The 56672-nt window shown below is 56.6% G+C and carries 56 protein-coding genes (1 of these 56 running past the window's edge); 15 read left to right on the forward strand and 41 right to left on the reverse strand.

The features are described from left to right. From KKO72_RS11960 to KKO72_RS11990, 7 genes are all read right to left on the reverse strand, one after another. Positions 1-218 (reverse strand): DUF3391 domain-containing protein (locus KKO72_RS11960; protein ID WP_214938540.1); only part of this gene is annotated, 218 nt, incomplete at its 3' end. 86 nt (positions 219-304) lie between these two features. Continuing rightward, entirely contained in the window at positions 305-889 is a 585-nt protein-coding gene (locus KKO72_RS11965) for a DUF4136 domain-containing protein (RefSeq protein WP_214938542.1), read from the reverse strand. A 24-nt stretch (positions 890-913) separates the two neighbouring features. After that, positions 914-1897 (reverse strand): tRNA 2-thiocytidine(32) synthetase TtcA, encoded by a 984-nt coding sequence (gene ttcA, locus KKO72_RS11970; RefSeq protein WP_214938544.1) that lies wholly within the window; start codon positions 1895-1897, stop codon positions 914-916. A gap of 11 nt (positions 1898-1908) precedes the next feature. Beyond that, complete coding sequence (locus tag KKO72_RS11975) at positions 1909-2283, reverse strand: dihydroneopterin aldolase (protein ID WP_214938546.1); 375 nt, start codon at positions 2281-2283, stop codon at positions 1909-1911. Positions 2284-2300: 17 nt separating this feature from the next. After that, on the reverse strand, positions 2301-2699 hold the full coding sequence (locus KKO72_RS11980) for a dihydroneopterin aldolase (RefSeq protein WP_214938548.1): 399 nt from the start codon (positions 2697-2699) through the stop codon (positions 2301-2303). Next, on the reverse strand, positions 2696-3481 hold the full coding sequence (locus KKO72_RS11985; RefSeq protein WP_214938550.1) for an SDR family NAD(P)-dependent oxidoreductase: 786 nt from the start codon (positions 3479-3481) through the stop codon (positions 2696-2698). The genes KKO72_RS11980 and KKO72_RS11985 overlap by 4 nt, the downstream gene beginning before the upstream one ends. Beyond that, positions 3481-4248 carry an SDR family oxidoreductase gene (locus KKO72_RS11990; RefSeq protein WP_214938552.1) on the reverse strand — a complete coding sequence of 256 codons (768 nt, stop codon included), beginning with the start codon at positions 4246-4248 and terminating at the stop codon, positions 3481-3483. Before KKO72_RS11990 ends, KKO72_RS11985 begins: the two co-directional genes overlap by 1 nt. A gap of 20 nt (positions 4249-4268) precedes the next feature. Between KKO72_RS11990 and KKO72_RS11995 the strand changes: the two genes are divergently transcribed. The 5 genes from KKO72_RS11995 to KKO72_RS12015 all read left to right on the forward strand — a co-directional run bounded on the left by KKO72_RS11995 (position 4269) and on the right by KKO72_RS12015 (position 7715). Continuing rightward, a complete protein-coding gene (locus KKO72_RS11995) occupies positions 4269-5411 on the forward strand; it encodes a class I SAM-dependent methyltransferase (protein WP_214938554.1) in 1143 nt (380 codons plus the stop codon). A 45-nt stretch (positions 5412-5456) separates the two neighbouring features. Further along, a complete protein-coding gene (locus tag KKO72_RS12000; protein WP_078366675.1) occupies positions 5457-5651 on the forward strand; it encodes a DUF2905 domain-containing protein in 195 nt (64 codons plus the stop codon). A 60-nt stretch (positions 5652-5711) separates the two neighbouring features. After that, entirely contained in the window at positions 5712-6152 is a 441-nt protein-coding gene (gene trxC / locus KKO72_RS12005; protein ID WP_214938555.1) for a thioredoxin TrxC, read from the forward strand. A 158-nt stretch (positions 6153-6310) separates the two neighbouring features. Then, positions 6311-6676, forward strand: a complete 366-nt coding sequence (locus KKO72_RS12010) for a phosphomannose isomerase type II C-terminal cupin domain (protein ID WP_214938557.1) — start codon at positions 6311-6313, stop codon at positions 6674-6676. A 37-nt stretch (positions 6677-6713) separates the two neighbouring features. Next, the gene (locus tag KKO72_RS12015) at positions 6714-7715 is read left to right on the forward strand and encodes an ROK family protein (protein ID WP_180124731.1); all 1002 of its coding nucleotides are present in this window, start codon (positions 6714-6716) and stop codon (positions 7713-7715) included. On the opposite strand, the gene KKO72_RS12020 is transcribed toward KKO72_RS12015, so the two are convergent. The 12 genes from KKO72_RS12020 to flgB all read right to left on the reverse strand — a co-directional run bounded on the left by KKO72_RS12020 (position 7657) and on the right by flgB (position 19447). After that, a complete protein-coding gene (locus KKO72_RS12020) occupies positions 7657-8943 on the reverse strand; it encodes an HDOD domain-containing protein (RefSeq protein ID WP_214938559.1) in 1287 nt (428 codons plus the stop codon). The genes KKO72_RS12015 and KKO72_RS12020 overlap by 59 nt on opposite strands. Before the next feature lie 18 nt (positions 8944-8961). Next, positions 8962-10284, reverse strand: a complete 1323-nt coding sequence (gene flgL, locus KKO72_RS12025; protein WP_214938561.1) for a flagellar hook-associated protein FlgL — start codon at positions 10282-10284, stop codon at positions 8962-8964. Positions 10285-10307: 23 nt separating this feature from the next. Further along, entirely contained in the window at positions 10308-12224 is a 1917-nt protein-coding gene (gene flgK, locus KKO72_RS12030) for a flagellar hook-associated protein FlgK (protein WP_214938563.1), read from the reverse strand. Continuing rightward, positions 12221-13138: a flagellar assembly peptidoglycan hydrolase FlgJ gene (gene flgJ / locus KKO72_RS12035; RefSeq protein WP_214938565.1), complete on the reverse strand. Its 918-nt coding sequence runs from the start codon at positions 13136-13138 to the stop codon at positions 12221-12223. Before flgJ ends, flgK begins: the two co-directional genes overlap by 4 nt. Further along, the gene (locus tag KKO72_RS12040; protein ID WP_214938572.1) at positions 13138-14298 is read right to left on the reverse strand and encodes a flagellar basal body P-ring protein FlgI; all 1161 of its coding nucleotides are present in this window, start codon (positions 14296-14298) and stop codon (positions 13138-13140) included. The genes flgJ and KKO72_RS12040 overlap by 1 nt, the downstream gene beginning before the upstream one ends. A gap of 33 nt (positions 14299-14331) precedes the next feature. After that, positions 14332-14976, reverse strand: coding sequence for a flagellar basal body L-ring protein FlgH (locus KKO72_RS12045; protein ID WP_251140616.1), 645 nt, complete (start codon positions 14974-14976; stop codon positions 14332-14334). 93 nt (positions 14977-15069) lie between these two features. Beyond that, positions 15070-15852 carry a flagellar basal-body rod protein FlgG gene (gene flgG, locus KKO72_RS12050; protein WP_214938576.1) on the reverse strand — a complete coding sequence of 261 codons (783 nt, stop codon included), beginning with the start codon at positions 15850-15852 and terminating at the stop codon, positions 15070-15072. 21 nt (positions 15853-15873) lie between these two features. After that, positions 15874-16614, reverse strand: a complete 741-nt coding sequence (locus tag KKO72_RS12055; RefSeq protein ID WP_214938578.1) for a flagellar basal body rod protein FlgF — start codon at positions 16612-16614, stop codon at positions 15874-15876. 38 nt (positions 16615-16652) lie between these two features. Beyond that, the gene (flgE, locus tag KKO72_RS12060) at positions 16653-17867 is read right to left on the reverse strand and encodes a flagellar hook protein FlgE (RefSeq protein ID WP_214938580.1); all 1215 of its coding nucleotides are present in this window, start codon (positions 17865-17867) and stop codon (positions 16653-16655) included. Positions 17868-17896: 29 nt separating this feature from the next. Then, complete coding sequence (locus KKO72_RS12065; protein WP_214938582.1) at positions 17897-18550, reverse strand: flagellar hook assembly protein FlgD; 654 nt, start codon at positions 18548-18550, stop codon at positions 17897-17899. An 18-nt stretch (positions 18551-18568) separates the two neighbouring features. Then, the gene (gene flgC, locus KKO72_RS12070; RefSeq protein ID WP_214938584.1) at positions 18569-18973 is read right to left on the reverse strand and encodes a flagellar basal body rod protein FlgC; all 405 of its coding nucleotides are present in this window, start codon (positions 18971-18973) and stop codon (positions 18569-18571) included. Between the two features lie 24 nt (positions 18974-18997). Further along, positions 18998-19447, reverse strand: coding sequence for a flagellar basal body rod protein FlgB (flgB, locus tag KKO72_RS12075; RefSeq protein WP_214938586.1), 450 nt, complete (start codon positions 19445-19447; stop codon positions 18998-19000). A gap of 183 nt (positions 19448-19630) precedes the next feature. On the opposite strand from flgB, the gene flgA reads away from it, so the two are divergent. The 3 genes from flgA (at position 19631) to KKO72_RS12090 (ending at position 21242) form a co-directional block, all read left to right on the forward strand. After that, positions 19631-20371 carry a flagellar basal body P-ring formation chaperone FlgA gene (flgA, locus tag KKO72_RS12080; RefSeq protein ID WP_214938588.1) on the forward strand — a complete coding sequence of 247 codons (741 nt, stop codon included), beginning with the start codon at positions 19631-19633 and terminating at the stop codon, positions 20369-20371. A 96-nt stretch (positions 20372-20467) separates the two neighbouring features. Then, the gene (gene flgM / locus KKO72_RS12085) at positions 20468-20800 is read left to right on the forward strand and encodes a flagellar biosynthesis anti-sigma factor FlgM (RefSeq protein WP_214938589.1); all 333 of its coding nucleotides are present in this window, start codon (positions 20468-20470) and stop codon (positions 20798-20800) included. 46 nt (positions 20801-20846) lie between these two features. Next, positions 20847-21242, forward strand: coding sequence for a hypothetical protein (locus KKO72_RS12090; RefSeq protein WP_214938591.1), 396 nt, complete (start codon positions 20847-20849; stop codon positions 21240-21242). A 114-nt stretch (positions 21243-21356) separates the two neighbouring features. On the opposite strand, the gene KKO72_RS12095 is transcribed toward KKO72_RS12090, so the two are convergent. The 11 genes from KKO72_RS12095 to flhD all read right to left on the reverse strand — a co-directional run bounded on the left by KKO72_RS12095 (position 21357) and on the right by flhD (position 31581). Then, complete coding sequence (locus KKO72_RS12095) at positions 21357-22073, reverse strand: RNA polymerase sigma factor FliA (protein ID WP_214938593.1); 717 nt, start codon at positions 22071-22073, stop codon at positions 21357-21359. Continuing rightward, complete coding sequence (locus tag KKO72_RS12100) at positions 22073-22816, reverse strand: hypothetical protein (protein ID WP_214938595.1); 744 nt, start codon at positions 22814-22816, stop codon at positions 22073-22075. Before KKO72_RS12100 ends, KKO72_RS12095 begins: the two co-directional genes overlap by 1 nt. Beyond that, a complete protein-coding gene (gene flhF, locus KKO72_RS12105) occupies positions 22809-24254 on the reverse strand; it encodes a flagellar biosynthesis protein FlhF (RefSeq protein WP_214938597.1) in 1446 nt (481 codons plus the stop codon). Before flhF ends, KKO72_RS12100 begins: the two co-directional genes overlap by 8 nt. After that, positions 24251-26338 (reverse strand): flagellar biosynthesis protein FlhA, encoded by a 2088-nt coding sequence (gene flhA, locus KKO72_RS12110; protein WP_214938599.1) that lies wholly within the window; start codon positions 26336-26338, stop codon positions 24251-24253. The genes flhF and flhA overlap by 4 nt, the downstream gene beginning before the upstream one ends. Further along, positions 26335-27489, reverse strand: a complete 1155-nt coding sequence (locus tag KKO72_RS12115; protein ID WP_214938601.1) for a flagellar biosynthesis protein FlhB — start codon at positions 27487-27489, stop codon at positions 26335-26337. The genes flhA and KKO72_RS12115 overlap by 4 nt, the downstream gene beginning before the upstream one ends. Before the next feature lie 95 nt (positions 27490-27584). Next, positions 27585-28247: a protein phosphatase CheZ gene (locus tag KKO72_RS12120; protein ID WP_214938603.1), complete on the reverse strand. Its 663-nt coding sequence runs from the start codon at positions 28245-28247 to the stop codon at positions 27585-27587. Continuing rightward, positions 28244-28633: a chemotaxis response regulator CheY gene (gene cheY, locus KKO72_RS12125; RefSeq protein WP_078366651.1), complete on the reverse strand. Its 390-nt coding sequence runs from the start codon at positions 28631-28633 to the stop codon at positions 28244-28246. The genes KKO72_RS12120 and cheY overlap by 4 nt, the downstream gene beginning before the upstream one ends. A gap of 69 nt (positions 28634-28702) precedes the next feature. Next, positions 28703-29653: a flagellar motor protein MotB gene (gene motB / locus KKO72_RS12130; protein WP_214938605.1), complete on the reverse strand. Its 951-nt coding sequence runs from the start codon at positions 29651-29653 to the stop codon at positions 28703-28705. Between the two features lie 17 nt (positions 29654-29670). Continuing rightward, positions 29671-30528, reverse strand: coding sequence for a flagellar motor stator protein MotA (gene motA, locus KKO72_RS12135; protein WP_180124707.1), 858 nt, complete (start codon positions 30526-30528; stop codon positions 29671-29673). Positions 30529-30697: 169 nt separating this feature from the next. Continuing rightward, a complete protein-coding gene (gene flhC, locus KKO72_RS12140) occupies positions 30698-31243 on the reverse strand; it encodes a flagellar transcriptional regulator FlhC (RefSeq protein WP_078366648.1) in 546 nt (181 codons plus the stop codon). A gap of 11 nt (positions 31244-31254) precedes the next feature. Continuing rightward, positions 31255-31581 (reverse strand): flagellar transcriptional regulator FlhD, encoded by a 327-nt coding sequence (gene flhD, locus KKO72_RS12145; protein ID WP_214938607.1) that lies wholly within the window; start codon positions 31579-31581, stop codon positions 31255-31257. A 326-nt stretch (positions 31582-31907) separates the two neighbouring features. On the opposite strand from flhD, the gene rfbF reads away from it, so the two are divergent. The 3 genes from rfbF to rfbH are packed head-to-tail and all read left to right on the forward strand — an operon-like array spanning position 31908 to position 35046. Then, positions 31908-32678, forward strand: a complete 771-nt coding sequence (rfbF, locus tag KKO72_RS12150) for a glucose-1-phosphate cytidylyltransferase (protein WP_214938692.1) — start codon at positions 31908-31910, stop codon at positions 32676-32678. Further along, positions 32678-33736 carry a CDP-glucose 4,6-dehydratase gene (rfbG, locus tag KKO72_RS12155; RefSeq protein ID WP_214938609.1) on the forward strand — a complete coding sequence of 353 codons (1059 nt, stop codon included), beginning with the start codon at positions 32678-32680 and terminating at the stop codon, positions 33734-33736. Before rfbF ends, rfbG begins: the two co-directional genes overlap by 1 nt. After that, positions 33733-35046: a lipopolysaccharide biosynthesis protein RfbH gene (gene rfbH, locus KKO72_RS12160; RefSeq protein WP_214938611.1), complete on the forward strand. Its 1314-nt coding sequence runs from the start codon at positions 33733-33735 to the stop codon at positions 35044-35046. The genes rfbG and rfbH overlap by 4 nt, the downstream gene beginning before the upstream one ends. 31 nt (positions 35047-35077) lie before the next feature. Here the strand turns inward: rfbH and KKO72_RS12165 are convergent, their stop codons facing one another. The 10 genes from KKO72_RS12165 to KKO72_RS12210 all read right to left on the reverse strand — a co-directional run bounded on the left by KKO72_RS12165 (position 35078) and on the right by KKO72_RS12210 (position 52904). Next, a complete protein-coding gene (locus tag KKO72_RS12165) occupies positions 35078-35878 on the reverse strand; it encodes a hypothetical protein (RefSeq protein WP_214938613.1) in 801 nt (266 codons plus the stop codon). 35 nt (positions 35879-35913) lie between these two features. Beyond that, complete coding sequence (locus KKO72_RS12170) at positions 35914-37026, reverse strand: radical SAM/SPASM domain-containing protein (protein WP_214938615.1); 1113 nt, start codon at positions 37024-37026, stop codon at positions 35914-35916. Positions 37027-37115: 89 nt separating this feature from the next. Further along, a complete protein-coding gene (locus tag KKO72_RS12175) occupies positions 37116-38204 on the reverse strand; it encodes an NAD(P)-dependent oxidoreductase (protein ID WP_214938617.1) in 1089 nt (362 codons plus the stop codon). A 2-nt stretch (positions 38205-38206) separates the two neighbouring features. Next, entirely contained in the window at positions 38207-38728 is a 522-nt protein-coding gene (locus KKO72_RS12180; protein ID WP_214938619.1) for an NUDIX domain-containing protein, read from the reverse strand. After that, positions 38728-39909: a class I SAM-dependent methyltransferase gene (locus KKO72_RS12185; RefSeq protein WP_214938620.1), complete on the reverse strand. Its 1182-nt coding sequence runs from the start codon at positions 39907-39909 to the stop codon at positions 38728-38730. The genes KKO72_RS12180 and KKO72_RS12185 overlap by 1 nt, the downstream gene beginning before the upstream one ends. 14 nt (positions 39910-39923) lie before the next feature. After that, positions 39924-41759: a thiamine pyrophosphate-binding protein gene (locus tag KKO72_RS12190; RefSeq protein WP_214938622.1), complete on the reverse strand. Its 1836-nt coding sequence runs from the start codon at positions 41757-41759 to the stop codon at positions 39924-39926. Positions 41760-41762: 3 nt separating this feature from the next. After that, the gene (locus KKO72_RS12195; RefSeq protein ID WP_214938624.1) at positions 41763-43256 is read right to left on the reverse strand and encodes an N-acetylneuraminate synthase family protein; all 1494 of its coding nucleotides are present in this window, start codon (positions 43254-43256) and stop codon (positions 41763-41765) included. Positions 43257-43427: 171 nt separating this feature from the next. Then, complete coding sequence (locus KKO72_RS12200) at positions 43428-45134, reverse strand: B12-binding domain-containing radical SAM protein (protein ID WP_214938626.1); 1707 nt, start codon at positions 45132-45134, stop codon at positions 43428-43430. Between the two features lie 98 nt (positions 45135-45232). Next, positions 45233-52003 carry a tetratricopeptide repeat protein gene (locus KKO72_RS12205; RefSeq protein WP_214938628.1) on the reverse strand — a complete coding sequence of 2257 codons (6771 nt, stop codon included), beginning with the start codon at positions 52001-52003 and terminating at the stop codon, positions 45233-45235. 88 nt (positions 52004-52091) lie between these two features. Further along, on the reverse strand, positions 52092-52904 hold the full coding sequence (locus KKO72_RS12210; RefSeq protein ID WP_214938630.1) for a flagellin: 813 nt from the start codon (positions 52902-52904) through the stop codon (positions 52092-52094). Positions 52905-53251: 347 nt separating this feature from the next. Between KKO72_RS12210 and KKO72_RS12215 the strand changes: the two genes are divergently transcribed. The 4 genes from KKO72_RS12215 to KKO72_RS12230 all read left to right on the forward strand — a co-directional run bounded on the left by KKO72_RS12215 (position 53252) and on the right by KKO72_RS12230 (position 56443). Next, the gene (locus KKO72_RS12215) at positions 53252-54064 is read left to right on the forward strand and encodes a flagellin (protein ID WP_214938632.1); all 813 of its coding nucleotides are present in this window, start codon (positions 53252-53254) and stop codon (positions 54062-54064) included. A gap of 136 nt (positions 54065-54200) precedes the next feature. Next, on the forward strand, positions 54201-55640 hold the full coding sequence (fliD, locus tag KKO72_RS12220) for a flagellar filament capping protein FliD (RefSeq protein ID WP_214938634.1): 1440 nt from the start codon (positions 54201-54203) through the stop codon (positions 55638-55640). Positions 55641-55707: 67 nt separating this feature from the next. Continuing rightward, positions 55708-56163 carry a flagellar export chaperone FliS gene (gene fliS / locus KKO72_RS12225; RefSeq protein WP_214938636.1) on the forward strand — a complete coding sequence of 152 codons (456 nt, stop codon included), beginning with the start codon at positions 55708-55710 and terminating at the stop codon, positions 56161-56163. Continuing rightward, complete coding sequence (locus KKO72_RS12230) at positions 56144-56443, forward strand: flagellar protein FliT (RefSeq protein ID WP_214938638.1); 300 nt, start codon at positions 56144-56146, stop codon at positions 56441-56443. The genes fliS and KKO72_RS12230 overlap by 20 nt, the downstream gene beginning before the upstream one ends. 72 nt (positions 56444-56515) lie before the next feature. On the opposite strand, the gene fliE is transcribed toward KKO72_RS12230, so the two are convergent. Then, positions 56516-56672: the 3' portion of a flagellar hook-basal body complex protein FliE gene (gene fliE, locus KKO72_RS12235; RefSeq protein ID WP_371736875.1), read on the reverse strand. The gene runs 110 nt beyond the window's last position; only the last 157 of its 267 coding nucleotides appear in the window; its start codon lies beyond the right edge, outside the window — the gene reads right to left on this strand; the stop codon is at positions 56516-56518.

The following is a 56672-nucleotide window of genomic DNA, read 5'->3' on the forward strand; positions in this document are numbered from 1 at the left end:
ACGGTGGGGTTGCTGTTGTCCTCCGGTCGTATGCTTTTGGACGGGTTGATGCGCACCTGCTGCAGACCCAGCGTACGGATGGTGTCGATCTGTTTTTGGGAGGTGATCCTGAACTGGTTGGTGGGAAACGGATGGGCCAGCCAGCCGACATCCAGTTCGATGTACATGCCGGGCAACAACTGCGCGACATCAATGCTTTCAGACAGGATTTCTTCCATGAACGACGAATTCTCTAGTTTGGCCTGATCATACAAACGAAACAACGCCCCACGGGGCGCTGGATGGGTTCAGGCGGTGCACTGTTTCAGCGTGCAATCTCGATGTTGACGCGGCGTAGGCCGGTGGGTGGCGTCGGAAAACCCTGCAGCGCGGCGTCCAGCATGGCGGGCAACACCGCCTCGCTGTCAGCCCAGGGGCCATCGTGGCTGGCGCGTGACTCAAACACCACCGCCTGGGTGCTGCGCTGGCGCAAAACCAGCCCGACCTCACGCCAGTAGCTGGTGCGCACATCCAGCCCTGGAAACAGCGGGCCACGGCCCATCCACACACCACCGTTGCCAACCCGCCAGCCCAGGTTCCACCCAAGTGCCGGGTGATCCATCGCACTTTGCTCGGCGCGTTCGGTGACCGACACCTGCACGCTGAGGCTGGCGCCCTGGTCATCACGGACCAGGCCGACCTTGGTCAGCGCTGCCTCGGCCATGGCTTCAAGCTGCTCCTGCGCAGCCGGGTTGCTTTGTTGTGAGGGCAGGCGATCGAACCGGTAGCGGCTGCCCGCTGCCACCGTGGCCGGTGCAAAGCTATTGACCTGGCTGTCCACCACCCGCATGCCGCTGCAGCCGGTCAGCAAAAATGCTACAAAAAGCAGAGCTGATAGCGCTTTGTACATAAGGGCGTGAGGTCGGTTTTGTGTTTAATTCTTGGTGGTCACCAGGCCAATGCCTGGTAACGTCGCCAAGGGCAGATCTTCTTCGTCAAACACCTTGTCGCCATTGGCATCGGCGACACCGGTGACCTGGATGTTGTGAAAGTCGTGGCGTTTGCGGTCCATCAGGTGGGACGGCACCACGTTTTGCAGCGCGGTGAACATGGTCTCGGTGCGGCCGGGCCACTGGCGTTCCCACTGGTGCATCATGCGCTTGATTTCCTGGCGCTGCAGATTTTCCTGGCTGCCACACAAGGAACACGGGATGATCGGAAACTGGCGGTGTTCGGCCCAGGCGATCAAATCCTTCTCGGCCACATTGGCGAGCGGGCGGATCACGATGTGGCCGCCGTCGTCACTGACCAGCTTGGGCGGCATGCCTTTGAGCTTGCCGGCAAAAAACATGTTCAAAAAGAAGGTGTGCAACATGTCGTCGCGGTGGTGACCGAGCGCGATCTTGGTGATCTTGAGCTCGTCGGCCACCCGGTACAGGATGCCGCGGCGCAGGCGGCTGCACAGGCTGCACATGGTTTTGCCCTCGGGCACCACTTTTTTGACGATGCTGTAGGTGTCCTGGGTTTCGATGTGGAATTCGATGCCGAGCTTGCTCAGGTACTCGGGCAGGATGTGGTCTGGGAAACCGGGCTGTTTCTGATCGAGGTTGACCGCAACGATGTCAAAGTGGATTGGCGCGCGTTGTTGCAGCTTGATCAGGATGTCCAGCAGGCCAAAGCTGTCTTTGCCACCACTGACACACACCATGACGCGGTCACCTTCTTCAATCATGTTGAAGTCGATGATCGCCTGTCCGACCTGGCGGCACAGGCGTTTTTCGAGCTTGTGGACCTCACGTGCCGCACGCACGGCGGCTTCGTGCTCACTTTTGTGCGCGGTGGGGGCGGGCGACACAGCCTCGTCGGCCAGGGCCGTGTCGTTGCTGTCGTTGGTGGATTCAGTCCAGAGAGTTGTCATCGGTTTGTCCTTCACCATTGCCCGGTTTCCATACGAATGGCCACTTCGCAGTCGGCAAAAATTTCAAGTTTGGCAATTTTCACGCGCACACCTTTGACGTTGGGCAACTGCATCAGGCGGTTGGCCAACTTGCCGATCAGCGATTCAAGCAGGTTGACGTGTTCGGCCGTGCATTCGTCAATGATGATTTTGCGCACTTTGCGGTAGTCCAGCACATGGGTGATGTCGTCGTCACGGGGCATCAGAGGCTGCGGGCCGAGGTTGAGCTCGGCATCCACCAGGATCGGTTGTGGTGCGGTTTTTTCGGTTTCCAGAATGCCCAGGCTGGCATCAAAGCGCAGCCCGGAGAGGGTCAGGGTCTGTAACCCTTGGGTGTAGGTGCTCATGGCGGGGTGGTCGCTTGTCAAAGAGATGGTTTGGCGCGGAAGACTTCAACACCGACCCCGGCGCAGTCCGGGTACACGTCGGGTTTGCAGCTCGATAGCCGCACCGCCAGCACCTGCGGGTGCGCCAGCAGGCGGGTGGCCAAGTCGTCGCACAGGGTTTCCTGCAGCTGGATGTGCCCGGCCTGCACCCGCTGGTGAATCACCTCGCGGACATAGTCGTAGTCCACCACCTCGTCCAACTGGTCGGTGGTTGGTGTGGAGCAGGCATAGGGCACAAATAACTCGACGTTGAAGATCACCCGCTGCTTGCGGCCTTTTTCAAAGGCATGGGCGCCGATGGTCATGTCCACAACGTGGTCGCGCAAAAACAGCCTGCGGCAGCTCAGCGCCAAGGTACTCGGGTCGAGGGGGTTCATGCGACGCCTTTCTGCAGGTCCTGCACCACAAACATCACGTCGCGTGGCAGCGGCAGCAGATGTTGGCCGTTGTCCACAGTGAGGGTGACACCGGTGACACAGGGGTTGGTGGCCAGAAACAGGCAGCTTGCTGCCACCTGCGCCGGGTCGATCGGGCGGCGCAGCAGGTTGATGCGGCTGGCCTGTTCAAAGTTGGCCTGGGTTTGCGGGCCACTGACAAACATCAGGCCGGGAGCCACACCACAGACCCGCAATTGTGGCGCCAGTGCCTGGGCCTGCAACGCCACCAGCCGCTCCAGCGCGAGCTTGGAGCTGGTGTAGGAGAAATAGTCGGGGTTGAGGTTGAACACCTTCTGGTCCAGCACATGGATCACGCTGCGTTCACCGCTGGTGTCATCGGCCGGAATGCTTCGGGCCAGCGCTGCCGTCAGCGCCATCGGCGCCAGCAGGTTGACCTCGAGTTGCTGGCGTGCGGCCTGGATGTTGAAGTCTTTTGCCGTGTCGGGCTCAAAACTGGAGGCGTTGTTGACCAGGCAGTGCAGTGGCCCAGTGGTCGCCACAATCTGGTCCATCATCTGCTGGCGCTGGACCTCATCGGCCAGATCAGCCTGCACCGTGTAGAACTGTTGCCCGTGTTCTGCCAGCTCAGCCCGCAGCGCTTCGGCGGCGGCGCCCGAGTGCTGGTAGTGGCACCAGACCTGCCAGCCAGCCTGGGCGAAGCAGCGGCTCAGCACCGCACCCAGCCGCTGTGCCCCTCCGGTGATCAGGACGGTCTTGACCACTATGCCGCGCGGACCAGATGCTGGCCACCATCCACCACCAGGGTGGTGCCGGTCATCGACTTGTTGTTCAGGGCAAAGGACACCGTGGCGGCGACATCGGCCGCGGTGGAGGAGTGGCCCAGCGGCGAGAGTTTGTTGAGTGTGTCAAAGTTTTCCGGGCGCAGCAGGTGGCTGGCCAGGGTCAGGCCCGGCGCCACACCGACCACCCGCATGCGTGGCGCCAGCTCAATCGCCAGCATGGTGTTGGCTGCTTCGAGTGCGGCTTTGGACAGGGTGTAACTCATGAAATCCGGGCTCGGGTTCCACAACTTCTGGTCCAGCAGGTTGACGATCACACCACGGGCCTCGTTACCTTGGGTTTGTAAGTGTTCAAACAAGGCGTGGCTCAGCAAAATGGCGGCCCCGGCGTTGCTGCGCACATGTTTTTCGAGTGCGGCAAAGGTGAAGCTGGCGGCGGTGTCGTGCTCAAAGGTGGAGGCGCTGTTGACCAGCGCGTCGACATGGCCAAATTCTTCAATCACCGTGGGCAGCAGGTTGCGCACCGCGGTTTCACTGGCCAGATTGGCACGGAAAGAGGCGCAAGCCCCCGCCAGTCTTTTGCAGTCTGCTACGGTTTTTGCTGCCTCTTCGACCGAATCTCGGTAGTGCACCGCGACGCGCCAGCCCTCTTTGGCCAAGGTCAGGGCGATCTCACGGCCCAGGCGCTTGGCCGCGCCGGTGATCAAAACCGTGCGTTGGCGAGGGGCTGGGGGCGTGGAGGTGGACATTCGGGGACAATCCGGTGGTGATGACAACAGCCCCAAGTTTAACGAACACGCTCGCAGCGCACATCGCCCAAGGCCTCTCGCAGGCTGGTGGGTGGCTCCCTTTTGACCACTTCATGGGCCAGGCGCTGTATGCGCCCGGTCTGGGCTACTACGCGCACGGCAGTGCCAAATTTGGCCCCTTGCCCTACACCGTGTCGGACGGCCAGCGCCAGGCGGGCAGCGACTTTGTTACCGCGCCTGAGATGACACCGCTGTTTGGCTGGACGCTGGCCAACCAGGTGGCGCAGGCGCTGCAGGTGACGGGTACATCGGAGGTCTGGGAGTTTGGTGCGGGCTCCGGTGCTTTGGCACTGCAAATGCTGCAGGCCTTGAAAGAGCAGGGTGTGCTGCTATCAAAATACACTATCGTGGATATTTCCGGCAGCCTGCGCGCGCGCCAACAAGCCAAGTTGGCTGAGTTCGCCGATGTGGTGTGCTGGGTCGATGCCCTGCCCGACACGATGCAAGGCGTGGTGCTGGGCAACGAGGTGCTCGATGCGATGCCGGTCAAATTGTTGGCCCGTGTGCAGGGCGTGTGGCACGAGCGGGGTGTGGTCCTGGGTGAGCCTGCAGCCGATGGCACCCCCAGCTTTGTCTGGCAGGACCGCCCCACCGATTTGCGGCCACCGCTGGACATCCCCGGCGGCCACGACTACCTGACCGAAATCCACCAGCAGGGTGAGTCCTTCATCCGCACCCTGGGTGACAAACTCAGCGCGGGCGCGGTGTTTTTGCTGGACTACGGTTTTCCCGAAGCCGAGTATTACCACTCGCAGCGCCACATGGGCACCCTGATGTGTCACCAGGCGCACCAGGCCGACAGCGACCCGCTGGTGGCTGTGGGGCACAAGGACATCACCGCCCACGTCAATTTCACCGGTGTGGCGCTGGCAGGCAACAACGCCGGGCTGGACGTGCTGGGGTACTGCAACCAGGCGCGTTTTCTGATGAATTGCGGCCTGTTGACCTACATGGAGGCCGCCGACCTGCCAACCCGGGTGATGGCGCAAAAACTGATCATGGAGCACGAAATGGGCGAGTTGTTCAAGGTGATCGGTTTTTACAAGGGGGAGCCCTGGCAGGCAATGGGTTTTGAGCATGGCGACAAGACCCACAGGCTCTGACACCATGCCTCGTCATAGCTTGCGCACTTTGTCTGGAGCCCGGCCATGATCCGCTGGCTGATTGTGGTGCTGCTGGCGCTGATCGTGCTTAACGGCTTCACGCCGTGGTTGCAAAAGCTGGGTTTTGGCCGTTTGCCAGGGGACATCCGCTTCAAGATTTTTGGCAAGGAAATTTTTCTGCCTTTTGCCACCACGATCATTCTGAGTCTGGTTGCGGCCGGTATTTCCAGAGTGTTGTGAGCTGATCAAGGCTTGATTTCTTGGGTTTAGACGACACATGAAGGGCAGAAAGGTGCTCCTATGACCGATTCCCTCCACATCGTCTGCCCCCATTGCCACACCACCAACCGGGTAGCGCGCAGCCAACTGGACAGCGCGCCTGACTGCGGCAGTTGTCACAAACCTTTGTTTGAAGCGCATTCCACCGCGCTGGACGAGGCCAGTTTTGACAAACACATCGGCCGCAACCAGATCCCGGTGCTGGTTGACTTCTGGGCGCCGTGGTGCGGCCCGTGCCGCCAGATGGCGCCGGGTTTTGAGCAGGCGGCGAAACAGCTGGAGCCGCAGGTGAGGGTGGTCAAAGTCGATACTGAGGCTCATCAGAACTTGGGTGCGCGCTTAAATATCCGGAGCATTCCAACGTTGGCACTGTTTGTCGGTGGGCGCGAGGTGGCGCGCCAGGCGGGTGCCATGGGGGCGGCTGACATCGTGCGCTGGACGCAGGTCAATCTGCCGCGCTGAGCACAGGTCGTTCCCGAGCCCGTTGAGCTGGCGCCAGCAAGGCAGCACTCTGGAGGATCGTTGCCTCAAGCCAAACCGCTGGTCGCTGAAATCACGCTGTAATCAGCGCGTGTTGAAAGGGTTAGCATCAGGGCCTACGCACCAAGATGGCCTGGAACATGACGCCCCTGAACTTGCCTAACAACCCAAGGACGCAACGCCCTTGGGGATGGTTTGAAACTGTGTCTGAAGCGCCCGGTTTCAAAATCAAACGCATTGGTGTGTTCCCGGGTCAACAGATCAGCCTGCAAAAACACGCTCACCGCGCCGAGCATTGGGTGGTGGCACAGGGCACCGCACGGGTCACGCTGGACGAGCGGGTGTTTGACCTGGGTGTGGGGCAGTCCTGTGACATCGCCTTGGGCCAGGTGCACCGGCTGGCCAACCTGGGCACGGGTCTTGTGGAAATTGTTGAAGTCCAGTTTGGCGACTACCTGGGTGAGGATGACATCATCCGTTTGAGCGATGATTACGGTCGCATCTGACCGTCCTTACCTTCCCTCGTTTTTGAGAACACACAGCATGAACACGCATCCCATCACCCCCACGATCGAGAGTTTTGCCTTGCCGGTTGGCAGCCCGCCGGTGGCCTGTGTCGATATTGGCGGCACCAAGGTGGCCGTTCAGGTGGTGGATGATCAGGGTGTACGTGGCAAAGTGGCCGAACCGACCGCCACCACCGGTGGCAATGACGCGCTGGCCTTGCAGATCATCAGGCTGGTGGGGCAAAGCTGTGCGGCGGCAGGTGTGCCGGTGCAGGCCATTGCCCGGGTCGGTGTGTCGTCCTGCGGCCCGTTTGTGCTGAACCAGGGCCTGGTGGAGCTGGCGGCACCCAACATCTGTGGTGGCCAGGCCGGCCCGGCCCGGGGGCTGCCCAATGACTGGAAAACCGCTTTGCTGGAAGCTCCGCTGCGTGCGGCCTTTGGCCATGTGCGGGTTGAAAACGATGGCATTGGCGCGTTGGAGGCCGAGCGGCGCTGGGGTGCTTTGCAAGACCAGGGTGTACCGATGGCCAATTGTGCCTATGTGACCTGGAGCACCGGCATTGGCACCGGGGTCTGTGTCGATGGCCATGTGCTGCGTGGCAAAAACGGCAATGCGGGTCACGCTGGGCACATTTTTGTCAGCGACAACAACAACGCCTTGTGTGGCTGCGGCAACGTGGGTGATGTCGAGGGCCTGATCGCCGGCAATGCCCTGGCGCGCCGTTTTGCTCCTGAGGGTTACGCCAATGCAGCTATTCTTTTTGAAGCAATCTATGCGGGTGATGAAAGGGCTATCGCCATTATTGATGATGTATGCCAGGTGATGGGGCGGATGCTCTACAGCATGATTGCCACACTCGACCTGGCCCGCATCAGCATTGGCGGCAGTGTTTACTGGCACCACCGCAACTACCTGCTGCCACGCCTGCGTGCGGCGGTGCAGGGCAAGCTGCCGCCGCTGACCGAGGGCTGTGAGCTGGTCAGTGCAGGCCTGGGTGAGCGTGTGGGTGACTTTGGCGCGCTGGCCCTGGTGGCTTGACAAAGCCCCGGGGTGCGGCTGTGCTGGCGCACGGTGCGCTGATGGTGCGCAACAGCGCGAGGTTGACGCTCTCTGCATCCAGCCCGTGGCGCAGGCAGGCCGCCTGGGTGGCCTGGGCTTGACCACTTTCCAGCGTGATCGCCAGATCCAGATAGGGCCAGTACGGGCCACTGTGGTTCAGCAATGCCGCACTGACCCGTGGCGCCAAAGCCAGCGGTTGCAAGACCAGCTGCAGCGGCTCACCCATCAGCAGGTCCATCTGCGACAGCAGGCCACACAGGGCCAACTCATCCTGTAGTTCACTGGCCGCGCCCGCCTCCAGCAGCTCGGTCATGAAACGGGCGCGCATCACGGTCAGCGTGGCAACCGGGTGCAGGTTGAGGTCTCGGGAGGCCTGTGGCAACTGCGCCTTCAGCCAGCTTACAATGCGACCCAGACCCAGCACCATCAGGGCGTGGCGCAGGGCCGTGATCTCGCGTTTGAGCCCCAGTCCGGCTGAATTGGCGAACCGCAACAGCCGGTAAACCAGCAGCGGCTCCTGGCTCAGGGCACAGGCGACGTCCTCGATCGCGGCATCGTCTTCGATCAACGCGAGCAAGCCCTGCAGTGCGTGCCAAGCGGGTTGGGCGGATGTCTGGCGGTAAGCAAACAACACCTCCTCACAGGGCCAGCCCATCAGGGCGCTGGCACCTTGCTGGTCGAGGAAGTAGTTCAGCAAACTGGCGTTGGCTACGCCGTCGAGCAGTATGTGACTGGCAAACGTGCCCGGTGAGACCCTGGTAGGGAGCTCCGATCTGGACTGTGCGCGCAGCAAACGCAGGTTCTGCAGCGCGTCCTCTGCGCTCAGGCTCAGCAGGGTTTGTGCAAAGCTGTGGGTGTGGTCGGGCAGGGGGCGTGCACCTGGTTCACCGCGCCAGACCAGTTGCAAGCCCCGTTGTTGGGCACGCAACACCTGTTGTGTGATCGCCGGGTCTGCCAGCAGCCGCTCAGGGACTTCAACCTGGGCCAGATCGGGGGGGGTCTGCGCCAGCAAGTCCATCAGCAAGCCGGTGTCGGTGCTTGACAGGGTGAGCTTGACGCATGGGGCCGACCACTGCCGGCTCAAAGCCGTGAGCAGATGACGCACGTTCACCGGGTCACCGGTCAGTGGCTCCAGGTACAGCCAGACCTGCTCCGGCTGGCGCTGCGCGTTCCACAAAAACTGGTAGGCCAAAGAGACATCGTTCATGAAGCCCGCCGCCATGGTTTAACCGATGAAGTTAAACAGCGAGAGCTGCTGCACCTTGGCGTAGGTTTGCAATGCCGCCTGGTAGCCGGTTTGCTGGTTGTTGAAGTCCGAGATGCCCTGGACCATGTCCAGGTCTTCCGCACGGGAACGGTCAGCTTCCAGCTGGATGCTGCGGTTTTCCTGGTTGGCGGTGATGCGGTCGGCGCGGTTGAGCAAATCGCCCGCCTGGCCACGTGCTGCCGAGATGCGTTCCATGCCGATGTCGATGTTGTTCAAGGCCTGGCTCACGGCCTGTGCCGCGCCATTGTTGTTGGGGGCTCCCCGGATGTTTTTGATGGCATCGTCGAGCACGCTGAAGACGCTGGCGCTGGAGTCGACGGTGATGGTGTCGTTGACCTTGGGCGTGCCCTTGACCGTCAAGGACATGCCCGGAATGCCGGTGATATCGAACGTGCTGCCGGTCGTGAAACTGACGGTGACATTGGCAAACGGTGCCGGAGCGCCAAGCGGCGTCACCGACGGGGTTTCGGTGATGCTGTAGGTGGCGGTGGTGGTGCCGGGCACGGTGGTGGAGTCAACCGCCGTGAACGCAATCGCGTAGCTGGGGTAGGGCACGTTGTTGGGTGCTGCCACGGCCGCTGCCGCGTCAGCGGTGGCCTTGACGGTGGCCGAGTTGGTCACCGTGATGGCGCTGGTGGTCAGGGTTCGGTCTGCTGAGATCAAGCCGTCCACCGAGTTGCTGACGTTGACGTTGAACACCCGGTCACGCGTTGGGTCATGCATGAACGCGGCATCTCCATCCAGGGTGAAGGGGATGGCCACCTCGTTGCTGGCGGATTGGCCTGGCAAACCCTGGAAGTTGTAGTCTGGAGTGCCCGCCTGCGGTCCGACAAACGGTGCCAGCGCACTGGCCAGCGCACCAAACAGCGGCAGCCCGTTGGTGTCCTTGGTGTTGGCCAGCGTAAACACTTGGTCCCGCAGCCCTTGTAACTCCACCGCAATAGAACTGCGCTCGGCGCTGCTGTGTACGCCGTTACCCGCGCTGACCACCAACTCGCGAAATCGCTGCAGCACATCGGTTACTTCACCTAGCGTGCTTTCGGCCTGCGCAATGGCGTTGCGCTGGGATTCGAGGGTCCGCTGGTCAGTCGCAATGCGGCTGATGCGAGTCATGGCACGTTCAGCATTGGCGGCGGCGGTCGGGTCGTCGCTGGCACGCACCACACGTTTGCCTGAGGTCAGGTTTTCCTGCAGCGCGGACAAAGCGGTTTGCCGGTTGCCAATGTTGCGAATGGCACTGTCGTAGGTGTTGGCTGTGCCAATGCGGCTGAAGTTGCTCATGTCTTGCTCCGGATGGCGCTGGTTCAGCGGCTCATGGTCTGGATCAGGGTGTCAAAAATGCCCTGTGCGATCTGGATGACCTTGGCCGAGGCCTGGTAGGCCTGCTGGTACTGAAGCAGCTTGGATGCCTCTTCATCCAGGTTGACGCCCGATACGCCCGTGCGGTCGGTTTCCAAGTTCGCGGCGATGGTGCCGGAGACTTCGGCGGCGTAGTTGGCACTTTGGCTACGGATGCCAATTTGCGCAATCATGCTGGCGTAACCATCGGTCAATGCGGCGCCGTCAAACATGGCTGTGTCGCGCAGTCCCATCATGGAAGAAGCGTTGCCTGCGTTCAGTTTGAAGTCAATGCCGTTGTTGTTGGCCGTGTCCTTGATGCCCACCACGGTAAAGGTATCCCCTGCTTTGGGCACGCCTTGCAAAACCACCGACCAATCTGCAGACGCAATGGCTTGTCCCGAGGTGAAGGTGAACGTGCCTGCAATATCGCTGCGGGTATAACTGTTGGCACCGGTGAACGAGATCGTCACGGGGGTGGGCTGGGGCGGGGTCGGAGTATTGGTTTTAGCCGTGAGGTTGGTGAGTTGCAGGCTGCCGGTGTTGGTGGAGCCCATCTTCCCCGCTATCGGACTGGCAACAGCCAAAGAGCGTGGTGTGGAAAACTCGGAGCGGATGTTGCTGGCGGCGGTGCTGAACGGTTTGATCAAAAAGCGGTCACCCGCATTGGCCGCGCCGGTGGCTGAAATGGTCAGGCCATCAATGGTGATCGGGACGGCCGTGAAAGCGGTTACCACACCGTCGGATTTGCGTGTGATGCTGCCGGTTGCGGCCCCAGTGAAGGTGATTTCATAGTCGGACGCTGCAAATTGGGTGACATCGGCAATGCCCAGGGTCAAGGTGGTGCTGGCCGCCTGTGTGCTTGGTTTGAGGATGTTGCCCGAGGTGTTGAGGTCGGTGGCTGTGAACAAGTCGCTGCCGACATTGCCGTTCAGATCCAGTCCCAGTGCATGTTGTGCATTCATGCTGGTGCTGATGGCCAGGGTCAACCGACCCAGCAGGTTGCGGCCCTCCGTCAAGTCGGTATTCTGAAACTTCAGCAAGCCGGTCAGCTCACCGCCCCCAAGCATGTTTTCATCCAATGTGGTCGTTTGCCCGTTGCGGGTGATGGCCAGTTTGCTCTTCAGGGGGTCGCCAAAATCATCGGCGACGATGCTCAATGGGGCCACATTGGTGCCCAACACCAAGGCCTGGCTGCCACCGATAAAAATACCCACCGTGCCGTCCGTGGCGGGGATGGAGGTGGTCTGGATGTATTGGTTGAGTTCGCGCACCAGTTGGTCGCGCCGGTCCAGCAAGTCGTTGGGTGCCTGACCGGTGCCTTGAGCGCGGGCGATCTGATCATTGACCGCTGCGATGCTGGTGGCCAGGCTGTTGACAGCGCTGACTTTTTGTTCCAGCTCCTGTTTGACGGCCAGCTGCAGGTCGTCCAGCGTGGTGGATGCACTGCGCATGCGTGATGCCGCTTCATCCACACGTGTCAGTGCCACGGTACGCGCAGTCAAATCGGTGGGCGCGCTGGCCACATCGGCAAAGGCGTTGAGCATGTCGTTGACCGCTGCGCCCAGGCCATTGGTGCCGCCGGGAAACAGGGCTTCGAGCTGTTTGAGCTTGTCCGAGCGGGCGGTGTCTCCTGACGCGGTTGCGCCCGCCAAGGCCGATTGGCGCGTCAGAAACTCGCTGTAGTTGCGCTTGATGGTGGTGACATCCACGCCTTTGCCGATGTAGCCGCCACCGGTAAATTGCCCCTCCACTGTTTGTAACACCGCGTTCTGGCGCGAATAGCCCGGGGTGTTGACGTTGGCAATGTTGTTGCCCGTGGTTTGCAGGATGGTCTGGTTGGCCATCAGTGCGCGGGTGGCGACGTTGAGAATACCGCTCATGATGTTTGGGCCACAACCTGGGTGCGGGCTTGCAGACGCTGGGTGGTTTCAATGGCGCGACTGACCTTGACCGCATAGTTGGGGTCGGTCGCGTAGCCGGCTTTTTGCAGGCTGCTGGCAAAGGCATAGGCGGAATCGGTTTGCTGGCTGACCTTGGCGTAACGCGGTGACTGGGTGATCATCCGGGCGTAATCCCGGAATGCCTCATCGGTGGAGGCATAGGCGCGGAATTTGGCCACGCGTTTTTCGGGCACACCGTTGACATACTCGGTGGTGGTGACCTCGGCCACCTTGCCTTTCCACCCTGGCCCGGCCTTGATGCCAAACAGATTGTTGGCAGACTGACCGTTGCGCAGCTTGATCTCGTGTTTACCCCAGCCGGTTTCGTGACCAGCTTGTCCGACCATGAAGCTGGCCGGAATACCGGTTTCTTTTTCGATGCGGATCGCCGACTCGGTGTGGCGCGCCACAAAACCGCTTTGGCTGCTGGTCGGTTTGACCGCGTTGGCGCTGTAGGCTGCCAGAGACGCCGATTTTTGCAGCGTGCTCATGGGCGGGGCCGTCAATTTACCGGCATTGAGTGGACCGTCGGGCATCTCCACCCCCATCTGACGCGACAGCTGCGCGGCAATCATGTCGGACAGGCCGCCGGGCTGGCCCGACATCTGTACCGCAAACTGTTGGTCCAGCAAATCTGTGCCCAGATCACTGCCGGGGTTGTCCAGCATGCCGGACTTCATGGTGGCCTCACGCATGCTCTTGATCAGTTCACGCATGAACAGCGACTCGAACTGTTTGGCGGTTTCCTTGATCGCTGCCGGGCTGTCCTGGCCCGCTTGCAGTTTGAGTTTGCCCAGCGAGTTGGCATCCGCCGCCAGGGCATTGGACACAGACGTGCTTTGACCGATGCTCATCAGATCACCTCCAGCTCGGCGTTGAGTGCACCTGCGGCCTTGATCGCCTGCAGAATGGCCAACAGGTCTTGCGGCGTGGCACCCAGGGAGTTGAGGGCACGCACCACGTCAGACAGCTGTGGGGCGGCAGGCAACTCGATCAGCATGCCTGGTTCCTGGCGAATTTGGATATCTGCCTTGTTGGTGACTGCGGTCTGCCCTTGTGACAGTGCATTGGGCTGGCTCACCGTGGGCGTGTTGGTGATGCTGATCGACAAGTTGCCGTGGGCGATGGCGCAGGCCCCCAGGCTCACCGCTTGGTTCATCACAATCGAGCCGGTGCGTGAGTTGATCACCACTTTGGCCGAGGGCACAGAGTTCTCCAGTGGCAACTCTTCAAGTTCCGCCATGAATGTGACACGGGCATCGGGCTCAGTGGGGGCATTGACCCGGATGGTGCGGCCGTCCAGCGCCTGGGCCGAACCCGCGCCAAAACGCCGGTTGATGGCCAGCGCCACACCGCGCGCGGTCTGGAAGTCGGATGCTTGCAAGCCCAGGGTGATGCCGTTGCTTTCCTGCAGCGGCGTCGGTACCACCCGCTCCACCTGTCCACCATTGGGGATGCGCCCGGCACTCAGGTGATTGACCTGGACTTTGCTGCCACCTGCTGAGGCGCCCGCACCGGCCACCACCAGGCTGCCCTGGGCCACGGCGTAAATTTCACCATCGGCCCCTTTGAGCGGGGTTGAGATCAACATGCCACCTTTGAGGGATTTGGAGTTGCCCATGGAGGACACACTCACATCGATGGCCTGTCCCGGGCGGGCAAAGGCGGGCAGTTCGGCGGTGACCAGTACCGCAGCCACATTTTTCATCTGCAGCTGCGAGACATTGGCCGCAGGCAGGGTGATGCCCAGTTGCTGCAGGTAGTTGGTGAGGCCTTGGGTGGTGTAGGGCATCTGGGTGGTCTGGTCACCGGTGCCGTCCAGACCCACCACCAGCCCAAAACCGGTCAACTGGTTGCTGCGTACCCCTTCAACGGCGGCCACTTCCTTGATGCGCGCGGCGTGGGCGGTGTTTGGCAGGCTGACTGCCAGCCACAAAGCCAAGCCGGCAAAAAACCACACCCCGCGTGAGCGTGTGGCAAAAACTGGCTGTGATGTGTTGGCTGTTGCGTGCATTTGGATTACCCCTCGGCACGATTCTGCGCAACTTTAGAACGGCAAAAAGCTGAAAAAGAACCGGGTTAACCAGCCAACTGTTTGCGCTTCGGCTTGTGCGCCGCGGCCTTTGGACTCCATGCGGGCGTTGGCCACCTGGGTGGAGTTGATCAGATTGCCGGGCTGGATCAGGCGCGGGTCAATGGTGCCGGAGAAACGCATCACGTCCACATTCTGGTTGACACCAATCTGCTTGTCACCCGCCACCCGGAGGTGGCCGTTGGGCAGCACCTCGATCACGGTGGCAGAAATGGTGCCCTCAAAGGTGTTGGCGCTCTCGGTGCCCCCTTTACCCGAGAAGTCGTTGGCCGATTTGGTGCCGACACCGGCACTCAGCTTGGCCAGGTCGACATCCGAGATCAGCGGGAATGCACTCACGCTGGCAGAGCCCGAGGTGGTGCGGTTGGCTGTGGACGACGACACCTGCTTGGCGGTGACCTTCTCCACAATGCGTACCGTGATCTGGTCACCGACCACGCGGGCTCGTGCGTCCTCAAAGGCCGGGCGGTAGCTGGTCTTCTGGAACAGGCTGCCACTGGCTGGCCCGGCCATCGGTTCGGTGGAGGCGATGGGGCGGCTGGGCGTGGTGTCGGGAAACTCCACAGCCACCGTTTGGGGCAAGGATGAACACCCGCTCATGAATGCTGATAAAAAGCAGACCAAGCCCAATAAATTAAAGGGCTTGTTGCTATGAAAATAGTTAGCATGTGTGCGCATGGTGAACCTCCGCGCTTAGAGTTGGCCCAGCTTTTGCAACATCTGGTCCGAGGTCTGGATGGCCTTGGAGTTCATTTCATAGGCGCGCTGGGTCTGGATCATGGTTACCAGTTCCTGCACCACATTGACGTTGGAGGTTTCCAGAAAACCCTGCATCAGGGCGCCCATGCCATCCGCGCCCGCAGTGCCCGCTTGCGGTTGACCCGAGGCCAAGCTCTCGGCATACAGGTTGCCACCCAATGGTGTCAGACCGGCCGGGTTGATGAAGCGTGCCAGTGCAATCGTGCCAATGCCTTGTGGTGCGGTGGAGCCCGGGATCGTGGCGGACACGGTGCCATCACCGGCGATGGTGACGGCCGTGGCATTGGCCGGCACGGTGACCCCGTTGGCAATCGCCAGTCCGGTGGCGGTGACCAGGGCGCCTGCCGAGTTGATCTGGAACGCGCCATCACGTGTGTAACTGGTGGTGCCGTCGGGCATCGTCACCTGAAAAAAACCGTCGCCCTGGATCGCCACATCGAGCTTGTTGTTGCTCTGCTGCATATTGCCTTGGGTGAAGGAGCGACTGGTGGCCACGGTGCGCACGCCCAGACCGATTTGCAGGCCGGTGGGCAGGGTGGATTGTTCGGTGCTGTTGGCACCCACCTGGCGCAGGTTCTGGTACATCAGGTCTTCAAACACCGCAGTGGCGCGTTTAAAACCGTTGGTGGACACATTGGCCAAGTTGTTGGAAATCACATCCAGCTGCATTTGCTGGGCTTCCATGCCGGTTTTGGAAATCCACAGGGAGTTGATCATGATGGTGTGTCCTGGAAAAAATCAGCCTTGCATGCTGAGTAACTGAGCCGCAGCGCGGTCGTCTTGCTCGGCGGTCTGCATCAGCCGGGTTTGGGCCTCGAACTGGCGGGCGGTCTGGATCATGCCGACCATGGTCTCAATCGCGTTGACGTTGGAACCCTCGATCACCCCGAGTTGCAGGCGGGCGTTGGCGTCGTTGGGCATCGGCTCGCCCGAGGTGGTGCGAAACAGGCCGTCCTCACCCCGTTTGAGCGGGTCTTCGGCATCCGGCGTGGCGAGTTTGAGTCGGCCGATGCCGGTGGGCGCCTGGTTGCCCACCTTGGCGGTGACCGTGCCGTCGCTGCCGAGTGTCACCTCGGCGCCGATGGGGGCCACGATGGGTGCGCCGCCGTCACTCAAAATGGTCAAGCCGGTATTGGTCTTGAGCGTTCCCTCGGAGTCAACTTCCAGAGAGCCGTTGCGGGTGTAAGCCTCGGTTCCGTCGAGTCCTTGCACCCCAAACCAGGAGTTTCCGGTGGTCATGGCGTCCATGCCGCGCCCGGTGCGCTGGGGAGCGCCGGGCAGGTCAGAGAAGCCCGGTGTGGCTTCCAGCGCCATGACCCGGGTAGTGGACCCCTCACCACGCACCGGTACGGCGCGGTAGGTGGACAACTCGGCCCGAAAACCATTGGTGGAGACATTGGCCAGGTTGTTGGACAACACGGCCTGCCGGTTGGCGGCGGCACTGGCCCCGGTCATGGCGGTGTAAATCAGACGGTCCATGGTGGCTCCTGGTCAAACTCGCAAGGGGTTCAGTTGCATCAACGCAGGTTGACCAGCGTGGACATGATCTGGTCTTGTGTCTTGATGGTTTGGGCATTGGCCTGGTAGGTGCGCTGCGCGGTCATCATGTTGACCAGCTCGGAGGTCAGGTCGACGTTGGATTCTTCCAGGGCGCCAGCGCGCAAGCCGCCGAAGCGCCCCGCACCGGGTGCGCCCTGAACTGGATCGCCTGACGAGTAGGTGGCGGCCCAGGCGTTGTTACCGAGCGGCTGCAGACCTTGGGTATTGCGGAAGTCGGTCAGGGCAATTTGCCCCTTGAACTGGGTTTGTCCGTTGGAGTAGCGGGTGGTGATGACACCGGTTTCACCAATCGTTAAACCGGTGAGTTCACCTGGGGCATAACCGTCTTGCGTTAGGTCCGAGACGGAGAAGGCCAAGCCACGCTGCGTGACCTTGCTGATGTCCAGCGTGGCCGTGATGCTTGGGGTGGTCGTTGATGGTGTTGCAATCGTCAGGGTAGGGGCGGTCAGGGGTGACACCAGTTTGCCGTTGCCATCAAACTGCAATTGAAACAAGGGCGTGCCACCGGTGGCGACGTCATACACGTCCCAGTTGTCGGTGGTGGTGGTGGCTGCCTTTGAAAAATAGAGATTGAGGGGAACACCGACGCCTTGGGAGTCATACACCGTCAGTGAGGTGCCGTAGGTGGTTCTGGGCGTAGGTGGGGTCACTGATGCAGCTTCCACCGCCCTAGCGTCCAGATTGAACTCCGCCGTGATGGCAGTGGTCGCTTTTGCCGGAATCGGCGCGGTGGTTGGCAACTGCATTTTTTGGACGGTTGTACTGGTGGTTTTGCCTGCGGTGTCCGTGGGGTAGCCCATCAGGTTGGCGCCAGTGTTGGTGACAATGTAGCCATCTTTGTCCAACTTGAAGGAGCCATCTCGGGTGTAGGCGGTGGAGTCGTCAGGCTGGGTCAGCTGGAAGAAGCCGCCACCGTTGACCGCCACATCCAGGCTGTTGCCCGTGGTGTTGATGTTGCCCTGGGTGAACTGCTGTGCAATCGCCGACACGGCCACACCAATGCCTGCGCCGCCGCCGCCGCCTGCGGCGCCCAGGGTCGAGGCAACGAGGTCACCAAACTCGGTGCGCGAGGATTTCATGCCAGTGGTGTTGGCGTTGGCGATGTTGTTGCCGATCACGTCCAGGCTGCGGCTGGAGGCGTTGAGCCCTGAGAGTCCGGTTTGGAATGACATGGTGGGTTCCTTGTTAAATCAATGGGGGATCACAAAATGGCTTTGATGCTGCTGTAGGGGACCGCGCTGCGGCCCGCCAGTTGCACATTCATGACGCCGTCTTCGCTGCTGACGGATTGCACCTTGGCTCGGACCATGGCGGTGTTGTCGATGGCTTTGCCACCCAGGGTGGCGGTGACCTTGAACGTGGGGTTGCCGCTATAGCTGTATTTGGAAGCGTCCCAGGAGAAGTTGTGCTGGCCGGCCTCCAGTGCGCCCATGTTGACGGTGTCGATCACGGTCCCGGCTGGCGACAGGATATCGACCTTGACGCTCTCGGCACGCCCCGTCAGGTTCACCGCACCGGCGGCTTTGCCTTCACTGATGGACAGGGTGTTGCTAGCCAGCAGCACATCGTGTCCGACCATGTTGGAGCCCTGCAGCACCTGCATGGCGGTGAACTGGTCACCCATGCTCTTGAGGGTGTCGTTCACTTGCTGGATACCGGTCACGGTGTTGATCTGCGCCATCTGACTGGTCATCTGGGCGTTGTCCATCGGGTTCATCGGGTCCTGGTTGTTGAGTTGCGCCACCAGCAGCTTCAGGAAACGGTCTTGCGCCACTTCCGAGCTGGATTTGGTGGTGGTGCTGGCACCAACGGTCGATGAACTGGTGCTTGTGGCAGAGGAGGTTCCGGTCAACATGAGGGCATCCTTAAAAAGTTATTGGCCCATCTGCAGCGTTTTGAGCAGCAGGGACTTGGCGGTGTTCATCACTTCGATGTTGTTCTGGTAAGAGCGCGAGGCGGAGATCATGTTCACCATCTCTTCCACCGGGTTCACGTTGGAGTAGTTCACATAGCCATCGGCATCTGCCGAGGGATGGTTCGGGTTGTGCACACGTTTGAACGGTTCATTGCTCTCCGTGATCGAGCTGACCTTGACACCCGCCGTGGCGTCACCACCCATGGGGGTGGTCTGAAACACCACCTGGCGGGCTTTGTAGCCCTGGCCGTCCGGGCCGGCCACCGCGTCCACGTTGGCCAGGTTGCTGGCGACCACGTTGAGCCGTTGCGACTGGGCGCTGATAGCGCTGCCAGAGACGTTGAAAATTGAAAACATCGACATGGTGTTGCTCCGCAGGTCTCAGGGCTATTGACCCTGAATGGCGCTCAAAATGGTTTTGGACTGGCCGTTGATAAAACGCAAGGTGGACTCGTATCGCACCGAGTTGTCAACAAAGTTGGCCCGTTCGCGGTCCATGTCGACGCTGTTGCCGTCCACGCTGGGCTGGGTCTGCACGCCGTACCCCATGGTGTTGCTGCCACTCAGTTCGCTGCTGGCCAGAGCGGGTAACTGCAGGTGCCTGCTGTCCGTGGCAATTGTGCTGCTTTTGAGGCTCAAGCCCTTGCCAGATCTGGAGAGTTCGCTATCACTTGTTTGGGTCTGCTGGCTCAGGGCTTCCTTGAAGTTGAAATCACGCGAGGAATAGCCGGGGGTGTCGGCGTTGGCCATGTTGCTGGCCAGAATGCGTTGGCGTTCGGCACGCAGCACCAAGGCTTTGGCATGAAAGTCCAAACCACTGGTTAATTTCGCGAACATGCAACACCTCTGCTTTCTGTGATGTGGAGCCGCTGCTTGTGAGGCAGACGGATCACGGTCTGGCAGATTATGAAAACGCCGTCGCTTTTCTAAACCCCGAATAAAGGGGCAAACCCCGTTTACTTGTGCCGTCTGCCCTGGGGTGTCACGATTAAAGTGCTTGTCATTGTGTAGGGGTACGTCATGTTGAATCACTTCTTGCGATGGTCTCGCCGCCTGATGCTTGCCACCTTGTGGGTGGCGGCTGGGGCATGGCATGCCAGCCACGCCCAGCCGGTCACGCCTGGTGCTCAGGGTGATGATCTGTATGCGTCGGCGCAACGTTGGGTCAATGACATGTTGTCGCAGCAGCGTTATGAGTTGCCGCTGCGCATGGAGGTGGTGGTTGGCCAGTTGGACCGCCGACTGAGCTTGGCCCCCTGTGCCCACGTAGAACCCTATTTGCCGCCCAATGTCCGGCTGTGGGGCAAGACGCGCCTGGGTTTGCGTTGTGTTCAGGGTGCTGTCAAGTGGAACGTCTTTTTGCCGATCACGGTCAAGGCGATGGGCCCGGCCTGGGTGATCAAAGGCCAGGTGGCGCCCGGCGCCACACTGCAGGCCTCTGATGCTATGGCGATGGAGGTGGATTGGGCTGAGGGCAACGCAGCCATTGTGGCCAACCAGAGCGCCTGGGTGGGCAAGGCCGCGACCCGACTGCTGTCCACGGGCCAGGCCTTGCGCCAGGACATGGTCAAGGCCGCGCAGGTGTTTCAGACCGGCGCCCAGGTGCGTGTGGTGGCGGTGGGTGTTGGTTTTGAGATCGCCACCCGGGCGCAAGCCTTGTCTGCCGGGGTGATTGGCCAGAATGCGATGGTCCGCATGGACAACGGCCAAGTCATCACCGGGACAGTGTCAGACGAGCGCACCGTGAGGGTTGTGTTGTGAGTTCTGAGGCGATTTTGCAAATAGGTTTAAAGTTGCGGCTGTTTCTGCCGAAAGTGTTCCTACGAGGCTACTCTTATAGTAGTTTTGGAGACCACCATGACCACCATCAAACCCACAGACAACCACGTTGCCATCAGCAGCACCGCTGCATCTTTCCCTGCCAAGAGTGGTCAGGCGGTGGGCGCGCAGGTGAAACCTGGTGCCAGTGCTCCCAAAAGCGCGCCAACGGCAGGTGTGGCGGTGACTGTGTCCAGTTTGGCCAGATCCTTGGAAATGGACGGGTCCGGCGACGTGGCAGATGTCGACATGGCCAAGGTCAGCACCATCAAACAAGCCATTTCGGATGGCACCTATGTGGTCAACCCCGGAGTGATTGCCGACAAGTTGTTGTCCAATGCACAGGATATGTTGAAACGCAGCAGCGTTTGATTCGGGGCAGTGACACTGCCCTGGCTTTTAGCTTAGGGGGTGCACCATGCCAAACCGCTTGATCCAGTCACATCTGGATACCATTGATACCCACCTCGTCCAAGTCTCCCGTTGTTTGCTCGATCCGGATTCTGGCGATCTGGTCCATGCCAGTGCCAATTTACAGGCCGCTGTTCTTGAGTTGTCGCGTTTGCCGCAGATTTCTGCGCTGGATACGCAGCTGCCGTCGCCCCTGAAGCTGCGCATGCTCCAAACGATGGCGTCGTTTGATGCCTGTCGGGAGGCTTTGATGCGCCGCAGCTTTCTCGCCGAGATCTCGCTGGGCAACCTGATTCCAGCCACCCGCAACCACACCTATGCGCCCGCAGCGGGCAGGTTCCGCCGCCAGCCCTATGGCAGCGCCGGTCGTCAAAGTGGTGAATTCCAGGTGATCAGCGCCTAACCGTCCTATTGCTGCTGACTTGATGCACCCTTGGGTGCATCAAAGTGTGGGGCACGGGTGTCCGGACGCGGCGGCTGCGAGCCTGATTGGCAGGCATGCCAATACCGCTTCAGCTCAGTGGCTGCGCATTTTGGCCCGCAGGCGGGCAATCGATTGGCTGTGCAACTGGCAGATACGTGACTCGGTCACGTCCAGCACAGCTGCAATTTCTTTCAGGTTCATGTCCTGCTCGTAGTACATGCTCATGATGTACTGTTCGCGTTCGGGCAGATTCTTGATGGCTGCCACCAGGGCTTCGCGCAGGCGTTGGTTACGCAACATGTTCAGGGGGTCGGCTTCAGTGTCACCCATATGCCGGTCCAGAAAACTGTCTTCGTCATCTGAACTGTGGTTCATGTCTTCCAGATAGACCAGCTGGGTACCTTTGACCTTGCCCAGCAGGCTCTGGTAGTCACTCAGACTCATGCCCAGGTCGGCGGCAATCTCGCTCTCCAGCGGGCTGCGGCCCAGTCGGTGCTCCAGCCGGCGCAGTGACTCTTCGATGTCCTTCTGGCTCTTGCGAGTGCCGCGTGACACCCAATCGTTTTCACGCAGCTCGTCCAGCATGGCGCCGCGGATGCGTTGGGTGGCAAAGGTTTCAAACTGCACACCCTGGGTGGCCTCGAACCGTGTCAGCGCTTCGGACAGACCAATCAAGCCGACCTGGATCAAATCATCCACTTGCACGTTGGCAGGTAGTTTGGCCATCATGTGGTGCGCCAGCTTGCGCACCAAGGGCTGGTACTGGCGAATCAGCGCATTGCGGTCCAGTTGTCCCTTGGCGGTGTACATCAATGCACCCTCCCCAGCGGCGCGTGGTTCAGCTGGATGGCACTTTCAAGCAGTTGCATGGCCAGCCGGGTGACATCGTCCTGTGAGCGGTCTGCCCGGGCGCTGGCGGTGATGGTCACCGGTTTGACGCTGTAGCCCAAATGGTTCGAGGCACAGTTCATCACGGTTTGGGCGGGTGAGGACAGTGGCTTGGGCATGGTGGTGTTGGCGTCGGCCACGATATTAGCAACAGTTGGTCGCAGTTGGCCATTGACCAACAGGTGTTTCAAGGCCTGGTAGGCGGTGATCGTGGCCGCCTGGGCCGGTGGAACGACCACCAGCGGCGCCAGGGCGCTGCCGCGCAGCAAGAGTGTTAAAGATTCGGCGTCGGCATACACCAGCACCACCGCATAGGCTTTGAACAATTCTCCCACGGGGCTGTTCAGCAAACCATGCACCGACAAGCGGGCAAGGCCTTGTGCCGCAGGGATGACGGTCCAGGAGACCGGGTTGCCTTCATCCCCCTGGCGATCCAGCGGGTTGTTGAGCCATTGGGTCAGACCCGGGTTGTCCGGCGATTCTGGGGTGTGGCCGTCCAGCACCATCACCGACAGCCCCATGCTGACCCAACTGGTACACAGACCCCAGAGCAAGGGCAATTCACCTTGCTGCTGGCCATGGCTGGTGACCGCAATCAGTCGGGGCACCTGTTGCAAAGCCAGGCTTTGCAAGCCTGCGGCCTGATTGATGCACGGTTCAAGCATGGAGTTGTCCCGGTTGCATCCGGGTGGACTCGGCAAAAAAGAAGCCCAAGTCTGTCATCTTGGGGTCAAACGCCGACTTGGCGGGCGCACGCATCGACATCGCGACGAGGTTGCTTGCATCAGCGCGTTCCCAGTCTTCAGGAACCTTTTGGCCGGTGGTGACACCTCTGAGTACCAGCTGGTGACGGATGGTGGCGTCCAGTGCCGGCCCAATCTTGGCGGCCTCATCTGTTTTGGACAGGATCGTTTGTTGCAGGCCGGTTGTTTTGAACGAGTTGACCATGTCATCCAGGGTGTCCCCGTGGCCGCCCGCATTGAGGACCAGCAGGCGATGGATTTCTGGCAGGTCCAGCGTATCCATCATGTCGCGTTTGCGCGGATCGTTGGGGGCAATGCCGGTGGTGTCGATCAACACCATCTTTTTATTGGACAACAGGCCCAGCAGGTCTTGCAAGGCGGCGCGATCATGCGCCAGATGGGCCACCACCCCTAGCATACGGCCATAGGCGCGCAACTGTTCATGGGCGCCCACCCGATAGGTGTCTAGTGTGATCAGACCCACGCTGGCCGGGCCGTAGGTGCGTGCGCACAAGCCGGCCAACTTGGCTGCGGTGGTGGTTTTCCCGACACCGGTGGCACCCACGAGGGCGTATGTGCCACCTTGTTCATGGATGGCACTGGATGCGGCATCGGTGCGCAGATTGCGGGTCAGCACGTCCATGACCCAACGTGTGGCGTCGGCGGCATTCAGGTCTTCCGGCATACGTTCCATGATGGTTCTGGCCAGCGCAGGTGAGTAGCCGGAGCGGATCAGCTTGAGCATCAGGTTGGACTGGATCGGGTTCTGCCGTGCCTGGCCAAGCCAGGTCAGGGTGTTGAAGCGGTCCTCAATCAGCGTTTTCATGGCGTGCAGTTCGTCCACAATACCTTGCGACGGGGCGGCGCTGGGTGTGGCCAGTGGTGCACGCGGGGCCGCCTTCTTAACCTGTATCGGGGCAATGTCTGGTGCCACCGACACGTTGCGAGCAATCGGCATGGGTGCAGGACGGATCGGCGCACGTGCGGGTGGTTCTGACAGCTCCTGTGGCGCTTGCGCTGGTGCGGTTTGAACGGCCAAAGCTTCATGGCGGCGGCGCAGCATGCGTTCGCGCACATAGTCCTGAAACGACAGGGTGCTCATGGCGAGCTGGGCGGTGTCCTCGATCACCTGGCTGTCCGGGTTGACGGATGGCGCCGTTTTGGACGGGGTCTGGCGCTGTTTTTGCCGAGCTTCCTCGTTGCGGTCCAGCGCTTCCAGCGTGTCTTCTCCGGTAGCCACCACTTCCACACCTGATGCGGTGGGGCGGTTGGACAGAATCAAGGTGCCGTCCCCAAAAGCCATGCGTGCTTTGGCGAGGGCTTCCCGGGCGGTGGGGGCAGTAAAGCGTTGGATGTTCATGATGCTGCACCTTTAAGGATGGGGCCAATTCGGATGGTGTGTGATTCAGGTATTTCGCTGTGACCCAAGACCTGCAAGCGCGGCGCGACACGGCGCACCAGCCGGGCGATGGCGCTGCGGATCTGGTCTGGTACCAGCAGGCAGGCGGGTATACCAATTTCTTCTTGTTTGAGGGCCATTTCGGCGGCCTTTTTGGTCAGGATGTCTGCGACACCCGGGTCCAGTGCCTGACCTTGACCGGTGGTGTTACCCAGGGCCTGCACCAGCAGGCGCTCCAGAGATGGGTCGATGGCAATCACGTTGAGCTCATGGGTTGGGCCGTAAATCTGCTGCACGATGGCAGGTGACAGGGCCACGCGCACCCGCTTGGCCAGCTCGGCCGGGTCGTTGGTCGCACCAGCATGCTCGGCCAGTGACTCGATGATGGTGCGAATGTCCCGAATGTGCACGGATTCTTCCAGCAGCAGTTGCAGCACTTTCTGGAAGACGGCAATCGGAACCATTTTGGGAATGACTTCTTCAATCAGTTTGGGTGCCTGCTTGGCCACGTGTTCTACCAGTTGTTGGGTTTCGGTTCGGCTGAGCAATTTCGCCGCTTGAACTTGCATCAAGTGTGACAAATGCGTGGCCATCACAGTCTCGGAATCAACCACGGTAAATCCGGCCATTTGTGCCGCTTCTTTTTGCTGCGCGTCGATCCAGTGGGCGGGCAGGCCAAATGCCGGGTCGGTGGTGGGGGTGCCGATCAACGGGGTGCTGATGCCCCCCGGGTTGATGGCCAGAAACATGCCGGGAAAGGCCTCGCCTTCACCCACAATCACGCCGCGCAGGGTGATGCGGTAACCACTGGGTTTGAGTTCCAGGTTGTCACGCACATGAACCGGTGGTGGCAAAAAGCCCACCTCCTGGGCGAATTTGCGGCGCACACCTTTGATACGGGTTAACAAATCACCTTGGCGATTTTTGTCCACCAAGGTGATCAGCCGGTAACCGAGTTCCAGGCCGAGTTGGTCGACCGGCTGCAAATCGTCCCAGCTGGCTTCGCCATCCGCTGCGGCGACGGGTGCCGCAGCGACTTCTTCAACGGGTGCGGGCTTGTGCGCCAGCGCCCAGGCGCCATAACCCAGCAACAAGGCGATGCCGATGAACACCACATGTGGCATGCCCGGAATGATCCCCAGAATGCCCATGATGGTGGCGGTGATGCCCAGCACCCGTGGCGAGATGAACATCTGGTTGACGATCTGCCCGCTCAGATCACGCTCTTTGCCGACGCGTGACACCACCATGGCGGCTGCTACCGAGATCAGCAAGCCTGGAATCTGGGCCACCAAGGCATCACCCACCGCCAGCAGAATGTAGGAGTCGGCGGCTTGCGAGGCGCTCAGGCCATGTTGCAGCACACCGACCGTGAAGCCGCCAAAAATGTTGATCAGCAAGATCAGGATGCCCGCCACCGCATCACCGCGCACAAACTTGGAGGCGCCGTCCATCGAGCCGAAGAAGTCAGCTTCTTCAGACACCTCGGCGCGGCGGCGTTTGGCCTCCTTCTCATCAATCAGGCCTGCGTTCAGGTCGGCGTCCACCGCCATTTGTTTGCCAGGCATGGCATCCAGTGCAAAGCGGGCAGAAACCTCCGCGATCCGCTCGGCACCTTTGGTAACCACGATGAAGTTGATAACAACCAGGATGGAGAACACAATCAGACCGACAGCAAAATTGCCGCCAATCAAAAAGTGGCCAAAAGCCTCAATCACCGCACCGGCGGCACCCGGTCCGGTGTGACCTTCCAGCAGCACCACACGGGTAGACGCCACGTTGAGAGACAGCCGCATCAAGGTGGTGAGTAGCAACACCGCCGGGAAGGCGGCAAAGTCCAGCGGCTTGAGCATGTAGGCTGCCACCATCATCACCATCAGCGCCACAGCGATGTTGAAGGTAAAGAAGGTGTCCAGAATCCAGGGCGGCAGTGGCAGCACCATCATCGACAAAATGGCCACCACCAGCATGGGCGCCGCCGCTCCCTGCATCAGCGCGGAGTTGTTGCCAAACCAGGCCTTGACGGTGTTGAAGCTTGTATTCATGGTGTTTCAGCCGCAATCACTTTGGACAGAGGGTCCAGTTCCGGTGGCACAAAGGGCACAGGCACCTCGCCTGGCAAGGGGCCGTCACCGCGCATGGCGGCCTTGAGCCGGTAGATGTAGGCCAGCACCTGGGCGACGGCGGTGTACAGGCTGGTGGGGATGTCCTGGTCGATTTCCGCATTGGCATACAAAGCGCGCGCCAGCATGGGGGATTGCAGCACGGGGATCGCGTTTTCCTTGGCCAGGTCGCGGATCTTGAAGGCCAGCAGGTCGGCACCCTTGGAAATGACCCTCGGGGCCGGCATGGTTTTGTCGTCGTATTGGATGGCTACAGCATAGTGGGTTGGGTTCATCAGCACAAAGTCGGCCTTGGGCACTTTGGAGATGCTGTTGCCGTTGGCGATGTCGCGCTGACGCTGGCGCATCCGGCCCTTCATTTGGGGGTTGCCGTCAGACTCTTTGCTTTCCTGTTTCATTTCCTGGTGCGACATCTTCATGCGCGATTTGTGCAGGAAAGACTGCAGAGGCACGTCCACCATGGCAACCACCAGCACCACCAGCAGCATCAGGCCCATGCCCGTGGTGATCCAGTCGGCCAGGTAACTCAAGGATTTGGCTGAGGGCTGTAGCACGAGTGCGCCCAGGGTGTCGAGGCCACCCTTGAGGTAGTTGAAGCCCACCAGGAGCAGCATCAAGGCGATGAATGCCATCTTGCCTACTTCGGTGGCCTTGTCTTTGGTGAACAAACGACCGAAACCCGAGAGTGGATTGAGGCGGCTGAAGTCTGGGGTGATGGGTTTCAGACTGGCCACCCAGCCACCCGTCGCAACAGTACCGAGGATCGCGATGGCACTGACGATGGCGGCAAACACGGCACTGGCCACCAGCCCCACGGCTGTCATGGCACCCAGGCGGTTCACCATGATCATCGGGTCTTTGAGGGTTTGCGCATCAAATAGCAATTGCAAACCCATGTGGGCCTTGAATTGCCCAAACATGGTCGGTGCCAAAGCCATCAGTGTCACCGCACCGCCACCCAAGACGGCCAAGTGTGCCAAATCGCGTGAGCGTGCTACTTGGCCGTCGTCACGCGCTTTTTGCAGCTTGCGCTCTGATGCGGGTAAGTTGCGATCTTGACTGCTGGATTCCATGTGGGAAGACACCTCGTGTTCTTCCCATTGTCTTTTTGCGCTTCTGGAACTAAAGCGCGATAAGCAGGGCGTTTTCCTGCTTGTTTCTGTCCGTGTTAGAAGCCCAGGCTGGCGAGCAAATCGTCCACTTCGGACTGGCCTTTGACCACGTCGGGATTACCTTCGGGGTTAACCACGGGACCTTGCAGAACTGGGTGCTCATGCACCACAAAAGTGCTTGTGGCTGTTTCAACCGGCTTGTTCACCGGCGGCGTCGGCGCCGTGACAATCAGCAACTGCACCAACTGCTGTTCAATGTTGGCAGCCAGATTGACGACCTTGGAGATCACCTGCCCGGTCAGGTCATGAAAGTCCTGCGCCATCATGATGTCGGTCAGGTTCTTGTCGATGTGTTTGGTGGCTTCTTCGACATCGGTGATGAAGTTCATCACATGGCCCTTGGCCACAGCCGCCACCGGGTCCTTGACGATCAGAGCGCCAATGCGGCGCGTTTCAGCTGCAATGTAGTCATGGTGTGTCTTGGCCTGATCCACACTGTTGAGCACTTTCTCCGCAGCTTCGCCGGTCAGACGGGCAATGTAGGACAGACGACTTTTGACGTCTGGAATCTCCTCTGCCCAGTCTTTGACCTTGTCCGTCAGTCCCAAGCCATTCAGTGAGTCATGGAGCTGGCGCGTGAGGACGCCAATGCGCTGGTGAATATCCTGAGACAGTTCTGGCGTGCCAGCCGCAGAGCTGGGAGCGGTGCCGCCGGTCATTTCATCCCCAGCTTCGACAGGATCAAGTTGACTTTGTCTTCCAGCGTGGCTTTGGTGAACGGTTTGACGATGTAGCCCGCAGCGCCTTGCTGCGCGGCCATCACAATGTCTTCCTTGCGCGCTTCAGCTGTCACCATCAAGACCGGCAAGTGTTTGAGCTTGTCGTCTTTTTTGATTTCGTTGAGCAACTGAAACCCGTTCATATTGGGCATGTTGATGTCGCTCACCACAAAATCAAAGCTGGAGTTTCGCAACTTGTTGAGCGCGACCACACCATCTTCGGCCTCGTCCGCCTCGGAGTAGCCGATTTCCTTGAGCAGGTTGCGCACAATGCGCCGCATGGTGGAGAAATCATCAACCACCAAGAACTTGAGATCATTGGCCATAAGGTAACCTTTCAATGGCGCAAACTGGAATTGTCATAAAGTGATTTCCGATCATGATGTCACGTAAGCTTAGGGATTGACAGTGGGGGCAACACCTGTTTGATCCGGTTTTGTTGCATTTTCAGTTGTCGCTGGGCCATTCACCCGCCTGGCTCCCAGCAGGCGTTCTTCTGCTTCACGAGTCAAGATGGTAATGCTGATTCTACGATTGGATGGGCTGCGCGGATTTTCTGCGTCGAGCAAGACGCTCGACGCCAGACCCATGACGCGGGCCACCTTGTCATCGGGCACACCTGCAGACATCAGCTCGCGTCTGGATGCATTGGCCCGGTCTGCGGAGAGCTCCCAGTTGCTGTAGCCTCGTACACCGCTGGCGTAGGGCGTCTGGTCGGTATGCCCGTCGATGCTGAGTTTGTTGTCAACATCCACCAGCGCCAGCCCTATCTGTTGCAGGATGTCACGCATATACGGTTTGACGCTGGCGCTGCCGCTGTCAAACATGGGTCGTTTCTGATCATCCACGATCTGGATTTGCAGGCCATCGGGGGTGATGGTCAGCCTGATCTGGTCGCTGAACTCCGCCAGCTTGGGGTTGCTGGAAATCATGGCGCTGATCTTGGCGCTCAATTGCGCCATCTGTTGTGCATCTTTTCGGGCGCGCGATACCCGGTCCTGCTCACCGGAGAGTTTGCGTGCCGCAGGACTGGCACCGTCACCTCGTTTGGACTGGCCGGAGGTTTGTGTCAGATCGTTGCCTCCGGCGTTGATCACACTTTGGCTGGCCCCGGCGCCCGGGCCACCTTCCATGGCGACTTTCAAGGGGGATGAAAAGTAGTCTGAAAGGCCTTTCTTGTCTCCTTCTGATGTGCTGCCCAGCAGCCACATCAGCAGAAAGAACGCCATCATGGCGGTCACAAAGTCGGCGTAGGCGATCTTCCAGGCGCCGCCATGGGCGACATGGCCGGCCTTTTTCACCCGTTTGATGATGATCGGCTGGAGTTTCTTGGCGTCGGTTGCCATGCTGGTGACTCAGATGTTTATTTCTTTTTGACAAAGGCTTCCAGCTCGACAAACGAGGGGCGCTCCGTCGAGAACAGCACTTTGCGGCCAAATTCGATGGCTGTAGCGGGGTTGTAGCCCTGCATGCTGGCCAGCAGCGTCGTCTTGATGCATTGGAATTCTTTGCCAGCTTCCTCCACTTTTTGCTCCAGCAGGCCTGCCAGGGGCTCAGCAAACGCATACGCCAGCAAAATACCCAGGAACGTGCCCACCAGCGCCGATGCAATCATGCCGCCCAGCACAGCCGGTGGTTGCCCCACCGAACCCATGGTGTTCACCACCCCGAGCACAGCGGCCACGATACCAAACGCGGGCAAGCCGCCTGCCACGCGTTGCAGCGCCGCCACTGCGGCATGTTCTTCGGCGTGGTGTGTGTCGATTTCGCTGTCCATCAGCGACTCGATCTCATGGGCGTTGAGGTTGCCCGAGACCATCATGCGCAAGTAGTCGGTGATGAACTCCACCACATGGTGGTCACTACCTACCGCACCATGTTTTTTGAAGATTTCAGAGGAATGCGGGTCTTCGACATCTTTTTCAATGGCCATCAGGCCTTCCTTGCGGGCCTTTTGCAAGATGTCGTACAGCAAGGCCAGCAGGTCCATGTAGCGTGCTTTTGTGTACTTGCTGCCTTTGAAGCAGGTACCCAGACCCTTGATGCTGGACTTGATGACCTTCATCTGGTTGTTGGCCACAAAGGCGCCCAAGGTGGCGCCACCAATGGTGATCAACTCAAACGGCAGAGCCTTCAGGACCACCATGATGTTGCCGCCGTGAAAGATGTACACGCCAAAGACGCACACCATCACGATCAGCCAACCAACAATAACGAACATAGGCGGGTTACTTAAAAGAGGGGCGATTGTTAGGGAAGTGGGGTCGCACGCTTGGCGCGCCCTGCGTCTCTATCATATCGTCCCGCTTTCAGGCGACTTGAGCTATATAAAAAAATAGCCCATAGCCCTTATCGGGTATGGGCTATTTGCTATCTTAATAGTAGCATATTTAGTGCAGCAGTATGCCGCCGCCTGCGGAGCCTTTGCCTGCACGTGCTGGCGGTGTGCACAGGCCGCATTCAAAGTGGCGCGAATTCTCGTAGGGCTCACTGACAAAATGTCCGCCGCACTTGCTGCATTTGGTCATGGCCAACATGTGGTTGTCAACAAACTTCACCAGGCGCCAGGCACGGGTGATGCTCAAGAGGGGTTCCACGCCGCAGGTGGCGATTTGCTCACTGTACAGCCGGTAGGCCTTCATGATCGCCTCAATGTCCTCTAAGGCGCTGACTTTGTTGAGGTATTCATAGGTGTTCAGAAACAGTGAGGCGTGGATGTTGGGTTGCCAGGTCAGGAACCAGTCGGTAGAAAACGGCAATTGGCCCTTGGAAGGCGACTTGCCGGCCACCTCTTTGTACAGGCGCAGCAGCCGCTCGTAGGAGAGGTTGGTTTCGCTCTCTAACACCTGCAGACGGGCGCCCAGTTGGATCAACGCCACAGCGCGTTCCACCTGCTTGGAGTCGTTCAGAACACTTTTGGTTGATGTGGTGGCCATGGTGCGACTCCTTACAGGGCTTCGGCAAAACGGCCGGCCATCAGGATGCTGGCATGTAACTTGGTGGTGGCATCGTTGTCGACCTTGGCGGCAGTGTGGTTGGTCAACAGGTTCCAGACCATGTCGTCATCCACGCGGAAGCGGCACAGCAGCATCGGGCTCGACGCAATCTTCAGAATTTGCGCGGGTGACAGCATCGCAATCATGTCGGCCGATTCTTCCGAGATGCCCAAGCGGAACAGTGCCTCGGCCTTGTCGCGGCGAATCACGTTTTGGGCCAGCATCAGATAGGTGAGGTTTGCATCACGGATTTCCCGGGAGAGTTGGTCGTCGTTCATGGTCGGCTCCAGAAAAATAGGTCAATCAATTGGATGGTGTTTGCGGCCTAATTGCCGTGTTCATAACCTTGGGTCCGATTCTGGAAGCCCGGTCCAAAAACTTGAATCAGTGTTTGGATGTTGCGGGTGTCGTCGTTTTGATGGCATTGCGTAAGGCAAATTCCTACACAGGGATGGCGCAATGCGTGTGCTATGACAACTTGTTGCGAAAAGGTGTTTGTGGCTGCTTGTCAAACTGAAGCCGGAAATCAGCTCAATTGCCAGGTTACGTGCAGGGGGTTCAGTTTTATAGTCGGGGCTCTTTATGAAATGGGGTGGTGATTACCATGAAAGCAGTCATTCTTGCCGGGGGGTTGGGCACACGCATTTCTGAGGAAACCCACCTCAAACCCAAGCCAATGATTGAGATTGGTGGCAAGCCTATCCTGTGGCACATTCTTAAAAGCTATTCAGCTCACGGCGTCAATGAGTTCATCATTTGTTGCGGCTACAAGGGCTACGTCATCAAAGAGTACTTTGCCAACTACTTTCTTCACATGTCGGATGTTACTTTTGACATGGCATCCAACCGCATGGAGGTGCATGAACGCCACGCTGAGCCTTGGCGAGTGACGCTTGTGGACACCGGCGAGGACACGCAAACAGGCGGACGTCTCAAGCGGGTCGCGCCGTACCTCAAGGACGAAAAATCCTTCTGTTTTACCTATGGCGACGGTGTGTCGGATGTCGACATTCGAGCCAGCATCGAATTTCACCAAACCCATGGCAAGCTGGCCACGGTGACTGCGGTGCAGCCTCCAGGTCGTTTTGGTACGCTGCAGCTGGAAGCTGACCAGGTTTGTGCTTTTGCTGAAAAGCCGCGAGGGGATGGCGGGTTGATCAACGGCGGCTATTTTGTGTTGTCGCCCAAGGTGTTGGACCTGATTGAGGGTGACGCTGTGTCCTGGGAGGGCGTTCCGCTAGAAACATTAACTCAGCAAAGCCAGCTCATGGCTTTTGAACATCAGGGCTTTTGGCAGCCTATGGACACCTTGCGCGAGATGACCCTGCTTGAAGAGCTGTGGCATTCCGGTAAAGCCCCCTGGAAGGTTTGGTGATGTCGCCACAGATGTCGTTCTGGCAAGGTAAGCGCGTTGTGCTGACCGGTCACACCGGCTTCAAGGGCGGTTGGCTGGCGCTGTGGCTGCAACGCCTCGGTGCCCATGTCACCGGTATTGCCTTGCCGCCGCAAACCCAGCCCAATCTGTTTGAAGCAGCGTGTGTCGCCCAAGGCATGACCAGCCACTTTTGCGATATCCGCGATGCGCAACAGTTGGCCGCGATAGTTCAATGCGCCGCCCCAGAGATCGTGTTCCACTTGGCCGCGCAACCCTTGGTGCGCGCCAGCTATGGTGACCCACTCCACACGTTTGCTACCAACGTGATGGGTACGGCCCATCTGCTGGACGCCTTGCGTCACCAAGCCAGCGTACGCGTGGCCGTGATGGTGACAACCGATAAGGTCTATCTCAACCGTGAGCAGCCCTATCCCTATCGTGAAGACGACACCTTGGGTGGCCACGACCCTTACAGCGCCAGCAAAGCTGCCAGCGAGTTGGTGATTGCCAGCTACCGAGATGCCTTTTTGGCGCAGCAGGGCGTGGCGGTAGCCAGTGCCCGTGCTGGCAATGTGATTGGTGGCGGGGACTGGTCTGAAGACCGGCTTATTCCTGATGCCGTGCGCGCTTGGCAGGCAGGGCTACCGCTTGATATACGCAACCCGCAAGCCGTTCGGCCTTGGCAGCATGTGCTGGAGCCGCTGGCGGGCTACTTGCGACTCGCGCAAGTACTTTGGGCGAGCCCCACGCTGGCCGGGGCCTACAATTTTGGCCCCGCAACGGCTGAGGCTGCCACAGTTGAAAAAGTAATGAAAATGGCATCTGGCCCTTGTCGAAATAGCATAAGTTGCCATAAAAAATATAGCAATGAGCCGCACGAAGCTGCATGGCTAGCGCTGGAAACGGCGAAGGCGCGCACCCTGTTAGGTCTGCAGCCGCGCTGGACGCTGTCCCAAACTGTAGAGCGCACCATGGCCTGGTACCAGGCCCAACATGCTGGAGCCGATGCGCTTGCGCTGTGCTGGTCGGACATGGATGCATACGAGGCAAACACATGAATAAAAATGAGATTCGCGCAGCCATTGCCGATCTGGTCGATCAATATGCGGCACTGGCGCTGGCCCCCGTGCCCTTCCTGCCTGGCCTGATCGCCGTGCCGCCCTCCGGTAAGCTGATTGACGCGGCAGAGCTGAAAAATATGGTGGACGCGTCGCTTGATGGCTGGCTCACCACCGGTCGCTTTAACGCGGAATTCGAAAAGGAACTTGCCAACTTTATTGGCGTCAAGCACTTGATAACCGTCAACTCGGGTTCATCAGCCAACTTGGTGGCGTTCAATACGCTCACTTCCCCGAAACTTGGTGACCGGGCCATCAAAAAGGGTGATGAGGTTATCGGGGTGGCGGCGGGATTTCCAACCACCGTGAACCCCATTCTTCAGTTTGGTGCTGTGCCTGTATTCGTGGATGTGGACCGCCTGACCCATAACGTCGACGCCAGCAAGATAGAGGCGGCCATTGGCCCGAAAACAAAGGCCATCATGCTGGCGCACTCGCTGGGCAATCCGTTCAATCTGGATGTGGTCACTGCCCTGTGCAAAAAATACCAGCTGTGGCTGGTGGAGGACTGTTGCGACGCATTGGGCAGCACCTATCGTGGGCAAATGGTAGGCACCTTTGGCGACATCGCCACACTGAGTTTTTACCCGGCCCATCACATCACGATGGGAGAGGGTGGGGCGGTATTCACCAACCACGACGAACTCAAATCCATCGCCGAGAGTTTTCGAGACTGGGGGCGGGACTGTTATTGCCAGCCCGGTAAAGACAACACGTGTGGCAAACGCTTTTGTCAGCAATTGGGCGACCTGCCCTACGGCTACGACCACAAATACACCTATAGTCACCTGGGCTATAACCTCAAGATTACCGACATGCAGGCTGCGTGCGGTTTGGCGCAGTTGGGCAAAGCCCAGCAGTTCATCGCGGCCCGTAAAGAGAACTTTGTTTTTTTGAACGAGCGCCTTCGGTCGTGTGAAGAGTTTTTGGATTTGCCAGTCGCCACCGAGCATTCCGACCCATCGTGGTTCGGGTTTCCGATCACGCTCAAGGACAGTTGCCCAGTTTCCAGATTGGACCTGTTGACCTATTTGGATCAGAACAAAGTAGGAAGTCGTCTTCTTTTTGCCGGGAATCTGACGCGACAACCTTATATGCGTGGGGTCGACTACCGCGTAAGCGGTGATTTGATAAATACTGACAGAGTCATGGCCAACACCTTTTGGATTGGTGTGCAGCCTGCGCTTTCAGCTGACATGTTGGAGTTTTCTGCCAACAAAATTGAGAGCTATCTGGGGCTGAGTTTTTGAGTCGCTGATCGCCAGCGGCTCATCATTGCTGTTAGTGCTGGTCAAGCACAGTAAGGCCGTTCCACCAGTATTCGGCACTCGCGTTCAGGTGCGCACGCCGGTTAAAAGTCAGGTTATAGCCATACGCTTCAAAGTGATAAGCGATAGAAGGCTTCTCGCCCGCAAGTCCGCCCAACCAGAGCATTGGCGGATAGCCGTCTTTGCGAATTAGTAACTCGGGCGTACCCACCAGCGCGGCGCAGGTGTCGAATCCACCGGATAGCAGAAAGTGCTCAGGAAGTGTGCTGAGTTGCTCGACGCTTGCAGGAATGGAGTATTCAGTCAGGCTCGGAAAATACATGCCCACAACATCGCTCTTGGACATCGCGTTGATCAAGCACTCATGGCGCGAGCCTTGAAGCACGGAGAGTTTGCCGGCCAAGCCGGTTACGGCATGGTTGGTAAATCGGTAGGCCGGGAATTTGGATTCGTAGGCCTGTGCCACCGCAGGTAAAAATTTTTCTTCAAGCAGCGTACCAATCTCAGTGACCATCGTGCGTGGAATGATAAAGGGAACACCCACCCCGTTGAGTATGTTGCGGGTGACGGGGCTGTCCTGCAGTCGCTGCGTAATGCCGGCTATGGCATCGCAAAATTCTTGTTCACTGATGTCTAGACCGGGGCCTAAGTGTCGCCGCATGCGTGCATAGGCTTCCCTGTGATTGGCCTGTGGCATATCGCATAGAAAGTAACGGCGGCTTTTTTCCTGCACAGGCTGTGATGTAGCGGGAATGCAGCGGCCGAACTCGTCAAAAAGGTCTGCAGTTGAAGTTGCCAATGTCATCGTGTTCATGGGGTTTCCAGTCAGGGAAATGAGGCCGGCTCGCCTTAGCGATCAGACAGGCTATCGTTGTCCGAGAAGCCTTGCCCCCAAGGTAGAGGCAGGTGTTTTACGCCTGCCGTTTTATCTGTGTGAATCTTGATAAATTGTGGATCTTCGCCAATCAGGCAGTCAGGTCGGTGTGGTCCAAGCCAGGGATTACGCATACCTCGTGCGAGGATTTCCTTAAGCGGTGTCTGGCGAAGATTGCCCAGCGAAAAATCGATGTACGGGCAGGGGGTAATCTCAGCCGTCGAGGTGATGGTAATGATGCCTTTAACAGTAATGCACCCTTTGAATGATCCGTAGGAGGGTGTCATGTGTGTGAACACAGGGTATTCTTTTTCCATCTCTCGAACGAGATCTGCATCTTCCTTCTCGATCACGAACTCAGGGTGGTCCGTGCACGAACCCGTCGGTTTGGCATAAGACACATAAAGTCCAACGCCCTTTTTCTTGGCGAACTCGCACATGTCCCGAAACTCTTGAGTCTTGGCGCGCCCGCGCACCAAGACTGTAGAAAGCAAAAGGTTGAGTCCCGCTTCCTGGGAGGCATCAATCGCGCGAATAACGCGCTTGTAAGAACCTGGTTTGTTGCGGAATGCGTCGTGGTCGGCTTCAATAAAACTGTCGAGCGACAACTGCACCTTTTCGACTCCAATGGACTTCAGGTGTTTGGCGCGTGCCAAGTCAAGAAACCATCCGTTGGTGTCGGTAATTATGTAGTGTTTCTCTGGGTCAATCGCCTCCACCACCGCGTCAAAGTCCTTCATCACCAGCGGCTCACCCCCAGTAATGACAAATCGTGCGAGGCCCAATTCGTCGGCCTCTTTGGACATTCTCTGAATGTCTTCAATGCTGATTTTTTGACGTTCATCGACAATCTGAAACACCTTTTTCAAATGGCGGTCCATGTAGTACTCTGCCGAGCAATGCGTGCAGGTGAAATTGCAGAGGTAACTTTTTTCCAGCCGGATGATCGGACTGATTTCTCCACGTTCTTCCATCTCATGGATGCGTGCAAGTTTGGCCGCCACGTAAGGCTTACGTATGGCCAATTCATTGCGTTTAGCTGCTTCGTCGTTGGACAGGCCAGGAGCCATCAATAGCGCAGTAGTCATTGTTTAATCCCTTGCTAGCGGAGGAGGTTTGGGAGCATTATTTGCGAATGTCCATTCGTCAAGCGCCTGATAAAGGGGCTGCCTATAACTCAATTGTTTGCTTTTGAAGCGAAAAGTGCGGTTCTATCAATGGCCTGCTCCAACGACGTCCAGACATCCAACCCCAGTGCTTTGCGAGCGCGGGAAATGTCTGGTACATAGCGGTGTACAGATATTCCTGATGTGGATTGAGCCAAGACCCGGACCTCCTTTTTGGGAGCGACGCGTGAACCTACAAGCCTCGCCAGATCGCCAATACTGATTGCTTGATCAGAGCCAACGTTGTAAGCCAGTCCGGCTTGTCCGGCCAAAAGTAGGGTTATTAGCCACACTACAAGGTCACCGGTGAACAGATAGGACCGCACGGGCGTCCCATCACCGGCCACGGTGATCGAGTCATTCCACAATGCATCCCTGACAAAGTTTCCAAGTGCGTAATGCATATCGAGGGGCAAATAGGGCCCCGCGAAGGTAAAGCAGCGTGCTGTACTGATCGAGATGCCGTAGCGTTGCCCATAGCAAGCGGTCAAAAACTCAGCAGAACGTTTGGCGTGCCCCATCGCTGCGGTCATGTTGTCCAACGACGGTGCTGAATCATGGTTTTCGACATATTTTTGTTGTCCGACCGCCATGGGGCCATATAACGAGCCCGATCCCAACATCAGGAAACGCGGAACTTTGCGGGCGACGGCGAACTCCAGCGTTCGCCTTGTTCCATCAAAAGTGGTTTCAAACTTGGTGAGCGGGTCTTCAAGTTGGTGGTAGGTCGCCCCGGCTGACGTGGCGGCGCCGTGAATAACATGCGTAAATGTTCCCTGTGGATAGCTGAAGTCACGCACGTCGCCCAAATGAAACTGGATGCAGCTGGTGCGCGCCAATTCTGGCGCAGTGCGCAGGAAGGCTTCCGGTGATCGTGTCAGTACGGTGGCGTTTAGGTTGAGGCCATGCAACTCATTTGCCCGGACCAGAGTTTCGAGCAACCAGCGCCCGATATAGCCGGTCCCACCGGTAATGAACAGCTGAGCGTTGCGCAAGTATGACCATTGTTTGCCCAGCCGGGCGATGGAGGCGTCGACGTCGCTGAGAAATACGTCTCGAGCGGTAACACTGCCATGGGTAGTCGTTGAAAAGCGCATCATGTTCAGGCAGCAATCGCTACAGGCCGCGTATCAATCGCCCTGCGATACATCTCATGAACAGAAATGATGTCTGCCGGGCAGCCCTTGTGCCAAGCCCAGTCCCCATTGCGCGGTGCGTCGCGCACCCATTGATGCTTCGGATCCGGGGCTGAACTGAGTTGACAAGCGAACAGCATGGAAATGAAGTGGCCTCGAACATCGCGTGTCGGATTCACAGTCTGTTGAATCGAGATGGGCTCTTGTGCAAAGGTGACGGTTGCGCCCAATTCGGCTGCGGCTACCGCAGCAATTCGATCTTCCCAGCGTTCCTTGAATCGGATGATGCCGCCTGGTACATGCCAGCCAGGCCCGTAAAAGTCGTCATGTCGCCAAGTCAAGAGGGTCCGACCCTGCGTGTCTTGCACCAGTAGATCGACGTTAATGAGAGGTGTCAGACTGCTGATCAGGTGAAACACTTCTAGCGGTAATCCTTTGGATGCACCCGTTTTTGCCTTTTCCAGCGACGCGATTTGGTGTTGCTCCATCACGCAATTCCTGAACCCGTTATAACGGTTTCTATTCCGTTGTTACGCACCACGGCCACGGTAAAGCGGTTGCCATGACGCTCCTTTAGGGTTCGTATCACCTCGTTCGAATAACTGGCAGCCAGCACAATAATGGCTTGTACGCCATCGCTATCCAGTGCATCCGGGGCGACGATTGGGATGTGTGTTACAGGGGTGAATCGCCCCTGCTTAAAAGGTGCAGAGTCCACCACAAACCGGATGTGCAATGCGATATCCATGAGGCTCAACAGTGCCAGCGATTGATGGCCAGCACCCCAGATGGCAACTCTCTGGGCTTCAAACTGGGACAGAAATGTATGAAAGGAATGCTTCAGGGCCAACTGGCTGGTGTGCAGCGCAGACAAATCGACCGGGACACGCTTACGAACGGTGGCGGACAAAACATAGTTGTTCCAAACCGGCTCACACGCCAGTGTGTCGAACCCATTCGCCTCTAACAGGTTAATGAGAGACTTGCGCGTGAAGTAGTAGAGATGGTCGGGAATGAACTCTGCAAACAGTCGGCCTTCGATGATCATATCTAGATTGGGGACTTCCACGAGTCCCACTGCGCCATCATTGAGCTGTGCAGCAATCGCTCGCAAGGTCATGTGTGCTGGCGGTATATGTTCCAAAAAGTTGAGGATTACAAAGGCGTCGAAAGGTCCGTGTTGCGCCTTGGAGGCCTGATCGTCAAGAAAAAGCTGTTCTACTTTCAGACCTCGTGAAAGGCATACCTGCACAGACTCGGGTTTATGCTCGATGCCGTAAGCATCAGCGCCGGCGTGGCCTAACACGGTGAGGTACTCCCCCTGGCCACACCCAACTTCCAGCACCTTGCGCCCCATAAGTTGGTGCTCAACCAGCCAATCGCCAAATTGCTTATGTCTGAATTGACGCATCTCTGCTGATATGCCTGCGGCACGGATGACGTCCCGCCAATAAGGTACCGGTGGAGCATTGAGCTGAACCAGGCCACAACCGGTGCATTGAAAGAGGTGCAACTGCCCGCCTTTGTCGTGCGGCAGTTGCTCTTGTGTAGGTAAGCCCTGAGCCGCTGCGGGCATGTTGTATTGACTTAGCAATGGCCGGGCGAAGAGTGCTTGGCCGCAGACGCCGCAGATTTCTCGTTTGAAGTCGGACTGTTTTGAATCAACCATAGCTTCTGCTGCAGTCAGGGGCTGGGCCGCGGCGCGTTGAGCGAGGCGGGTAGCAATGGCAAAAGCATCTCGGCCAGCAACTGATCCAATGGCAAGAGTGGACTCATGTCTTCCAGTGGCATGGAGACGATAGATCCGTCCGCGCCGATGATGGCCGCACACTTTGGTGCGAGTCCTTCCTCTGCTATGAGTTGTACGTCAACGATGCACGGTCGGGGTAGCTTCTGTGCATCGCTGAGTTGGGATTCGAGCTGTGCACAGTCGCTAATTGACATGTAAGCGAGCCCGTAGGTATCGGCGATTTTTTTCAGATCAGGCATCACCAAACCTGAGTCGGGGCCGCTGGCAATGTAGCGACCTTCGAAGTAATTGCGCTGGGTATTGCGAATGGACGCATATCCATTGTTGTTCATGATGAAGAGACAAATCGGCAATTTTTGACTCGCCAACGTAGAAAGCTCCTGCAAATTGAGCTGTAGGCTACCGTCTGACTCCACTGCCAGCATGGGTTGGCTCGCATTGCCCAGGCATGCGCCAATGGCGGTAGGCAGGCCATAGCCCATAGCACCTAAGCCGGAGGTGAGAAACGTTCGTTGGCCGATCTTGTTTTGAAAGCCCGCATAGAAGAATTCCACTGCGAGCCCAGAACTGCCAGTAGCAATCAGTGTGTTTTCCGGTGCCACATGCGAGAGTGCGTCTACAAAGTGGGCGTGGCTGATAGGGCCGCTGTCGCCAAATACGCGCCCTTCGTTTTGGCTATAGCGTTGTTTCCAACTAACGCAACGAGCTTGCCACTCGGCATAAGGTTCGCCGGATGTTGGCGTTACTTGCGACTGCAGTCCCTGAATGAACTGGCGGGCATCCATTTGCAGGCGATGGTCGATGTCCATGTCCAGCTTGTCGAGTTCATTGCGATCGACATCCACCACGACCTTGCGGGCGGCACGTGCGAAGCCGCGCGGGTTATAGGCCGTAACGATGTTGTCAAGTCGACAGCCAATAGCGATCATCAAGTCGCAGTTTTGCACCGCAAAATTCGCTGCCCGCGCAGCAACCACCCCCGGGCGGCCGATGTTGAGCGGGTGGTCCCATGGCAATAAGTCCAAAGCGTTCCAGGTCAACACGGTAGGGGTGCCCAGGGTCTCTACCAACTGCTGAAAGGCCTGTGCTGCGCCGGCCAGACGCACACCATGTCCAGCCACAATCAGTGGCCGTTTTGCATTGGCAACAAGAGCGAGCACTGCAGAGAGGTCCGGGGCCGGCTTAACGTTGTCAGCCGCGGGTGGCGCCCATCCTGGAAGTGATTCGGGGTCAATGGGGGCCGCTTGCACATCCAGCGGAATATCCAGCCAGACGGGCCCTGGGCGCCCGCTTTGCATGAGGTATAACGCTTGCTCCAGATGCTGACGAATGCTCTGAGGGTCAATTACCGTGGCAGCGTATTTGGTGATCGAATGAACGATGGGGACAATGTCTACTTCCTGTACTCCACTTTGGCGCAAGGGGCGGCCGTTTAAGCGATCTGAACGCTTGGCTTGCCCGGAAATTACCAGTAATGGAATGGAGTCAATCCAGGCGCCCGCTACCGGGGTAATGGCATTCGTCGCTCCTGGGCCTGTGGTGACCATCGCCACACCAAATCGCGCATAGTCAGGGTTGCCGGTGCGCCCACTGGCTTCCGCGGCAATGGCGCAGGCTTGTTCGTGGTGGCAAGGCACTGCTTTCAGACGCGGTTCGCAAGCGACGGCATCGTTAAGGTACATAGCGCCGCCGCCGGGAAGCATAAAAATATGTTGAACGCCAACTTGCGCCAACCGCTGCATCATCCAATCCGCTACGCGTAAAGTCATGGGTTACATCCAGTAAGACAGCCAGGTTTTGCGGTTGACATTTAGTGCAATCGCCGGATCGGTGTAATAAGAGTCCGCCTTATCATGGGTGGAAGAAATTTCTTCAAAAACTACACCTTCGTCAGTGCGAAACGCATGACGCACTCCGCGATTGACGGTGATCACGTCGCCCGCTCGGGCCTGCAGTTCTTTGCCATCAAGCCAAATGTCCAAAGCGCCATGGAGCACCACAAAAGTCTCTTCTTTTTCTAAGTGGTATTGCTCCGGGTGGCTCTGTCCAGGAAGCATAACCAGCAGCTTCTTGCAATATTCACGGTTCACCACCGTGACCATGGTCAGCCCAACTTCATCGAAACGCCCCAAACCGTAGTGGTGTGAAATTTCAAGATCAGACTTTCCCGGGACCACGACGTTGCCAGCTTTGAGTAGCCTCTTTACTCCATCCACAATTGTCAGAATCTGCCCACGTAATTGCGACTCTGTGATGTCAGCGATATGCACCGGCTGTCCCGCTGCAATCGGATTGGTAGTGACGTAGCGGCTATATTTTGACCACTGGTTGGCTGTCAACTGGCCATCCACTGGAGGAAACGCAAACTCGACCATGTTGTGGGTGATCGTTGTGCCGGCAGGAATCTCGCACGTGGCAAAGACGCCTCGGCGCAACGAGTTCAATCCTGCACGTTCCGACTGCGATGGGGTGTAGCGCGTCGAGTCGCCACACATGGACATCGCACGACGTGCCGACTCCAGCCATGCAGTGATTTGCGGAGGTGTGGCGGAGTACGCGTTCGCTGCGTATTTTTCAGTGGGCAACACAACATGTTTTTCAAACACCTGCGCACCCTTCGCCACGGCAACACACACCGCAGCCGTGTTATCCGGCGCCTCGTGCGTCGAATAACCAACGCGGCATTGAGGATAACGGCCACGCAAAATTTCGATTTGCCCGATCTGTAGAGATGCATCGGGCGTCGGATACTCCGCTACACAGTGCATCAGCGTGAGGTCTTTGTCCCGATGTAGGAAAAAGCTGACCACTTTATCAATCTCATCGAGCGTTGCGCCAGCGGTTGATGCAATGATCGGTTTGTTGGTCTGGGCGATGCGCTCAAGTAATGGCCAGTCCGTTAAAGAACAGCTGGCGATCTTAATCGTGTGAATGCCATGTGCTTCAATCTGCCCCACCGAATTCTCATCAAAAGGCGTGCACACCGTGGTGAACCCCTGGGTAGACATTTCAGCAACCAGCGTTGCAAAAGCGTCCGCCGTCAGCCTAGTTTCTTCAAACCGCTTAACGTACTTGATGTCATCTCGCCCTCTGGCCGAGGTGTGGATGAATGTATCTAAATCCCGGTATTGGAGCTTGAAGGCAAATGTGAAGTTTCCCTCAAACCCATCACAGGCCTGGCGCATCGCCCTGATCGTGGCAATTCCATGGGGGACATCTCCCATGTGATTGTTGGCCATTTCAAAGACTATCAGTGGCTTGGTCATTATTCAACTCCGGTTGCATTCTGCGATTTTGACAGACCAACGGACGACTAGTCATCAAAGATGCTGTTGTTTTTGGGGGCTTAATTGGCCTCTGTTGGTGCTGAAGAACAGTTGCCTCGATAACCTCTGCAGAGGGGTATCAATATTCAAGTGTCAGCTCGTTGTTGCAAACTAAATCTGTGCAACCGCATTGGTAGGCATTGAAAAATACTCAACGTATTTTTTCCAGAACGGCGATTCTGCATGTTCAAAGTAGGCTGCCATATGTTCATGAAATGACTGTGTATCATCCATGGCTTGGTAGCACTGAGCTGCAAAATAATGTGCGAAAGCATGATCCGGTTTAATTCGAATGACGTTCTTGAAGGCTTTCAGTGCTATGGAATATTCACCTAATCTGACATCCATGTTGTGCACAAAATTTAGCTCCAGATTCATCAGGTATTGCATGTCCTGAATGTATTCGGCTGTGAAATCTTCGGTTTCAATCGAAGCTTTGCGAAAATCAGAGCCGAAAGTGTCCACCTTGATGTAGTTTTTCTTTTTAGCCAGTGCATGCATATCGCTTCCAACGATAGGGCTTGCACAGGCAATATTGAACCAATTGGTATGTATCTTCCGCAGATTGATACGGGCTTCTTCGATATCTGCTTTTGTTTCACCTGGCATGCCGATGAGAATATTGGTGTTTGTGTAGATACCTAATTCTCGGCAGTCTTTTGCCACCCTCTCTGAAATGCGGAATTTCAACGGCTTATGCATTTGCTCTTTGAGCACTTTCTCACTTCCTGACTCAACAGGAAGTACAAGATGTCTGACTCCAGCTGCATAAAACGCTTCAAGCATAGGGCGATCAAGTGCATACAGCGTCAACCCATTTTGAAATAACGCCTCCAGTTTCAGCTCTCCGACGATTTGAAGTATCTCGTAAACCCGATCCTTATCGCTCATTAAATGATCGTCCTGGAATACAACTGTAGTCGCCCCAAAGTCGTATTTCAGGCGGCTCATATCCTCACGGACACGCTCTATTGAATGGAATCGCATCTTTCGTCCGTGCGTTCTGTGTGACGCGCAGAACGTGCACAAATAGGGACAACCTCGCGATGTCATGATGTGGAACCCACGCTGGTTCTCGACACTGTGAAAGCTACTGGTCACAGGGTTGGTTGAGTGCTTTTCAATGTTGCAAAGGTTGTAATCAAAAAATGGGATCTCGTCTAACGCATCGATAAAATCATGTGCAGGGACGAAGAGCGCTGCATCCGTTGCTACTTTTTCTCTTGTAATCCATGAGCTGGACTTCCTCATGTAAGAGTGGTAGTCGCTAGACTGCATAAGACCTAAAAGTGGCCTTTCACCTTCACCGAAGCACAGACCATCGAAGAAAGTGCAATCCAGATCATTGAATATGTGCTCGTAACTGTTTGTGGGTATATTCCCACCTCCAATGACCAGTGCATTGGGAAATAAATTTCGAGCGGCACGCCCACAATCCATGAAGTTAAAAAATGAGGGGCTGAAAAGAGACGAAACGCCTACTACGTCAGGTTCGAAGCCAGATTTGATGATCAGATCTACGCAACAGTCATAGAAGTTGTCATACGGAAAGTCGTCAAGGAGGTTGATCTCCGTGTTCAGATCCAATAACTGAACCTCTACATCGACAAACTTCTTGAGAAAGGCGCTCATAGAAATTGGCCCTAGCGGAAGATCAGTCGACAGGCTGTTATAGTATTTCCCGTTCTTTTTCTTAAATGAACGTGAGTTATGTTCCGGACTTAAGAATGATTCAAAAGTGATGTGCATTGGCACAATAAAAAGAAGTTTTTTCATCGCTTGTCCAATCGATAGCGGTTCATTCAGTGCCGTTTGCATAGAAAAATATGCTACGGAGCGTCTTTTTAAAAGCTTTATTTTGATCGGCGTGGAAATCCCACGCACCTAAAAAATAGCAGTGAATATATAAATTCTATTTATAGGCGCTGTGTCATGTCGATGAAGTCATGAAGCTGTCGTTTGAACGCATCCTCAGTGGAAAAATGGGCATGTAATACATCGCCAATTTTTCCATTTGGATCAATGTACCTGACATCGCATCCACAAATTTTGGCCTCATGAATGAGGATCGTAAACTCGTCATACGTGTATAAGGTTTCAACGCTTCGCAAAAAGTCAGCTACTTGCCTACGTGTGCTTGGAAATGATCCTGTTATATAGTCACAGTCCTTGGGGTGGACCTTCAGGTCACGTCTCTTGCCAACATAAATGGCATTTCTTGTTTTTGGCGTGTTGTCTTTGTAAAAGAAAGATTCAGTCGTTGGCAGTTGAAGCATTGCCCCTCCTGAATATGGCGTTAGTTCTGGGTTGTATGCAACTAGTAATTCATGAGGCGCGTAGGTTTTGTCGCCGCCAATTTTCCCCGGGTAGTTCATGATGTATCGAACCACGCGCCTAACCTTCAGGGGGTTTCCATGAATTACTTCTGGGTAAATGACTATGTCGTCCTCGAACTGATTATCTGCATAACCATTAGTGGCGGCTATCACGAGGGCATCATACCCAGCAAGAATAAGCCATTTTTGCAGCTCGAAACAGACCCTGATCCCAGCGCTGTTATGCCTGTACAGAGGCGCATAGATGATATATCTACGTCCACTGCTTCTCGGTGCGATTAAGTAGCTGAGATCCGCAATCGAGCTTGGTTTGGGATCAGGCCATGGTGGCGCTGGTGGTAATCCCAACTCTTCGATGCTGTATGACGAGGGTTTAGACTCTGGATTAAGGTGGTGTTCCAACGCACTCACGCTATCTGCCGCCATCTTCTCCGCCATTGCCGTGCTGAGACCGAATTTCTGGCCCCATTCAATAGCAGATGCTGCGGTATCAATTGCGCCCGAGCTGAGCAGCGCTTCAATGTAGGCAACCCAATGAGACTCCTCTTGCGGGTCGCTTTGCACGGCTGTTTCAAAGCGCGGCAATGCCAGTGCGGCACCATTTAACTTGAGCTCGACTCTCCCAAGGCGGAAGTTAACAGTCGCGTTGAGGGGGGCAAGCTTCAAAACTTCTTGGTACAGACATGCCGCAGCGACGAGATTGTCAGAAGCTTCATTGTTTTTAGCTAGCTGAATCAGGTTCTGCGCAAGTGCGCTGTTATCTTGCTCCGACTGTTGTGTTGCCGACGCCAAAGGCACGTAGCAATTTTCAGTTGAGTGCGTGCTGCACCACTGTTGCCAAACATTTTGCAGCAGCGTCTCAAATGCCTGCCCAAATGCTTCCATTTTGCAGAGGTTCGATTGGGTAAATTGTGCACGTAACTGTGCTCGAACGCTGGCAAGACCTCTCGTATTCTGTGCCCACTCACTGGCGCGATCTACAAATTCTTCAATGCTGCGTGCAACAAAACTATCCTGACCCAAATGGTGCATCAAGCTGGCGCTGAAGCGGCTGGCGGGTGTTTCACCAGCGAGGCAAAGGGTGGGTATTCCCATCCATGCCGCATGTGCAGTGGTTGCACCGCCTCCGTGTGGGAAGGTATCCAGACAAATGTCTACCTGCTGGTGCAGCGCTAAATAATCAGCGGTTGCCAAGCGTGGGAAGAACTTGAGTCGGCTCACATTGATGCCGTGTTCTGCAAATGTTGTTGTTATGGTTTGTTGACTTGCGGCTTCAATGCCCGCCAGCACAAGCTGTGAGTTTGGAGCGTTTTGCATGACCATCGACCACAAGGCGATAACCGAATCATTGATCTTGGTGACGCGGTTAAAACTGCCGAAGGTGATATATCCGTTGCGCAGCGCTGGCAATTCATTGACGGGGGGCGCCAATGGGCTCGGTTCAAATACCGCGGCGTTGGGCAGGTACGCCATTTTTTCGACAAATTGCCAATCCAGCTCACCGGGCGGTATCCAATAGGCGTCGCACACGTAGTAGTCCATCGCCTGTAGACCCGTGGTACCCAAATATCCCAGCCAACTCATTTGCACTGGGGCAGGTTTGCGGGCAAAGGTTAGAAGACGGTTCTTGGCCGTATGACCGGAAAGGTCGATCAGTATGTCGATGCCGTCGGCGCGGATATGTTGCGCCAATTGAACATCGGTCAATTGGGCTACGGGGTGCCAGTGCACAAAGTAAGTGCGCATGCGCTGGGTCACAGCATCTTCACGCGTTCCGGAATAGTAGGCGTGAAGGACCAGGCCCTGTCTCTTGCCTACGGCCTCAAATGCAGGTTCCAGGAACTCAGTCAGGGCGTGGTGACAAAAATCTCCCGAGACGAAACCGATCTGCAGCTGGCGTGTGGGGTTTTTGTCGTTCGGGTGAGTTCGCCAGCCTGATCGAAGGGCTGTTTCAAATGCTTCACCGAATGCCAGATGCTCGGCGAATAAGTGTTGAGGCTCAACCAACACATCATGGTTCAGCAAATAGAGAACGTTACTGGCCGCCACAGCGCGTCGTGGCTCATGCGCCATATCTGCGCGATAGTAGCTTGCCTGCGCTTCGGATAGCCTCCCTTGATCTTCAAGGGCATTGCCCAGTTGAATGTGAGCACTGGCATCGCAGGAATCTATTTCCACTGCCCGGCGACAGCACCCTTCGGATTCCTGAAACTGCCCCTGAAGACGTAGCACCATTCCCAGATTGACAGCTGCTTTGCCATAGTTGGGTGCTATATCAAGCGCCTTTCTGAGGTTGGCCTCCGCTTCAGGTAATCGGTTTAGCGCCGAAAGGACTACGCCTAGGTTGACATAGGTCGTCGGATCTTCGGGATGGAGATCGATGTATCGAGTCAGGGGCCCAATAGCGTTGTCAAACCGTTCTTGGGCTTGGTAGACGTATCCGAGAATGCCCCAAGCAAAGCCATCTTGCGGAAAACGGTTAGTCAGTGTTCGCGCCAAAACCTCTGCGGCGGGGTATTGCTGTTGCTCGTACAAGTTGGAAAGCGTATCCAGTTCCTGTTTGGAGGGGGCAGCCGATTCAGGAAGCGCTGAAGTTGGGTGAAGGTCTGGATGTGAATCAAGCGCAATCCGCGCCGGAGGCAAATCGTCGCACCACCGTTGCCACATGATCCTCAGCAGAGCAGCCAAGTTGTCAGCGAATACCGAGTGCTGGCCCAAGGCTGATTGATTAAAGCGATCACGCATTCCTTGTCGAATCACTGCGAGTTCGGTTGTGTGTTCCGCCCAATAGCGACCTTTGGCCAAGTAGTCGTCAATGCTTGTGGCAATGAAGTCGTCTAAGCCTAGGTGGTGCATGGCGCTTGCTCCAAATCGACTGGCCGGACTTTCACCCGCTAACGAGAGGGAAGGAACTCCCATCCATGCCGCATGTGCGGTTGTTGCCCCGCCGCTGTAGGGGAATGTATCCAGGCAAAAGTCAACTTGATGATGCAGTGCCAGATATTCTTGTAGGTTGGAGCGGGGGAAAAAAGTCAGACGATTCGGTTCAATGCCTTCGTCTGAGAATCTGTGAAATAGCTCAAGCTGACTTTCGACGGGGATACCACCAAACACCATTTGGGCATTGGGAACTTCCCGTAGCAACATCGACCACAAAACAATGACGGCTGGATTGAGCTTGTTGGTGCGGTTGAAACTGCCAAAAGTGATGTGACCATTTGTCAGGGCAGGCAGCGCATTGATGTTTGGTGCCAAAGGACTTGGCTGAAAGATGATGGCTGATGGCAGGTACGCGGGCTTCTCGGAAAATTGCCAATCAAGTTCGCCAGGCGTCACCCAGAAGGTGTCGCATAGAAAGTAGTCCATGGCCTGCAATCCGCTGGTTCCCAAATAGCCTAGCCAACTGACCTGAATAGGTGCGGGTTTCCGAGCAAAGGTCAGCAGTCGATTGTGCGCAGTGTGGCCAGACAGGTCGAACAAAATGTCTATGTTGTCGGTGCGAATACGCTCAGCCAACTCATCCTCAGACAAACCAGCCACTGAACGCCAGTTCGCGAAGCTTCCACGCAAACGTTTGGTCGCGGCATCATCATAAATATGCGTGTAGTAAGCAAAGAGTACCAAGTCTTTCTTTTTCTCAAGAAAGGCGAATGTGGGCTCAAGAAAGTTGGTTAAGGCATGGTCATAGAAGTCACCCGAGACAAATCCGATACGTATCGTCCTGTTGGGGTCCTTTGTATTGCTGTGATCTTTCCAGGTGGTGCGCAACGAGGGTTCAAATTGCTGGCCAAAAGCCATGTGCTCAACATGAAGTTGTTGGGGTGTAGTGTGAAGATCTAGACTTAGGCTGTACAGCAGATTGCTCTGCGCCGCAGCCCAATTTGGCTTCAATTGGAGCGCCTTGCGATAGGCATCCTTGGCATCGGTGGCGCGCCCTTGGTCTTTTAATGCGATAGCCAGGTTGTTGTATACCTCGGCCCAATCTGGTTTCAACGCCAGTGCTTGGTGATAGCATGTCAGTGATTCTGTGTACTTTCCTTGCGCGTGGAGCGCATTACCTAGGTTATTGTGCGCAAGCGCCATCTTCGGTTGCAGCTCAATTGCTTGTCTGCAATACATTTCTGCCTCCGGGAACAAGCCCATGGTTTGGAAAATGTTGCCAAGATTGCAATAGGCGTTGGGTTCACTTGGACGCAAACCCACTGCGCGGACGTAACTTCTCACAGCGTCGTCTAACAAACCCTGTTGCTGAAATTCTGCAGCAAGATTGAAATGGGCCTCATAGTCATCAGGTCGCGCTTCTGCCGTCGTCTTGTGAGCCGCCAAAGCTTCGTCAAAACGCCCAAGCTTGTGCAAAATCGACCCTAATAGTTTCCGAGGCAAGCCATGACCAGGAAATCTGCGAATCAACTCTCGTGAAAATGATTCTGCTTCTTCAAGGTTTTGTTGCTCATACAGGCGCCGCAGTGTTCGCAGATCCCATGCTGACGGATCAAGGGTTTCTTTGGGGGGGCTGAGCGTAACGTTTGCGGTGATGGTCTCAACGCTCAAAGCAACTGGGGGCAATCCATTGCACCAGCGTTGCCACATGGTGTACAGCATAGCTTCAAAATTATCGGCAAACTCAGCGTATTGAACCAAGGGTGATACGCTAAAACGAGCCCGCATTCCTTGGCGAATATCAGCTAATTCCGAAGCATGCTCAGCCCAGTAAATGCCTTTGGCCACAAAGTCATCCGCACAGGTGGCGATGAATTCATCCAGACCGAGTTGGTGCAACTCTGCCGCGCCAAACCGACTTGCAGGGGTTTTTCCGGCGAGGCACAACGTGGGGATACCCATCCATGCGGCATGAGCTGTGGTTGCTCCACCACCGAATGGTAAAGTGTCAAGACAAAAATCTACCAGATGGTGCAGGGCCAAATAGTCCGTCTGGACAACTCGACCGAAAAACGTTAAGCGATTCTTTGCGACTCCTTCTCGTTCAAACAGTTTACTAATTCCGTCTTGGTGCTCTGGCGGTATCGCTGCCAAGACCATTTTTGAATTGGGAATATGGTGCAAAAGCTTCGACCATAGACCAATCACGGCATCGTTGATCTTGTTTTGTCGATTAAAGCTGCCAAAGGTGATGTATCCGTTGACCAGCGCGGGAAGCGAATTAACCGGAGGCGAAAGATGATTCGGCTCAAAAACCACGGCCGTTGGCAAATATGCCATCTTTTCAGAAAATTGCCAATCAAGCTCGCCAGGTGGAATCCAAAACGTGTCAGCGACATAGTAGTCCATTGACCTAAGGCCCGTGGTCCCCAAATATCCCAGCCAACTTATCTGAACTGGGGCTGGCTTTTGGGCAAAAGTCTGCAGGCGGTTCAGCACAGTGTGGCCGTTGAGATCTATGAGAATATCAATCTGGTCTTTGCGGATTTGGGTTGCTAATTCGTCGTCGGAGAGATTGCTGACGGTGGTCCAACTGGATAGGTAGTCTTGTAGCCGCCGAGTAACTGCATCTTCGTTTGTGTTGTTGTAGTAAATGTGCAGTGACAGAGTTGCCTTATCTGCCAAGTAGCCGAAAACGGGTTCAAGGTAGTTAGCCAGCGCGTGATCGTAAAGATCGGCCGTAACAAAGCCGATATGTAGGCGCCGCGTCGGCTCTTTGGTATTGTTGTGTGGGAGCCACTTTTTACGTAAGTTGGTTTCCAGTTGTGCACCATACGCCAGATGTTCATCAAACAGTTGCTCAGGCGTTATCTTTGCGTCAAGACTCAACAAATGAAGAAGGTCGCTATGGATGAATTCCATATCGGGCCTGATGTCTAGGGCCGAACGGTAGCTCTCATGTGCCTCATGTAACTTGTTTTGCAGTTCAAGCGTGTTTCCCAATCTGATGTGGGCCAGCGCATTGCTGGGGTTCGTTTGCAGTGCGTTGCGAAAACATGTTTCGGCTTCTGCAATTCGCCCCTGATGTCGCAAAAGGGTGCCTAGATTATTGAGTGCTTTTGTATACCCTGGGGCGATCGCCAGTGCCTTTCGAAAACTAACTTCTGCCTCTGCTGATCTAGTTAGTCCCAGCAAGGCTGTACCTAGGTTGTTGTGCGTTGAAGCATCCTCAGGCAGCAGAGATATGGCTGTGCGTGTCGCGACCAAAGACTCTTCAAAACGGCTCTGTTCCTGGCAAATAACGCCCAAGACCTTCCAGCCAAAACCGTGCGTGGGATACCGCTGTGTGAGCGATGTTGCCAACTGTTCTGCTTCCGCATAAGAGCCTTCGTTGAACAGTCGAGATAAGTTCTCGATATCTTGGTTGGCGGGGGCGCTGCGAGTTGCTTTTTTAGTTTTAGGACCGGTCATTTGAGGCTCTTGAAAAGTCAATTCTGACGGAGTATCCAAAAGTCAGGCAGGGCCCAGCTGATTCTCACCGACGCAGTCGGTTAGGAACTTACTTTAACAATTGAAGCACTGATTGAGGCATCTGGTTCGCCTGAGCAACCATTGCTGTACCGGCCTGTTGCAAGACCTGAGCTCGGGACAAGTTGGCCGTTTCAGCTGCGTAATCTGCATCCATGATACGGCCACGTGCTGAGCTAGCGTTTTCTGAGCTTACGCGCAGGTTGCTGATGACGGTGTCAAAGCGATTTTGCGTTGCACCCCAGGTTGCCCGAGCGGTAGTAATTGTGTTGATATCGGCATCCAACTTGGATATTTCGGCAAAGGCGGTACTTGTCGCGGTTCCAAGAGATGTACTGGTACCACTGAAGCTGGAGGATGTTACCGAAATCTGGTCGTTGCCCACCACCGCATTAGCGCCAACCTGGAAGGTAAAGGTTGCGGCTGATGTGCCGATCACAGACAGTCCATTGAACATGGTTGCAGTCGCTACCCGGCTGTTTTCTGCTTTAAGCAATTGATACTCTGCATCTAGTGACTGAATATCTGTTGACGAGTTGGTGCCGTTGGCGGCCTGGACTGCAAGTTCACGCATGCGTTGCAGGTTGTTTGAAATCGCGCCGAGCGCGCCTTCTGCGGTTTGCGCGAGTGAAATACCATCATTTGAGTTGCGAATAGCGACATTCATGCCACGTGTCTGCGCATTCATGCGTTCGGCAATGGCCAGGCCGGCTGCATCATCTTTGGCGCTGTTGACCCGAAGCCCTGAGGAGAGTCTCGCCATGGAGGTTGACAAGCTGTTTGCCGTCGATGCCAAGTAGCGTTGGGCGGAAAGCGAGTTGATGTTGGTGTTAATGGTCGACATGGAAAGCTCCTATTAAATTGTTGGAGTTCGGCGCCACCGCCGATCTGAACCAGCAATCCACTTGCTCGATTACTGAGGTAGTCAATTCTGAAGAACGCAACCAATTTTGTTGAGTTGATAAGCAAGGGAAAACAAGCTCTGATTCAAGCTTCGGCCTGTTTTTTTTAAATTTTTTTCTGCTATTTGCTCAAGTTATGAGCTGCACTATCCGAAAAGAAAGCTAACGGGTTCAAAGACGGGCTCGCCGCCCGGGAGGTGCCAAATAGCCCCGGACACAGAGGCCAGCTCCCGGGCTGGCATTGAGATCGGCAGCACTGCCAGTTTTTATAGCTTTTAAGGAGCCTTTCATGTCAACCATTAACACCAACATCAACTCGCTTAGCTCTCAACGCTACTTGGCATCGACGGCAAATAGCTTGGCAACCTCCATGGCGAGACTCTCCTCAGGGCTTCGGGTCAACAGCGCCAAAGATGATGCAGCCGGCCTGGCCATTGCCGAACGCATGAATGCGCAGACACGTGGCATGAATGTCGCTATTCGCAATGCAAATGACGCGATCGGCCTTGCGCAAACCGCAGAAGGCGCGCTTGGAGCCATTGCCAATAATTTGCAGCGCATGCGTGAACTTGCAGTCCAGGCCGCCAATGGCACCAACACGTCGACAGATGTTTCGTCACTGGATACAGAATACAAGTTGCTCGCGGCGGAAAACGCTCGGGTGGCGACTGCAACCCAGTTCAATGGGCAAACCGTGATTGGCACTGCTGCCGCAACCTTCACCTTCCAGGTTGGCGCTAACGCGGTGGCGGGCAACGACCAGATTGCCGTAACGTCTTCGAGCTTCAGTGCTACCACTGGTTCCCTGGGAACTGCAACCAGCACCGCTTTCGCCGAAATATCCAAGTTGGATGCGGACATCAACACGGTCACTACCGCTCGAGCAAACTGGGGTGCTACACAAAACCGCTTTGACACCGTCATCGCCAATCTGCGCGTTAACTCAGAAAATACCAGTTCGGCACGTGGCCGTATCATGGATGCAGATTACGCAGCTGAAACGGCCAACTTGTCCCGAGCTCAGGTCTTGCAACAGGCCGGCACCGCAATGGTGGCTCAGGCGAACCAGGGGCCGCAGGGTGTGTTGGCGCTTTTGCGGTAACACTGTCTAATGTGTTGATGACAACGCATCATCAATAACCACGATGGCGGCGGCGATAGGTCTGGACCTTCGCCGCTTTTCTGCCTTTTGGGTTTGCGGCTGATTGGGTACATTGCTTCAATACTAGGAGACCGTTATGACAATTTCATCAACAGGTATTGGCAGTGGCCTTGATGTGAAGTCCATTGTGTCGCAACTTGTGGCGATAGAAAAGCAGCCTTTGGTGCAACTCCAGACCAAAGCCAGCAAGTTGCAGACGCAGTTAAGCTTGTATGGCACGATCAAATCCCAGATGTCCGCGTTGGGCGATGCTGCGGCACTGCTGTCTGGTAGCAGCGGGTGGAATACGCAAACCGGATCATCCTCAAACGCTGCGGCGGTGGGTGTCAATGTGGGCAGCACAGCAAGCAGCGCTGCCTTGACCATCAATGTCACGCAACTTGCGGCAGCGCAGTCCACTGCATCGTTAGGGGTTGCCAAGGGTGTGGCCCCGGGTGCATCAGGTACGCTGTCCTTTCAGTTGGGCACCTGGACAGGTGGCAGCTTCGCAGCAGGCGCAAGTGCAGCAGTTTCCGTCACGGTGAGCGCCACCGACACGGTAAGTGCTATCGCCAGCAAGATCAACGCTGCCAACACAGGTATTAAAGCATCTGTGCTGAGCGATGGTGTCAATGAGCGGTTGACTTTTCAGTCTTCTACAAGCGGTGCGGCTATGGGTTTCAGTGTAACGGCGACACCTGATTCAGGTGACAACGGCACATTGGCAAACTATGGTTTTACCGATGCAACGGCTACTAATGCGACGCAGAGTAGCGGTACGTCCACCGGGATGTTCATGGGGCAGTCAGGTTTGGATGCCAATTTAACGGTCAATGGTGTGGCCATGACCTCTGCCAGTAATACCATGAACAACGTGACGCCAGGGGTGTCGCTGCAGTTGTCCCAGGTTACTACTGCGCCGGTGACGGTGATTGTCGCAAATGACCTTGCGGCAACGCAAAAAAATATTCAAAGCTTTGTGGATGCCTACAACGCCATCAACGCAACGCTGGCTGAAGCAACTAAGTACGATGCCAGTACCAAAATCGCTGGCCCGATGCAAGGTGATGCAACTACGGTGGGGTTGATGACTGCGTTGAGAACCATGATGGGGTCTACCAGCGTGGGGTCATCGCTCACACATCTTTCAGATGCGGGCCTGGAGCGGCAAAAGGATGGTTCATTGAAAATTAACCAGACCAAGCTCTCAAGCGCCATGCAGGATTTGGATAACTTGAAAAATTTGTTTACCGTCAATAACAGCGATGCAACAACCAGTGGCTTTGGCGTCAAAGTGCGCGACTTCGCCCACGATATGGTTACCTTTGACGGGCGGGTGACCAACAAGACAGCGGCTTTGCAGAAGTCCATCAACAACAATTCCAGTGATCAGGATCGTGTGAACAAGCGCGCGTCTGTGGTTGAAGCTCAATTGAACAAGCAGTACGCAGCGTTGGACTTGCGAATGGCAGATTTGAGCTCCCTGAACTCTTTTGTGACCGCACAGTTGGCTGTTTGGAATAAATCGACGACTTAAAATTGGCTTTACTTTTTCTTGGAAATGCCGATAAATAAAGTAACAGGAATGCAAGGAGTTTGTTGAAATGTTTACTTCAGTCGGCACACGATCCGCCCAAGCATACAAGTCGATTGGGATTGAAACATCTGTTTCGGGCGCAAGTTCACACCATTTGGTAAGTTTGCTGTTTGACACACTGCAACAGCAACTTTTATCCGCTAAAAGTGCCATGTTGGCCGGTGACATTCCAGCTAAAGGTCGCGCAATCGGGCGAGTTGTTCGTATCCTTGAGGAGGGCCTCAAGGCCAGCTTAGACCTGTCTCGCGGTGGGGAGCTGGCTGGCAATTTGCATGATTTGTACAACTATTGCATTTTCAAAACAACAGAAGCTAATTTGCGAAACAGCATTGCAATGGTTGATGAGGTTATTCGCTTGATTGCCCCAGTTGCTGATGCATGGAAACAAATTGGGGGGCAGCTTGATGCCAACGCACAGAGCGCCCATAAACCGGAGTACGGATATGTCGCAGCGCCTCATTGATTATTACAAAGCCATCGAAGACAGCAGTGCGCGTATGCTGGATGCAGCCAAGTCGGAAGACTGGGAGCAGGTGGTTCATTTTGAAGGTGCTTGCGCGGTGTTGATTGAGCAGTTGCGCTCACGTGCCAGCTCTGAGCAATTGCTGCCGGAGCAGCGTGCGGAGAAGACCCGCATCATGCAGCGAATTCTGAACAACGATGCGCAGATCCGTTATCTGGCTGAGCCCTGGTTGACCCACTGCGAGCAAAATCTGGAAGGTCAGCGCGCGTATTTGCACTGACCTGAATATTCTTAAATCAATAGCTGCTAGCCCTTGTAGATCAAGGGCTAGCAGCTATTTTTGTATATAAGCCTAAACTTGCATGTTCATGATGTCGGTGTAGGCCTGCACCATCCGGTTTCTCACATGCAAGGTGGCCTGGAAGCCGATCTGTGCTTTCTGGATCGCCACCATGGTTTCTTCCAGGCTGACCTTGGGGTTCTCCAGCTGCACTTCTTTTTGCAAACGT

The organism is Rhodoferax sp. U11-2br (genome assembly GCF_018619435.1).
Taxonomy (GTDB): Bacteria; Pseudomonadota; Gammaproteobacteria; order Burkholderiales; family Burkholderiaceae_C; genus Rhodoferax.

Coding starts and splice junctions, on each gene's coding strand:
- cheY (WP_078366651.1), bottom strand. CDS start 28,633: ATGGCCAATGATCTCAAGTTCTTGGTGGTTGATGATTTCTCCACCATG.
- flgG (WP_214938576.1), bottom strand. CDS start 15,852: ATGATCAACTCCCTGTGGATTTCCAAAACCGGCATGGAAGCCCAGCAA.
- KKO72_RS12015 (WP_180124731.1), top strand. CDS start 6,714: ATGAACACGCATCCCATCACCCCCACGATCGAGAGTTTTGCCTTGCCG.
- KKO72_RS12055 (WP_214938578.1), bottom strand. CDS start 16,614: ATGGACCGTCTGATTTACACCGCCATGACCGGGGCCAGTGCCGCCGCC.
- KKO72_RS12040 (WP_214938572.1), bottom strand. CDS start 14,298: ATGCACGCAACAGCCAACACATCACAGCCAGTTTTTGCCACACGCTCA.
- KKO72_RS12175 (WP_214938617.1), bottom strand. CDS start 38,204: ATGATGCGCTTTTCAACGACTACCCATGGCAGTGTTACCGCTCGAGAC.
- flgC (WP_214938584.1), bottom strand. CDS start 18,973: ATGTCGATGTTTTCAATTTTCAACGTCTCTGGCAGCGCTATCAGCGCC.
- KKO72_RS11995 (WP_214938554.1), top strand. CDS start 4,269: ATGACAACAGCCCCAAGTTTAACGAACACGCTCGCAGCGCACATCGCC.
- flgL (WP_214938561.1), bottom strand. CDS start 10,284: ATGAGCAACTTCAGCCGCATTGGCACAGCCAACACCTACGACAGTGCC.
- fliD (WP_214938634.1), top strand. CDS start 54,201: ATGACAATTTCATCAACAGGTATTGGCAGTGGCCTTGATGTGAAGTCC.
- KKO72_RS11975 (WP_214938546.1), bottom strand. CDS start 2,283: ATGAGCACCTACACCCAAGGGTTACAGACCCTGACCCTCTCCGGGCTG.
- KKO72_RS12120 (WP_214938603.1), bottom strand. CDS start 28,247: ATGACCGGCGGCACCGCTCCCAGCTCTGCGGCTGGCACGCCAGAACTG.
- KKO72_RS12185 (WP_214938620.1), bottom strand. CDS start 39,909: ATGGTTGATTCAAAACAGTCCGACTTCAAACGAGAAATCTGCGGCGTC.
- flhD (WP_214938607.1), bottom strand. CDS start 31,581: ATGAACGACGACCAACTCTCCCGGGAAATCCGTGATGCAAACCTCACC.
- KKO72_RS12045 (WP_251140616.1), bottom strand. CDS start 14,976: ATGAGCGGGTGTTCATCCTTGCCCCAAACGGTGGCTGTGGAGTTTCCC.
- flhC (WP_078366648.1), bottom strand. CDS start 31,243: ATGGCCACCACATCAACCAAAAGTGTTCTGAACGACTCCAAGCAGGTG.
- rfbG (WP_214938609.1), top strand. CDS start 32,678: ATGTCGCCACAGATGTCGTTCTGGCAAGGTAAGCGCGTTGTGCTGACC.
- flgB (WP_214938586.1), bottom strand. CDS start 19,447: ATGTTCGCGAAATTAACCAGTGGTTTGGACTTTCATGCCAAAGCCTTG.
- ttcA (WP_214938544.1), bottom strand. CDS start 1,897: ATGACAACTCTCTGGACTGAATCCACCAACGACAGCAACGACACGGCC.
- motB (WP_214938605.1), bottom strand. CDS start 29,653: ATGGCAACCGACGCCAAGAAACTCCAGCCGATCATCATCAAACGGGTG.
- flgJ (WP_214938565.1), bottom strand. CDS start 13,138: ATGAGCATCGGTCAAAGCACGTCTGTGTCCAATGCCCTGGCGGCGGAT.
- KKO72_RS11990 (WP_214938552.1), bottom strand. CDS start 4,248: ATGTCCACCTCCACGCCCCCAGCCCCTCGCCAACGCACGGTTTTGATC.
- KKO72_RS11980 (WP_214938548.1), bottom strand. CDS start 2,699: ATGAACCCCCTCGACCCGAGTACCTTGGCGCTGAGCTGCCGCAGGCTG.
- KKO72_RS12200 (WP_214938626.1), bottom strand. CDS start 45,134: ATGCAAACGGCACTGAATGAACCGCTATCGATTGGACAAGCGATGAAA.
- flgM (WP_214938589.1), top strand. CDS start 20,468: ATGACCACCATCAAACCCACAGACAACCACGTTGCCATCAGCAGCACC.
- KKO72_RS12020 (WP_214938559.1), bottom strand. CDS start 8,943: ATGAACGATGTCTCTTTGGCCTACCAGTTTTTGTGGAACGCGCAGCGC.
- KKO72_RS12095 (WP_214938593.1), bottom strand. CDS start 22,073: ATGTACACCGCCAAGGGACAACTGGACCGCAATGCGCTGATTCGCCAG.
- KKO72_RS12195 (WP_214938624.1), bottom strand. CDS start 43,256: ATGACCAAGCCACTGATAGTCTTTGAAATGGCCAACAATCACATGGGA.
- KKO72_RS12180 (WP_214938619.1), bottom strand. CDS start 38,728: ATGGAGCAACACCAAATCGCGTCGCTGGAAAAGGCAAAAACGGGTGCA.
- KKO72_RS11965 (WP_214938542.1), bottom strand. CDS start 889: ATGTACAAAGCGCTATCAGCTCTGCTTTTTGTAGCATTTTTGCTGACC.
- rfbF (WP_214938692.1), top strand. CDS start 31,908: ATGAAAGCAGTCATTCTTGCCGGGGGGTTGGGCACACGCATTTCTGAG.
- KKO72_RS12090 (WP_214938591.1), top strand. CDS start 20,847: ATGCCAAACCGCTTGATCCAGTCACATCTGGATACCATTGATACCCAC.
- rfbH (WP_214938611.1), top strand. CDS start 33,733: ATGAATAAAAATGAGATTCGCGCAGCCATTGCCGATCTGGTCGATCAA.
- KKO72_RS12170 (WP_214938615.1), bottom strand. CDS start 37,026: ATGACTACTGCGCTATTGATGGCTCCTGGCCTGTCCAACGACGAAGCA.
- flgA (WP_214938588.1), top strand. CDS start 19,631: ATGTTGAATCACTTCTTGCGATGGTCTCGCCGCCTGATGCTTGCCACC.
- KKO72_RS12000 (WP_078366675.1), top strand. CDS start 5,457: ATGATCCGCTGGCTGATTGTGGTGCTGCTGGCGCTGATCGTGCTTAAC.
- KKO72_RS12115 (WP_214938601.1), bottom strand. CDS start 27,489: ATGGAATCCAGCAGTCAAGATCGCAACTTACCCGCATCAGAGCGCAAG.
- KKO72_RS12205 (WP_214938628.1), bottom strand. CDS start 52,003: ATGACCGGTCCTAAAACTAAAAAAGCAACTCGCAGCGCCCCCGCCAAC.
- motA (WP_180124707.1), bottom strand. CDS start 30,528: ATGTTCGTTATTGTTGGTTGGCTGATCGTGATGGTGTGCGTCTTTGGC.
- KKO72_RS12065 (WP_214938582.1), bottom strand. CDS start 18,550: ATGTTGACCGGAACCTCCTCTGCCACAAGCACCAGTTCATCGACCGTT.
- flhA (WP_214938599.1), bottom strand. CDS start 26,338: ATGAATACAAGCTTCAACACCGTCAAGGCCTGGTTTGGCAACAACTCC.
- flgE (WP_214938580.1), bottom strand. CDS start 17,867: ATGTCATTCCAAACCGGACTCTCAGGGCTCAACGCCTCCAGCCGCAGC.
- KKO72_RS12010 (WP_214938557.1), top strand. CDS start 6,311: ATGACGCCCCTGAACTTGCCTAACAACCCAAGGACGCAACGCCCTTGG.
- KKO72_RS12230 (WP_214938638.1), top strand. CDS start 56,144: ATGTCGCAGCGCCTCATTGATTATTACAAAGCCATCGAAGACAGCAGT.
- KKO72_RS12190 (WP_214938622.1), bottom strand. CDS start 41,759: ATGACTTTACGCGTAGCGGATTGGATGATGCAGCGGTTGGCGCAAGTT.
- flgK (WP_214938563.1), bottom strand. CDS start 12,224: ATGAGCGGTATTCTCAACGTCGCCACCCGCGCACTGATGGCCAACCAG.
- KKO72_RS12215 (WP_214938632.1), top strand. CDS start 53,252: ATGTCAACCATTAACACCAACATCAACTCGCTTAGCTCTCAACGCTAC.
- KKO72_RS12210 (WP_214938630.1), bottom strand. CDS start 52,904: ATGTCGACCATTAACACCAACATCAACTCGCTTTCCGCCCAACGCTAC.
- KKO72_RS12165 (WP_214938613.1), bottom strand. CDS start 35,878: ATGAACACGATGACATTGGCAACTTCAACTGCAGACCTTTTTGACGAG.
- KKO72_RS12100 (WP_214938595.1), bottom strand. CDS start 22,816: ATGCTTGAACCGTGCATCAATCAGGCCGCAGGCTTGCAAAGCCTGGCT.
- flhF (WP_214938597.1), bottom strand. CDS start 24,254: ATGAACATCCAACGCTTTACTGCCCCCACCGCCCGGGAAGCCCTCGCC.
- fliS (WP_214938636.1), top strand. CDS start 55,708: ATGTTTACTTCAGTCGGCACACGATCCGCCCAAGCATACAAGTCGATT.
- trxC (WP_214938555.1), top strand. CDS start 5,712: ATGACCGATTCCCTCCACATCGTCTGCCCCCATTGCCACACCACCAAC.